The 57,162-nt window shown below is 74.6% G+C and carries 51 protein-coding genes, 3 pseudogenes and 1 riboswitch (1 of these 55 only partly in view); of the genes and pseudogenes, 22 read left to right on the forward strand and 32 right to left on the reverse strand.

What is annotated here, in order from left to right; translation table 11 throughout:
- Positions 1-248: 248 nt before the first annotated feature.
- The 3 genes from ACFT41_RS18415 to ACFT41_RS18425 are packed head-to-tail and all read right to left on the reverse strand — an operon-like array spanning position 249 to position 3,840.
- The gene (locus ACFT41_RS18415; RefSeq protein ID WP_377589556.1) at positions 249-2,510 is read right to left on the reverse strand and encodes a heavy metal translocating P-type ATPase; all 2,262 of its coding nucleotides are present in this window, start codon (positions 2,508-2,510) and stop codon (positions 249-251) included.
- 12 nt (positions 2,511-2,522) lie between these two features.
- Positions 2,523-3,599, reverse strand: coding sequence for a hypothetical protein (locus tag ACFT41_RS18420; protein WP_377613929.1), 1,077 nt, complete (start codon positions 3,597-3,599; stop codon positions 2,523-2,525).
- Positions 3,600-3,630: 31 nt separating this feature from the next.
- On the reverse strand, positions 3,631-3,840 hold the full coding sequence (locus ACFT41_RS18425; protein ID WP_377589554.1) for a heavy-metal-associated domain-containing protein: 210 nt from the start codon (positions 3,838-3,840) through the stop codon (positions 3,631-3,633).
- Positions 3,841-3,990: 150 nt separating this feature from the next.
- On the opposite strand from ACFT41_RS18425, the gene ACFT41_RS18430 reads away from it, so the two are divergent.
- A complete protein-coding gene (locus ACFT41_RS18430) occupies positions 3,991-4,293 on the forward strand; it encodes a metal-sensitive transcriptional regulator (protein ID WP_377589553.1) in 303 nt (100 codons plus the stop codon).
- A gap of 135 nt (positions 4,294-4,428) precedes the next feature.
- On the opposite strand, the gene ACFT41_RS18435 is transcribed toward ACFT41_RS18430, so the two are convergent.
- The 3 genes from ACFT41_RS18435 to ACFT41_RS18445 form a co-directional block, all read right to left on the reverse strand.
- Positions 4,429-5,121: a DUF305 domain-containing protein gene (locus tag ACFT41_RS18435; protein ID WP_377589552.1), complete on the reverse strand. Its 693-nt coding sequence runs from the start codon at positions 5,119-5,121 to the stop codon at positions 4,429-4,431.
- A gap of 85 nt (positions 5,122-5,206) precedes the next feature.
- Positions 5,207-5,731: a hypothetical protein gene (locus ACFT41_RS18440; RefSeq protein ID WP_377589551.1), complete on the reverse strand. Its 525-nt coding sequence runs from the start codon at positions 5,729-5,731 to the stop codon at positions 5,207-5,209.
- A 251-nt stretch (positions 5,732-5,982) separates the two neighbouring features.
- The gene (locus ACFT41_RS18445) at positions 5,983-8,049 is read right to left on the reverse strand and encodes a heavy metal translocating P-type ATPase (protein WP_377589550.1); all 2,067 of its coding nucleotides are present in this window, start codon (positions 8,047-8,049) and stop codon (positions 5,983-5,985) included.
- 347 nt (positions 8,050-8,396) lie between these two features.
- On the opposite strand from ACFT41_RS18445, the gene ACFT41_RS18450 reads away from it, so the two are divergent.
- Both ACFT41_RS18450 and ACFT41_RS18455 read left to right on the forward strand, forming a co-directional pair.
- Complete coding sequence (locus tag ACFT41_RS18450; protein ID WP_377589549.1) at positions 8,397-9,851, forward strand: YibE/F family protein; 1,455 nt, start codon at positions 8,397-8,399, stop codon at positions 9,849-9,851.
- Between the two features lie 166 nt (positions 9,852-10,017).
- Positions 10,018-10,148, forward strand: a riboswitch (cyclic di-AMP (ydaO/yuaA leader).
- A 4-nt stretch (positions 10,149-10,152) separates the two neighbouring features.
- Entirely contained in the window at positions 10,153-11,178 is a 1,026-nt protein-coding gene (locus ACFT41_RS18455) for a coiled-coil domain-containing protein (RefSeq protein ID WP_377589548.1), read from the forward strand.
- Positions 11,179-11,280: 102 nt separating this feature from the next.
- On the opposite strand, the gene ACFT41_RS18460 is transcribed toward ACFT41_RS18455, so the two are convergent.
- Entirely contained in the window at positions 11,281-11,973 is a 693-nt protein-coding gene (locus tag ACFT41_RS18460) for a carbonic anhydrase (protein ID WP_377589557.1), read from the reverse strand.
- A gap of 193 nt (positions 11,974-12,166) precedes the next feature.
- Between ACFT41_RS18460 and ACFT41_RS18465 the strand changes: the two are divergent.
- Together ACFT41_RS18465 and mycP are read left to right on the forward strand one after the other, a co-directional pair.
- Positions 12,167-12,496: pseudogene (locus ACFT41_RS18465) on the forward strand (helix-turn-helix transcriptional regulator); the annotation flags it as partial.
- Between the two features lie 98 nt (positions 12,497-12,594).
- Positions 12,595-13,821, forward strand: a complete 1,227-nt coding sequence (gene mycP / locus ACFT41_RS18470; protein WP_377589547.1) for a type VII secretion-associated serine protease mycosin — start codon at positions 12,595-12,597, stop codon at positions 13,819-13,821.
- A gap of 82 nt (positions 13,822-13,903) precedes the next feature.
- On the opposite strand, the gene ACFT41_RS18475 is transcribed toward mycP, so the two are convergent.
- From ACFT41_RS18475 to eccCa, 10 genes are all read right to left on the reverse strand, one after another.
- Entirely contained in the window at positions 13,904-15,217 is a 1,314-nt protein-coding gene (locus ACFT41_RS18475; RefSeq protein ID WP_377613930.1) for a WXG100 family type VII secretion target, read from the reverse strand.
- A 17-nt stretch (positions 15,218-15,234) separates the two neighbouring features.
- The gene (locus ACFT41_RS18480) at positions 15,235-15,774 is read right to left on the reverse strand and encodes a hypothetical protein (RefSeq protein WP_377586849.1); all 540 of its coding nucleotides are present in this window, start codon (positions 15,772-15,774) and stop codon (positions 15,235-15,237) included.
- Between the two features lie 37 nt (positions 15,775-15,811).
- On the reverse strand, positions 15,812-17,161 hold the full coding sequence (locus ACFT41_RS18485) for a S8 family serine peptidase (RefSeq protein ID WP_377586850.1): 1,350 nt from the start codon (positions 17,159-17,161) through the stop codon (positions 15,812-15,814).
- An 82-nt stretch (positions 17,162-17,243) separates the two neighbouring features.
- A complete protein-coding gene (locus ACFT41_RS18490) occupies positions 17,244-17,525 on the reverse strand; it encodes a WXG100 family type VII secretion target (protein ID WP_377586851.1) in 282 nt (93 codons plus the stop codon).
- Between the two features lie 28 nt (positions 17,526-17,553).
- Complete coding sequence (locus tag ACFT41_RS18495; RefSeq protein WP_377586852.1) at positions 17,554-17,862, reverse strand: WXG100 family type VII secretion target; 309 nt, start codon at positions 17,860-17,862, stop codon at positions 17,554-17,556.
- A gap of 205 nt (positions 17,863-18,067) precedes the next feature.
- A complete protein-coding gene (locus tag ACFT41_RS18500) occupies positions 18,068-18,325 on the reverse strand; it encodes a hypothetical protein (RefSeq protein WP_377586853.1) in 258 nt (85 codons plus the stop codon).
- Positions 18,326-18,336: 11 nt separating this feature from the next.
- Entirely contained in the window at positions 18,337-19,062 is a 726-nt protein-coding gene (locus tag ACFT41_RS18505) for a hypothetical protein (protein WP_377586854.1), read from the reverse strand.
- Between the two features lie 31 nt (positions 19,063-19,093).
- Complete coding sequence (locus ACFT41_RS18510) at positions 19,094-19,387, reverse strand: hypothetical protein (protein ID WP_377586855.1); 294 nt, start codon at positions 19,385-19,387, stop codon at positions 19,094-19,096.
- 18 nt (positions 19,388-19,405) lie between these two features.
- Complete coding sequence (locus tag ACFT41_RS18515; RefSeq protein ID WP_377586856.1) at positions 19,406-19,825, reverse strand: YbaB/EbfC family nucleoid-associated protein; 420 nt, start codon at positions 19,823-19,825, stop codon at positions 19,406-19,408.
- 88 nt (positions 19,826-19,913) lie between these two features.
- Positions 19,914-23,876: a type VII secretion protein EccCa gene (gene eccCa / locus ACFT41_RS18520; protein ID WP_377586857.1), complete on the reverse strand. Its 3,963-nt coding sequence runs from the start codon at positions 23,874-23,876 to the stop codon at positions 19,914-19,916.
- Positions 23,877-24,102: 226 nt separating this feature from the next.
- Between eccCa and eccD the strand changes: the two genes are divergently transcribed.
- The gene (gene eccD / locus ACFT41_RS18525) at positions 24,103-25,500 is read left to right on the forward strand and encodes a type VII secretion integral membrane protein EccD (RefSeq protein WP_377586858.1); all 1,398 of its coding nucleotides are present in this window, start codon (positions 24,103-24,105) and stop codon (positions 25,498-25,500) included.
- A gap of 109 nt (positions 25,501-25,609) precedes the next feature.
- Here eccD and ACFT41_RS18530 read toward each other — a convergent pair whose 3' ends face one another.
- A complete protein-coding gene (locus ACFT41_RS18530) occupies positions 25,610-26,812 on the reverse strand; it encodes a type VII secretion protein EccE (protein ID WP_377586859.1) in 1,203 nt (400 codons plus the stop codon).
- A gap of 222 nt (positions 26,813-27,034) precedes the next feature.
- Between ACFT41_RS18530 and eccB the strand changes: the two genes are divergently transcribed.
- The 10 genes and pseudogenes from eccB to ACFT41_RS18580 all read left to right on the forward strand — a co-directional run bounded on the left by eccB (position 27,035) and on the right by ACFT41_RS18580 (position 35,288).
- Entirely contained in the window at positions 27,035-28,447 is a 1,413-nt protein-coding gene (eccB, locus tag ACFT41_RS18535) for a type VII secretion protein EccB (protein WP_377586860.1), read from the forward strand.
- 97 nt (positions 28,448-28,544) lie between these two features.
- Positions 28,545-28,913: a hypothetical protein gene (locus ACFT41_RS18540; RefSeq protein ID WP_377586861.1), complete on the forward strand. Its 369-nt coding sequence runs from the start codon at positions 28,545-28,547 to the stop codon at positions 28,911-28,913.
- The gene (locus tag ACFT41_RS18545; RefSeq protein WP_377586862.1) at positions 28,906-30,117 is read left to right on the forward strand and encodes a WXG100 family type VII secretion target; all 1,212 of its coding nucleotides are present in this window, start codon (positions 28,906-28,908) and stop codon (positions 30,115-30,117) included. The genes ACFT41_RS18540 and ACFT41_RS18545 overlap by 8 nt, the downstream gene beginning before the upstream one ends.
- 101 nt (positions 30,118-30,218) lie before the next feature.
- Positions 30,219-30,743, forward strand: coding sequence for a PadR family transcriptional regulator (locus tag ACFT41_RS18550; RefSeq protein ID WP_377586863.1), 525 nt, complete (start codon positions 30,219-30,221; stop codon positions 30,741-30,743).
- Between the two features lie 98 nt (positions 30,744-30,841).
- A pseudogene (locus ACFT41_RS18555) lies at positions 30,842-30,982 on the forward strand (ATP-binding cassette domain-containing protein); the annotation flags it as partial.
- Between the two features lie 481 nt (positions 30,983-31,463).
- A complete protein-coding gene (locus tag ACFT41_RS18560) occupies positions 31,464-31,979 on the forward strand; it encodes a hypothetical protein (RefSeq protein ID WP_377586864.1) in 516 nt (171 codons plus the stop codon).
- Between the two features lie 243 nt (positions 31,980-32,222).
- Positions 32,223-33,041, forward strand: coding sequence for a hypothetical protein (locus tag ACFT41_RS18565; protein ID WP_377586865.1), 819 nt, complete (start codon positions 32,223-32,225; stop codon positions 33,039-33,041).
- A 118-nt stretch (positions 33,042-33,159) separates the two neighbouring features.
- On the forward strand, positions 33,160-33,492 hold the full coding sequence (locus tag ACFT41_RS18570) for a YkvA family protein (protein ID WP_377586866.1): 333 nt from the start codon (positions 33,160-33,162) through the stop codon (positions 33,490-33,492).
- 146 nt (positions 33,493-33,638) lie between these two features.
- A complete protein-coding gene (locus ACFT41_RS18575; protein ID WP_377613931.1) occupies positions 33,639-33,962 on the forward strand; it encodes a hypothetical protein in 324 nt (107 codons plus the stop codon).
- A 120-nt stretch (positions 33,963-34,082) separates the two neighbouring features.
- Positions 34,083-35,288, forward strand: coding sequence for an ice-binding family protein (locus ACFT41_RS18580; protein WP_377613932.1), 1,206 nt, complete (start codon positions 34,083-34,085; stop codon positions 35,286-35,288).
- Positions 35,289-35,452: 164 nt separating this feature from the next.
- On the opposite strand, the gene ACFT41_RS18585 is transcribed toward ACFT41_RS18580, so the two are convergent.
- Together ACFT41_RS18585 and ACFT41_RS18590 are read right to left on the reverse strand one after the other, a co-directional pair.
- A complete protein-coding gene (locus ACFT41_RS18585) occupies positions 35,453-35,701 on the reverse strand; it encodes a ferredoxin (protein WP_377586869.1) in 249 nt (82 codons plus the stop codon).
- 13 nt (positions 35,702-35,714) lie between these two features.
- Positions 35,715-36,914, reverse strand: a complete 1,200-nt coding sequence (locus ACFT41_RS18590) for a cytochrome P450 (RefSeq protein WP_377586870.1) — start codon at positions 36,912-36,914, stop codon at positions 35,715-35,717.
- A 308-nt stretch (positions 36,915-37,222) separates the two neighbouring features.
- On the opposite strand from ACFT41_RS18590, the gene ACFT41_RS18595 reads away from it, so the two are divergent.
- Positions 37,223-38,341: an AI-2E family transporter gene (locus ACFT41_RS18595; RefSeq protein WP_377586871.1), complete on the forward strand. Its 1,119-nt coding sequence runs from the start codon at positions 37,223-37,225 to the stop codon at positions 38,339-38,341.
- A gap of 13 nt (positions 38,342-38,354) precedes the next feature.
- Here the strand turns inward: ACFT41_RS18595 and ACFT41_RS18600 are convergent, their stop codons facing one another.
- Complete coding sequence (locus ACFT41_RS18600; protein ID WP_377586872.1) at positions 38,355-39,038, reverse strand: dienelactone hydrolase family protein; 684 nt, start codon at positions 39,036-39,038, stop codon at positions 38,355-38,357.
- A 192-nt stretch (positions 39,039-39,230) separates the two neighbouring features.
- Here ACFT41_RS18600 and ACFT41_RS18605 point away from each other — a divergent pair, with 192 nt between their 5' ends.
- The 3 genes from ACFT41_RS18605 (at position 39,231) to ACFT41_RS18615 (ending at position 40,308) form a co-directional block, all read left to right on the forward strand.
- Positions 39,231-39,623, forward strand: coding sequence for a MerR family transcriptional regulator (locus ACFT41_RS18605; RefSeq protein WP_377586873.1), 393 nt, complete (start codon positions 39,231-39,233; stop codon positions 39,621-39,623).
- A complete protein-coding gene (locus ACFT41_RS18610; protein ID WP_377586874.1) occupies positions 39,593-39,949 on the forward strand; it encodes a thioredoxin family protein in 357 nt (118 codons plus the stop codon). The genes ACFT41_RS18605 and ACFT41_RS18610 overlap by 31 nt, the downstream gene beginning before the upstream one ends.
- Positions 39,950-40,107: 158 nt before the next feature.
- The gene (locus tag ACFT41_RS18615) at positions 40,108-40,308 is read left to right on the forward strand and encodes a hypothetical protein (RefSeq protein WP_377586875.1); all 201 of its coding nucleotides are present in this window, start codon (positions 40,108-40,110) and stop codon (positions 40,306-40,308) included.
- Positions 40,309-40,451: 143 nt separating this feature from the next.
- Here ACFT41_RS18615 and ACFT41_RS18620 read toward each other — a convergent pair whose 3' ends face one another.
- From ACFT41_RS18620 to ACFT41_RS18630, 3 genes are all read right to left on the reverse strand, one after another.
- On the reverse strand, positions 40,452-42,824 hold the full coding sequence (locus ACFT41_RS18620; protein WP_377586876.1) for a glycoside hydrolase family 65 protein: 2,373 nt from the start codon (positions 42,822-42,824) through the stop codon (positions 40,452-40,454).
- Positions 42,821-43,573 carry a beta-phosphoglucomutase family hydrolase gene (locus ACFT41_RS18625; protein WP_377586877.1) on the reverse strand — a complete coding sequence of 251 codons (753 nt, stop codon included), beginning with the start codon at positions 43,571-43,573 and terminating at the stop codon, positions 42,821-42,823. Before ACFT41_RS18625 ends, ACFT41_RS18620 begins: the two co-directional genes overlap by 4 nt.
- A gap of 126 nt (positions 43,574-43,699) precedes the next feature.
- Positions 43,700-44,167 carry a DUF4442 domain-containing protein gene (locus tag ACFT41_RS18630; protein ID WP_377586878.1) on the reverse strand — a complete coding sequence of 156 codons (468 nt, stop codon included), beginning with the start codon at positions 44,165-44,167 and terminating at the stop codon, positions 43,700-43,702.
- 159 nt (positions 44,168-44,326) lie between these two features.
- On the opposite strand from ACFT41_RS18630, the gene ACFT41_RS18635 reads away from it, so the two are divergent.
- Positions 44,327-44,902: a hypothetical protein gene (locus ACFT41_RS18635; protein WP_377586879.1), complete on the forward strand. Its 576-nt coding sequence runs from the start codon at positions 44,327-44,329 to the stop codon at positions 44,900-44,902.
- Between the two features lie 89 nt (positions 44,903-44,991).
- Positions 44,992-47,931, forward strand: coding sequence for a M48 family metalloprotease (locus ACFT41_RS18640; protein WP_377586880.1), 2,940 nt, complete (start codon positions 44,992-44,994; stop codon positions 47,929-47,931).
- Between the two features lie 31 nt (positions 47,932-47,962).
- On the opposite strand, the pseudogene ACFT41_RS18645 reads toward ACFT41_RS18640, so the two are convergent.
- The 8 genes and pseudogenes from ACFT41_RS18645 to ACFT41_RS18680 all read right to left on the reverse strand — a co-directional run.
- Positions 47,963-48,135, reverse strand: a pseudogene (locus tag ACFT41_RS18645) (DUF397 domain-containing protein).
- 77 nt (positions 48,136-48,212) lie between these two features.
- Positions 48,213-49,274, reverse strand: coding sequence for a hypothetical protein (locus ACFT41_RS18650; RefSeq protein ID WP_377586881.1), 1,062 nt, complete (start codon positions 49,272-49,274; stop codon positions 48,213-48,215).
- Positions 49,275-49,386: 112 nt separating this feature from the next.
- Positions 49,387-50,700 (reverse strand): ABC transporter ATP-binding protein, encoded by a 1,314-nt coding sequence (locus ACFT41_RS18655; RefSeq protein WP_377586882.1) that lies wholly within the window; start codon positions 50,698-50,700, stop codon positions 49,387-49,389.
- Positions 50,701-50,820: 120 nt separating this feature from the next.
- Positions 50,821-53,052 (reverse strand): CDP-glycerol glycerophosphotransferase family protein, encoded by a 2,232-nt coding sequence (locus tag ACFT41_RS18660; RefSeq protein WP_377586883.1) that lies wholly within the window; start codon positions 53,050-53,052, stop codon positions 50,821-50,823.
- 16 nt (positions 53,053-53,068) lie between these two features.
- Positions 53,069-55,165 (reverse strand): DUF5941 domain-containing protein, encoded by a 2,097-nt coding sequence (locus tag ACFT41_RS18665; RefSeq protein WP_377586884.1) that lies wholly within the window; start codon positions 55,163-55,165, stop codon positions 53,069-53,071.
- Positions 55,162-55,926 carry an ABC transporter ATP-binding protein gene (locus tag ACFT41_RS18670; RefSeq protein WP_377586885.1) on the reverse strand — a complete coding sequence of 255 codons (765 nt, stop codon included), beginning with the start codon at positions 55,924-55,926 and terminating at the stop codon, positions 55,162-55,164. Before ACFT41_RS18670 ends, ACFT41_RS18665 begins: the two co-directional genes overlap by 4 nt.
- Entirely contained in the window at positions 55,926-56,780 is an 855-nt protein-coding gene (locus ACFT41_RS18675; protein ID WP_377586886.1) for an ABC transporter permease, read from the reverse strand. Before ACFT41_RS18675 ends, ACFT41_RS18670 begins: the two co-directional genes overlap by 1 nt.
- A gap of 69 nt (positions 56,781-56,849) precedes the next feature.
- Positions 56,850-57,162: the 3' end of an L-serine ammonia-lyase gene (locus ACFT41_RS18680; protein WP_377586887.1), read on the reverse strand. Its footprint extends 1,058 nt past the window's final position; the window shows 313 of its 1,371 coding nt (coding positions 1,059-1,371); the start codon falls outside the window, past its right edge; its stop codon occupies positions 56,850-56,852.

Here is a 57,162-nt window from a genome sequence, read left to right on the forward strand (position 1 = left end):
GAGGGGCCGGTGGCCGGGGGCCGCCCGGCGGGGGCGAGGCGGACGCCGCGGACGGCCGTGCGGGCGAGCCGCGGCGGGCGGGTGGTGTCGGTCTGCTCTTGAAAGCGTCCTTGATCTTCTCGCCAGCCTTCTTGAGGCTGGCCCCTGGCCTGGTCGTTGCGGCACCCGGCCTCGAGCCGCTCGTCGCCGGTGGCCCGCCCGGCGCCTTCCTTCAGGCCACCCAGTACCCGACGCCGCCCGCCGAACCCTCAGGGCGTGCCGGCCGGCTGGAAGCGGCGCAGGCGGAGGCTGTTGGCGACGACGAAGACCGAGGAGAACGCCATCGCCGCACCCGCGATCATCGGGTTGAGCAGGCCGGCGGCGGCCAGCGGCAGCGCGGCCACGTTGTAGGCGAAGGCCCAGAACAGGTTGCCCTTGATGATCGCCAGGGTGCGGCGGGACAGCCGGATGGCGTCCACGGCGGCCGTCAGGTCGCCCCGGACCAGGGTCAGGTCGCTGGCCTCGATCGCCACGTCGGTGCCGGTGCCCATGGCCAGGCCCAGGTCGGCCTGGGCGAGGGCGGCGGCGTCGTTGATCCCGTCGCCGATCATCGCCACGGTGCGGCCGTCGGCCTGGAGCTGCTTCACCACGTCGACCTTGTCGGCGGGCAGCACCTCGGCGGTCACCTCGTCGATGCCGACCTCGGCGGCCACCGCCCGCGCCACCGTGGCGTTGTCGCCGGTGAGCAGGATCGGCGTGAGGCCGAGGGCGCGCAGCCCGGCGACGGCCGCCGCGCTGGTCGGTTTCACCACGTCGGCCACCGTGAGGACCCCCCGGGCCCGGCCGTCCCAGCCGGCCAGCACGGCCGTCCGGCCGGCGGCCTCCGCGCCGGTCACCGCCCGTTCGATCTTCTCCGGTACGTCGAGTCCGCGCTCCCGCAGCAGCCGGAGCCGCCCGACGGTCAGCTCGCGGCCGTCGACCGTGCCGGTGACGCCGAGCCCCTCCACGTTGGCGAAGCCGGTGACCGGGGCGAGCGGCCCCGCGTCGGCGGCACCGGCGGCCACGGCGCGGGCGATGGGGTGCTCGCTCGCGGCCTCCAGCGCCCCGGCGAGCCGGAGCAGGTCAGCGGCGTCCTCGCCGTCGGCGGGGAGCGCGTCGACCAGGGTCATCCGGCCGGTGGTGACGGTGCCGGTCTTGTCCAGCACCACCGTGTCGACCTGCCGGGTGGATTCCAGCATCTCCGGGCCCTTGATCAGGATGCCGAGCTGCGCGCCGCGCCCGGTGCCGACCAGCAGGGCGGTCGGGGTGGCCAGGCCGAGGGCGCACGGGCAGGCGATGATCAGCACCGCCACGGCGGCGGTGAACGCGGCCGTCGGGCCGGCGCCCGCGCCGAGCCACCAGCCGAGGGTACCGGCGGCGAGCGCGATCACGATCGGCACGAACACCCCGGAGATCCGGTCGGCCAGCCGCTGCACGGCCGCCTTGCCGGTCTGGGCCTGCTCGACGAGCCGCGCCATCTGGGCGAGCTGGGTGTCGCCACCGACCCGGGTCGCGGTGACCACCAGCCGGCCCCCGGCGTTGACGGTCGCGCCGACGACGGTGTCGCCGGGGCCGACCTCGACCGGCACGGACTCACCGGTGAGCATGCTGACGTCGACGGCGGAGGTGCCCTCGTCGACCACCCCGTCGGTGGCGATCTTCTCGCCGGGGCGGACCACGAACCGGTCCCCCAGCGCGAGCCGGTCCACCGGGACCCGGGTCTCCACCCCGTCGCGCAGCACGGCGACGTCCCGCGCGCCCAACTCCAGCAGGGCGCGCAGCGCGGCACCGGCGGTCCGCTTGGAGCGGGCCTCGAAGTAGCGGCCGGCGAGGAGGAACACGGTCACCCCGGCCGCCGCCTCCAGGTAGATGTTGCCGGCCCCGTCGGTGCGGGTGATGTCGAACCGGAACGGGTGGGTCATCCCCGGCACGCCGGCGTCGCCGAGGAACAGCGCCCACAGCGACCAGCCGAACGCGGCCATGGTGCCCAGCGAGACGAGGGTGTCCATGGTCGCCGCGCCGTGGCGCAGGTTGATCAGCGCGGCCCGGTGGAACGGCAGTCCGCCGTAGACCACGACCGGGGCGGCCAGGGTCAGCGACAGCCACTGCCAGTAGTCGAACTGCCAGGCCGGGACCATGGCGAGCACGACCACCGGCACGGCCAGGGCCACGGAGACCCAGAGCCGGGTACGCAGCCCGCGCAGCTCGTCCACCGGCTCGGCGGCGGCCGGCTCGGACGAGGCCGACGGCGGGGGTGGCAGGGCGGCCGTATAGCCGGTCTTGGTGACCGTGGCGATCAGGTCGTCGGGGGTGACGTTGCCGGCGTACGAGACGGTGGCCTTCTCGGTGGCGTAGTTGACCGTGGCGGTCACGCCGTCCATCCGGTTGAGCTTCTTCTCGATCCTCGCGGCGCAGGACGCGCAGGTCATGCCGCCGATCGCCAGCTCGATCCGGTTCGGTGCGACCGGTAGCGGTCGCGTGGGCGAGCTCATCGCTGCCTCCCGTCAGTCGTGCCCGTGACCGGGGACGCCGTGGCCGGCGTCGGCGGTGGGGCTGCTGGTGGCGGCCGGTGTGCCGGTCGCCGTCGGTGCGCTGGTCGGGGCGGGTGCGGCGGGCGTGTCGGGCGTGGCCCCGGCGGGCGTGCCAACGGCGACGGTGAACTCGGCGGTGTGCACCGCGTCGCCGTGCCGGAAGTCCAGGTAGAGCCGGTAGCTGCCGGCCGAGGGGAACTCGGCGGAGAAGGTCACCGCCGGCCCGGCCGGGGTCGTCCCGTCGCCGGGCGCGCCCTCCGGGTGCACGTGCAGGTACGCCAGGTCCCCCTGGCGCAGGGCCACCAGGTGCCCGAACGCGCCGAGGTAGGGCTGGAGGTCGGTGACCGGCGTGCCGTCCCGGCTGACGGTCAGGGTGAGCCGGCTGGCCCGGCCGGGCTGCGCCGCGCCGGCCAGGGTGACGGTGTAGCCGTCGACGGTGGTGGCGGCGGCGGCGGGCAGCGGCAGCGGCCGGGCGTCGAGCGCGCCGGGCACGGTGACGTCGACGCCGAGGGTGAGCGCCGGCCCGCCGGCCGGGGTGAAGTCGGCGAACGCCCGCCAGACGCCGGGGCCGGCGAGCGGGGACGCCACCCGCCAGGTGCCGTCCGGCCCCGCCTCCGGGTGGACGTGCCGGAAGCCGGAGAGGTCCCGCCGGGCGACGATCAGGTGCATCCGCTTGTCGTGCGCGACGTCGTACCGGGTGACCGGCTGCCCGTCGGGGCCGGTGATCCGGAAGGCGAACTCGCCGGCCGGTGCGGCCAGCGGGGCGAGGGTGTAGCCCTCGTCGGAGACGAGCAGCCCGCCGGGCAGCTGGGTGGCGGGGGCGTCCCCGGTGTCGGCGTGCGTGGCGCCGTGGGCGGGGTCGTCGGCGTCGTGGCGGGTCTCGTCGGCGTCGTGGCGGGTCTCGTCGGCGTCGTGGCGGGTCTCGTCGGCGTCGTGGCGGGTCTCGGCGGCGGGGGTGACGGGGCCGACCACCTGGCCGACCCCGTACGCCCCGCCGAACACCGCCGCCAGGCCGAGCACGAAACCGCTCAGCTTCGTCGCCGTGTTCATCGCGTGCCTCGGTTTCTTCGCAGGGTTGGCGTCACGCGCCGACGAGGGTGTACCCGGCCTCGTCGACGGCGGCGCGCACGGTTTCGGTGTCCAGCGGGCTGTCGCTGGTGACGGTGACCCGGCCGCCCTCCAGGTCCACCTTGACGTTGGTGACGCCCCCGATCGCGCCGACCTCGGTGACGACCGAGCCGGCGCAGTGCCCGCAGCTCATCCCCCGCACCTCGTACGTCGTGCTGACCATCGCTCTCTCCTTCCACTGCACCTCACGTTACCCCCGGGGGGTAAGCGTGAGGCGGACCGCCACTTACGAAACGCCAGAGATACCGGGTGGGGGTATCCCTGGCCCGGAGAACCGTAACATACCCCTGAGGGGTATGTTAATCTCGGCCGCATGACCGGACCCACGCCCACCCCGACCCGGGGGTACACCGCCAGCAAGGACCAGCTGCTCGCGCGACTCCGCCGCGTCGAGGGCCAGGTCCGCGGCATCGAGAAGATGGTCGACGAGGACCGCTACTGCATCGACGTGCTCACCCAGATCTCCGCGATCCAGGCGGCCCTGGACAAGGTCGCTCTCGGCCTGCTCGACGGGCACGCTCGGCACTGCCTGCGCGAGGGCATCGCCGAGGGCCGGACCGACGAGATGGCCACCGAGCTGATGGCGTCCGTCGGCCGCCTCATGAAGCGCGGCTGACACCCGCCCAGCGACTGGTGCCGCTCGCCCGATGATCAACTTGATGCCGGCGAGGTGGGGGCATCCCGGGCTGCGGACACCCCCACCTCGCCGACATGGCGCGACCTGGCCGTCAGAGCCGGGCGGCCCTGGCCGTCAGAGCCGGGCGAGGATCTTCCTCATCAGGTCGATCTCGCCCTGCTGGCTGGTGGCGATCTGCTGAGCCATCGCCTTGGCCTCCGGGTTCGCCCCCGTGGCCAGCTCCTCCCTCGCCATGGTGATCGCGCCCTCGTGGTGGGCGACCATCATGGTCAGGAACTGCCGGTCGAAGCCGACGCCCTTCGCGCCGGCCAGCTTCGTCATGTCCGCCTCGGACATCATCCCCGGCATCTCGTGGTCCATCTCCGGCACTCCGTGCCCATGCCCCGAGGCGGGCGACGGAACCGGCCGACCCCACCCCGTCAACCAGCCGGTCATGGTGGCGATCTCCGGGGCCTGGGCGGCCTTGATCGCAGCAGCGAGGCGCTTGACCTCCGGATCGGCGGAGCGGGTCTCGGCCAGCTCGGCCATCTCCACGGCCTGCCGGTGGTGCGGGATCATCATCTGGGCGAACATCACGTCGGCGTCGCCGAACGCGGCCGGCCCGCGCGTCGGAGTCCCGGTGGCAGTCGCAGTGGCAGTCGCGGTGGCGGTGGCAGTGGCGGTGCCGGCGGCAGTGGCGGTGCCGCCGGCCGGCGTGTCGTGACTGGGCGAGCCGTGGTCGCCGGAACCGCAGGCGGCCAGGGCGAGGACGGCGGTCAGGGCCGCGCTGGCCAGGGCGGCGCGGCGCGCGATCGTACGAGTGGTCACGGTGAATCCTTCGGTCTCGGTCACGTACGTGGGCAGGACGGGAACACGGGTCACCGGCGGAGCCGGGCACCCGCGCCGGGGCGTCCTACGTACGCGACACCGAGACCTCGGCCAGTCGAAGGCCGAGCGGGCGGGAGGGCGGGCCGCGCGGTCCGGCGGGCGCCCCACCGGGCCGCCGGCCGGACGGGCCGAACGCCCGTGCGCCGGTCAGCAGGAGCACGGCGACGAGCAGGGCGACCCCGAGCGCGCCGAGCACCGCCGAACAGACGCTCCACCCGGACGGCCCGTCTGCGCGACCACCGACCGGGAGCAGCCGGGCGGGCACACACTCACCAGCCGGACAGCCGGCGTGGGCACCCAGGGCGGCGACGACCATGCCGCCAGCCGGGGCGGCCATGCCGCCGGCGAGCCGTCCGGAAGCGGCCACGCCGCTGGCGAGGGTGACGGAGATCGGATGCCCGTCGCGCGGTGCCGCCCCGTCATGTCCGTCGTGGGTGCCGCCGGAGTGCGCGCCATGGCCGAGGGTGTGCATGGCGGCCAGGCCGACCAGGGTGCAGAGCAGCAGCGCGAGGCGGACCCACCGCCCGCCCGTCACCGCCATCGTCCGCACGCCACCACGCTAGAGCCTCGGCTGAAGTCGGCCGACCTCGACTCGCGGGTGCGCGGGTGGCCTCGGGCCAGGTCGGCGAGGAGCTGCGGGGCCCCGGGGTCGACGATCGATGCCGCCAAGAGACCGGGCCGGGAACTTTGGCTGCCTCCACCACACGACACCCCGACACGGTTCCACCGCGACCGGCCACGAACCGTGCCGCTCACCTGCCGCCGGGACACGTGCCGCACGGGCCCGCGCTTCGACGCACATCAGCCGGGGGTGAGGCGGACCCGGCGGATCAGTTGGGCGTTCAGCGCCACCACGATCGTGGACGCCGACATCAGGATCGCCCCGACCGCCGGGCTCAGCGCCACCCCCGCCCAGGCCAGCGCCCCGGCGGCCAACGGCAGGGCCACCACGTTGTAACCGGCCGCCCAGGCCAGGTTCTGCACCATCTTCCGGTAGGACGCTCGGGAGAGCCGGGCCACCGCCGCCACCCCACGCGGGTCGGACGAGGCGAGCACCACCCCGGCGGACTCGATGGCCACGTCCGTGCCGGCCCCGATCGCGATGCCCACGTCTGCGCGGGCGAGCGCCGGGGCGTCGTTGACCCCGTCGCCGACCATCGCCACGGTCAGCCCCCGGCGTTGCAGCTCGGTGACCTTGCCGTCCTTGTCGGCCGGCAGCACCTCGGCGAAGACCTCGTCCACTCCGGGCCGGAAGCCGAGGTCGGCGGCGACCGCGTCGGCCACCGCCCGGGCGTCCCCAGTGATCATGGCGATGGTCCGGACGCCCTGAGCCCGCAGCTCGGCGATCGCCTCGCGCGCCTCGGGGCGTACTTCGTCGGCGAGGGCGAGCGCGCCGAGCACCGTGCCGGGGAGGCGGACCAGGTGGAGCACGGCGGCCCCCCGCCCCGCCCACTCGGCGGCAATCCGGTCCAGCTCGGCGGGGAGGCCCACGCCCAGCTCGCGCAGCAGCGCCGGCCCGCCCGCCGCGTACTCCGTGCCGTCGATGGTGGCCCGCACCCCACGGCCCGGCAGTGCGCGGAAGCCGGTGGCCGGCGCGGGTCCGCCGCGTTGCTCGGCGGCGGCGACGATCGCTCGGGCCAGCGGGTGCTCGCTGTCCGCCTCGACCCCGGCGGCCAGCCGCAGCAGCTCGTCCTCACCGGTGCCGGCGACGGCCGCGACACCGGTCACGACGTGCTCGCCCCGGGTCAGGGTGCCGGTCTTGTCGAACAGCACCGCGTCGACGGTGCGCATCCGCTCCAGCGCGAGCCGGTTCTTCACCAGGATGCCAGAGCGCGCCGCAACCGCCGTGGACAGCGCGATGACCAGCGGGATCGCCAGCCCCAGCGCGTGCGGGCAGGCGATCACCAGCACCGTGACGGTCCGCACCACGGCCTCGTCGGCGTCGCCGAGGGCGGACCAGACCAGCACCGTGACCACGGCGGTGGCGGTGGCGACGTAGAACAGCCAGGCCGCGAAGCGGTCGGCGAGCGCCTGGGCCCGGCCGCTGGAGCGCTGCGCCTCGGCGACCATGCGCTGGATGCCGGCGAGGGTGGTCTCCTCGCCGATCGCCGCCACCTCGACCCGGATCGCCGAGTCCGTGGCCACCGTGCCCGCCACCACCCGGTCGCCGGCCGACCGGACGACCGGGCGGGACTCTCCCGTGATCATGGATTCGTCCAGCTCGGCGGCCCCGTCGACGACCCGGCCGTCGGCCGGCACCCGACCGCCCGGCCGGACCAGCAGCACGTCGCCGACGCGCAGCTCGGCCACCGGGACCCGATCGGTGCCGCCGTCGGGGCGGACCCGCTCGGCGTCGTCGGGCAGCAGCGCGGCCAACGCGGCGAGGGCGCCCCGGGCCTGACCGATCGCCCTCATCTCCTGCCAGTGCCCGAGCAGCATGATGGTGACCAGCGCCGCCAGCTCCCACCAGAAGTCCAGGTCGAACGCGCCGGCGCTGGTGGCCAGCGATGCGACGTACGCGACGCTGATCGCCATCGCGATGAGCAGCATCATCCCCGGTGCCCGGTCGCGTAGCTCCCGGACCGCGCCGACCAGGAACGGCCACCCGCCCCACCAGAAGACCGCCGAGCCGAGCACCGGGCCGACCAACGCCCGGCCGGGGAACTCCAGCGAGTAGCCGAACCAGTCCATCACCAGGTGGCTGGTGACGACGATCGGCAGGGTCAGCGCGAGGCAGAGCCAGAACCGGCGGCGGAACATCTCCGGGTCGTGCCCAGCGTGCTTGTCGTGCCCGCCGGGTCCGGCGCGCTTGTCCGGTGCGCCGGGTCCGGCGGGTGCGCCGTGCCTCGCGTGCGCTTCGTGGGCCATGTCTCCAAGATGCCCCGCCGCCGGTCAGATTGGCAGCATGTCGGTCAGACGGCGGTATCCGAGCGGCCGGAACACCGCCATGTCGCCGACATGGTGTCGACCGGCCTGCGTCCGCAGGTGAGGGTGGCTACGATTCCGGGCGATGGGACGCAGGATCCCGCTCCGGGCGACCGGAGGAGCGGAAGGGGCTTCGGATGGGCCGGCGGAGCGGGGGTCCTCGGGCGGGGGTCCTCGGGCGGCCGGCCCGGTGAGGTCGTTCGGGCAGCCAGCCCGGATCGACCGCCGCGACGCTGAACCGTCCGGGCCGCCGAGCCGTATCCCGCGCTGACACCGTTTGGAGACCGTCGATGGGCGCCGACCACAACCGACCCGCTCCGCCCACCCCGCCAGGGGTGCGGCGGCTCCTCGTCGCGACCGTGGTGCCCCTCTTCGTGATCACCGTGATCGCGGCGATCGTCCTGTGGCCCCGCGACGGCGGCCCGGAGGTCGACGGCGGCTCGCCGGTGCCCCGCTACCACGGCACAGTGACCCGGGTGGTCACCGAGGAGTGCCCGCCACAGCCCGGGACGCCGGAGGCCGGGCCGGACGTCGCGGACGGCCCGTGCGGCACGGTGACCGTCCGGGTGGAGCAGGGGCCGGACGCCGGGCAGCAGGTCGAGACGCCGATCCCCACCGGCCCCGGCGCGCCCACCGTCGCCGTCGACGACCGGATCGTGCTGGTGAAGCTGACCGACCCGGCGGACCCGACGGCGAGCGCCTACAACATCGCCGAGCACCAGCGCGGCACTCCGCTGGTCTGGCTGGCGGTGGTGTTCGCGCTGGCGATCGTCGCGTTCGGCCGCTGGCGGGGGGTGGCCGCCCTGGCCGGCCTGGCCGCCACCTTCGCCATCCTGCTGACCTTCGTACTGCCCGGGATCGGCGCGGGCGGGTCACCGCTGCCGATCGCCGTCGTCGGCTCCGCGCTGATCATGTTCGTGGTGCTGTACCTCACCCACGGGGTCAGCGCGCAGACGTCGGTGGCCGTCCTCGGCACCCTGGGCAGCCTGGTGCTCACCGGCCTCCTGGGCACCCTCGCCACGGCGGCCACCCACCTCACCGGGTACGGCAGCGAGGACGCCACCACCCTGTCGATGTTCCGGGGCGACGTGGATCTGCACGGCCTGCTGCTGGCCGGCATCATCATCGGTTCGCTCGGGGTGCTCGACGACGTCACCGTCACCCAGGCGGCCACGGTCACCGAGCTGGCGCACGCCAACCCGGGGCTGTCCCGGTTGCAGCTCTACCGGGCGGCCACCCGCGTCGGCCGGGCGCACATCGCCTCCACGGTCAACACGATCGTGCTGGCGTACGCGGGCGCGTCGCTGCCGCTGCTGCTCCTGCTCACCGCCGACTCCCGCCCGGTGACCGAGATCCTGACCAGCGAGTTCCTCGCCCAGGAGATCGTCCGCAGCGCGGTCGCCACGCTGGGCCTGATCGCCGCCGTGCCGCTCACCACCGGGCTGGCCGCCGTGGTCACCGCAGCGGGCCGCACCGCCGCGGGACGGACCACGGCAGGGCGCAGCGCCGCGGAAAGCGCCGCCGCGGGACGGACCAGGGCGACCCGGTCCGGTCCGGCGGGCGTCGGGGACGTGCCGGCGACGCGTACGCCGGGCAGCGGCCGGCGGCGGCCCGCGGAGCGGGATCTCGCGCTGGAGGCGCTCGGCGGCGGCCGGGCGGCCGAGGGGTTCCCCGACGACCACGCCCCCACCCACCCCCCGGCCGGACGGCCGCACCGAGAAGGAGGCACGGAGACCGCATGGTGACACTCCGCAGCGTGACCAATGGCGGCATCCGCCCTGAGAAGCGCATCACCGATCACCGACAGCGATTACGAAATAGCGCTTTCAGTCGGCAGCCGGACGTAGCTCCCCACGAGGACTCTCGGGTAACCTCGCTGCCGGTCACCGCCGAAGGCGCGAAGCGGCGCCTGCGGTGCCGCCGCCCAATCGCCGCGAGGCGAGCCGGGGAACCAGGTGCCCGGGGTGAATCCGCGCGAGCGGTAGGGGCCACTTCCGCCCCGAACCCGTCAGCTAACCCGGTCGGCGGTCGATGGAAGGGAACACTGTGACGGCACCCCTGCACCGCTGGTTGACCCCCGTGGTGGCCGTGCTCGCTGCCCTGGCGGTCGTCGCCGGGCCGGCCGCCCCGGCGCTCGCCCTGCCCTCCGCCGCCCCCCAACCGTCGGGGCACGAGGAGGACGACGAGCCCCAGCTCATCACCGATGTGATCGAGGCGACCAACCGGGACTACGCCCAGGCCAAGTCGAAGCTCGAAAAGTCGAAGAAGCGCCAGGCCCAGCTCGCCGAGGAGGTGCGGAAGGCCCAGGACGAGCTGGACGCGCTCGCGCCGCAGGTCGGCGAGATGGCCGCGCAGTCGTACCGGACCGGCCGGGTCGGCGCGATGGCGATGCTGTTGGAGAGCAACACCCCGGACTCGTTCGTCAAGCGCGCCTCCGCCCTCGACGAGCTGAACATGGTCAACGCCAACAAGCTGGCCGAGGTCAGCGCGGCCAAGAACCGCGCCGAGCAGGCCAAGCTCGCGCTCGACGCCGAGGTGCGCGAGCAGCAGAAGCAGGCGTCGGTCATGGCGAAGAAGAAGTTCGACGCCGAGAAGGCGCTCGCGCTGGTCGGCGGCGCGGGCTTCACCGGCGGTCTGGTTTCCGCCACCTCCCCGGTCGCGAAGATCGGGCCGGGCCGGACGTCGGACGGCGACTGGCGACCGGAGTCGTGCAGCGAGAACGACCCCACCACCTCCGGCTGCGTCACGCCCCGCACACTGCACGCGTACAAGGAGACCAAACGGGCCGGCTTCAACCGGTTCGTGGGCTGCTACCGGCCGGGCGGGCCGTGGGAGCACCCCAAGGGCCGGGCCTGCGACTGGTCGCTCCAGAACAGCGGATTCGCCCCCTGGCACAACAACGACACCCGGATGTACGGCAACAACCTGGCCGCGTTCCTCATCCGCAACGCCGACCGGCTCGGCATCTACTACGTCATCTGGAACCGGCAGATCTGGTTCCCGGCGACCGGCTGGAAGTCCTACAGCGGGCCCTCCAACCACACCGACCACGTGCACATGTCGCTGCTCTGACGCCGCGTGCCGCGCACGCCGAGAGGGGCCGTCCCACTGTGGGCGGCCCCTCTCGGCGCGTAAGGCGGCGCGTCTCAGGCGGCGGGTGTCAGGCGGCGGGTGTCAGGCGGCGGCGGGGGCCGGGAGGGCGGCCACCGTCCGCACCCCGCCGGCGCTGAGCCGGTACGACATTCCGACGACCGCGCACCGACCGGCGTCGACCTCGGCGGCCAGCACCGGCGACCGGTCGAGCATCGCCTCGACGGTGCACGCGATGTGGATGTCGACGATCTCGTCGATGCTCTCGACGCCCCGCTCGGCGGCCCGGTGCAGGCTGGGCACCACGGCGTCCACCACGGCCCGCAGGTTGCCGGCGGGCTGGGTGCCGGTGCCGGCCGCCGCCCGGGCCGCCTGCACCGCTCCGCAGGAGTCGTGGCCGAGCACCACCACCAGGGGGGTGCCCAGCACGGTCACGGCGTACTCGACGCTGCCCAGCACCTCGGGGCCGACGGTGTGCCCGGCGGTGCGGACCACGAAGAGGTCCCCCAGGCCACGATCGAAGATGATCTCGGCGGCGAGCCGGGAGTCGGAGCAGCCGACGATCACCGCGAACGGGTGCTGGCCGTCGGCGACGGCCGTCCGGTGGTCGGCGTCCTGGTTGGGGTGGCGCGGCGCTCCGGTGACGAAGCGGTGGTTGCCGGCTTGCAACTCGACGAGGGCCCGGCCCGGGGTGCAGGGGACGCCCGGGGTGCCCAGCTCGCCGGGTCGCCCGATGGTCGAGAGGGGTTCGAGCTGCCCGGAGTTCGACTGATCCATCGACATGCTGGAATGCTTCATGCCCCATCACCTCGTCATTCACGCGCACGACCAGTTCCCCCACGGTCACACGCAGCGAAAGGCACGTCAAGCGTTACGTGATACACATTTCCTGTGTTGGGAAGGGGTTGCGCGGGGCCGAGCGTTGGCCCGCGTCGGCCCAGGGGCGTGCCCGTCGTCGCCGAGCCCTAACATGTCCGACATGGCGACGACAGCAGGCGGGAACGGGAGCACCCGGAACTGGACGTTCCTCACCAACCACGGCCACGTGCTGCTCGCCATCGCCCGCAACCCGACCGCCCGGCTGCGCGACGTCGCGGACGAGGTGGGTGTGACCGAACGGGCGGCCCAGGCGATCGTGGCCGACCTGGAGGCCGGCGGCTACCTGCGGCGGACCCGGGTGGGCCGGCGCAACGAATACACGGTCGACCCCAGCGGCCACTTCCGCCACCCGGCCGAGGCGGACCGCCAGGTCGGCGACCTGCTCGCCCTCTTCACCACCGACCATGCCGAACCGCACACCTCGGACCACACCGCCCGGGGCACCTCGGACCATGCCGAACCGCACACCTCGGACCGCACCGCCCCGGGCACCTCGGACCAGGCCGAACGGGACGCCGGGTGACCGAGCGGGCCGAACGGCGGCGGGCCGGACTGCGCCTGGCCGGACCTCGGCGGGCTGCGCTGCCCGCGCTGACGGCGGCTCTGCTCGCCACGGCCGTCGGGCCGCCCGCCCCGGCGTCGGCCGCCCCTAGCTGCGGGCCGGCCGGGAACCCCGCGCCCACCGAGGCACCGTGGGCGCTGACCCGGCTCGACCCGGCCTCGGCGTGGCGGACCACCCGGGGCGAGGGCGTCACCGTGGCGGTTGTCGACTCCGGCGTGTCGGCCACCCACCCGCTGCTGCGGGGCCAGGTGCGCCCCGGCCAGGACTTCAACGCGCTGCCCCGCAACGAGGGCCAGTGCGACGAGGCCGGGCACGGCACGATGGTCGCCGGCATCATCGCCGGCCGGGAGGGCACCGGCTCGCCGTTCACCGGCATCGCGCCGGCCGCCCGGATCCTGCCCGTACGCGTGCTGCCGGACACCCGGCGCACCACCGACGAGGGGCTGCCGGCGCAGATCGGCCTGGCCATCCGCTGGGCCGTCGACCAGGGCGCCGACGTGATCAACCTGTCCCTGGTCACGCTGCCCCGCCCGGAGCTGGCCGCCGCCGTCGAATACGCCCTCGGCAAGGGTGTCGTGGTGGTGGCCGCCGCCGGCAACCGGCAGGAGCAGCAGCAGAACCTGCCGGCGTACCCTGCGGCGTACCCCGGGGTCATCGCCGTCGCCGGCGTCGACGCGCAGGGCGGCCACGTCGGCAGCTCGGTCAGCGGCGACTACGTGGACATCGCCGCCCCGGGGCTGGACATCCTCGGCCCCGCGCCCCGGGGGCAGGGATACCTCGCCGAGCCGCAGGGCGGCACGAGCTTCGCCGCCGCGTACGTCTCGGGGGTCGCCGCGCTGGTCCGCGCCGCCCACCCGGACCTCACGCCGGAAGGGGTGGAATACCGGCTCACCCGCACTGCGGACAACCCCCCGGACGGGCACAACGCGGAGGTCGGGTACGGGGTGGTGAACCCGTACCGGGCCGTCACCAGCGTGCTCGGCACGCGCACCGACCCGCCGCCCGGGGCGCTGGCCGCGCCGGCCCCGCCACAGGACCCGCTGGGCTGGCAGCGGGCCGTGGCGGTCTGGGTGGCCGCGGTCGGCGCGGTCCTGGCCGGCGTGCTGCTGGCCGTGAGGCCGATCCTGACTCGGGGGCGGAGCCGGGGCTGGCGACCGGGCCGCCGCCCCACCCCCGCCGGGTGACCACCGCCGGGCCGCTCCCGCCGGGTGACCACCGCCGTCCCACCCCGCCCTCGCGGGTGACCACGAGCGGCCACTCGCGCCGTCAGCGCAGGATGCCGGGGGTGGCGTCGCCGCCCGCACCCCAGACGTCCTCGTCCTCCTCCAGCCAGGTGTTGCGCACCTGCTCCTCCTCGGCGTAGCCGGCGCCGCCGCCCATACCGGCCATGCCGCCCCGGCCGGCCGTCGCGCCACCGGGCCGACCGGCACCCGCCGCGGCCCTGCCGCCCGAGCCCCGGGCGCCGGCGGCCCCGCCGCCCATGCCGGGGGCCATCATGCCGCCCATGCCCGGCTTGCCCGCGCCGAGCCGACCGCCCGCGCCCCGACCGGCAGCCCGGCCCGCGCCGGCCGCGCCGCCGCCGAGCATCGGCGGCAGCCCGGGGCTGACCGTCTTGCCGAGCGCGCCGCCGCCGGGGATGCCGCCGCCCGCGCCACCGCCGGACGGGCCCGCGCCGCCGCCCAGCCCACCGCCCGCGCCGAGACCGGTGGTGGTCGGCGCACCGGCACCGGCCAGCCCTGTCCCGTAGCCGTCGTCCAGCCCGCCCGGGTCCACGGACCCGGTGTCAGGGAGGTCGGTGACCGGGTTGAGGTCCGGGTGGGTCGTCGACTCGAAATCGGGCCTGCCGTCGTCGAGCCCCGGCAGCCCGTCGATGCCGGGCGGAGACGTGGGATCGAGGCCGCCGCTCGTCGGCATGCCACCCACCGGCGGGACCCCGCCGGCGCCACCGGCGCCCGGGCCGCCGCCGAGGTTCGGCACCTCCGTCGGGCCCGGGTTTTGGCTGCTGGGGGTCACCGAGCCCGGCACCTCCATCGTGCGGTCCTTGAAGTTGCCGTTGACCTCGTCGTAGACCTTGCGGGCGTCGCCCTCCTGATCGGAGAACCAGCCCGTCACCCAGTCGCCCACCTTGCCGAGCTGCTCGACCGGCCAGCTGCCCATGAGCTCCGCCGTGACCCGGGTCTCGAAGAGCCCCACGCCGAGGGTGATCTCGCCGTTGCGGGCCGCCAGGACGTCACCGACGCAGGCCGCCGGGACGGGCATCTTGTTCTGGGCGTCCTCCAACTGGCTGGCGGCGGTCTCCAGGGTGGTCACGATGCTGACCTTGCCCCGCCCCGGGTTGTCGATGTCGTCGACGATCGACTTGGCGTTCTTGGCGAGCCCCTCGATGTGCGTCTTGAACGCCTCGTACGCCGGGCCCTTCCAGGCCGCGCCGATGTCCTTGACGTTCTTCTCCAGGCTCTCCCGGACCTGATCGAGGTTCTTGATCAGCTCCTTCCAGCCCAGCGCGGCGCTCTGCACGTCGGCCGGGCGGCCCTCGACGAGCACCTCCCGGGCCATGTCCTCCCAGCTCTTGTCCCCCACGTCCCGCTCCCGTCGATCTAGCTGCCGCCGCGGGCGGCGTCGGTGAAGGCCTGCTGCATCTCCTGCGCGGTCATCTCGTTGGCCCCCTCGGCGGTCTCGTAGTTGCGCTTCACCGTGCGCAGCGCCTCGGCCGCCGAGTAGAGGTTCTCCGAGAGGGTGCGCAGCCCGCTCTCGGTGCCGCTGTGGACCTGCTGGTGCCGCTGGGCGAGCTGCACCGCGTACGGGAAGCCGCCGAGCGGCCCCTTACCGGCGACGGCCTGGCCGCCGCCGAGCTTCTCCGAGATGTCGGCCATGTCGTAGGAGAGCCGGTGGAGGTAGCTGGCATGCGTCTCCAGCCAGGTGATGGCCGAGTCGAGGTTGCCGGCGTCCCACTCCGTCTGGACGCCCTTCTCGCCCTTGCCGGCGACCAGCCCGCTCGGCGTCTCGGCCTGCTCCACGCCGATCCGGTCGAAGCTGAACCCCCGGATGTCGACCATCCCCGGATAGGCCGGGTTGACCGGCAGCGGCACGGGCAGGTCGATCTCCACCCGGTCCGGATCGTTCTTCTCGTCGCTCATGATGCCCTCCCCTGGCCCCGTTTCTCAGGTGTCGGTGTCAGCGCGGCTGCGGGCCCGGCGGGCCGGACGGTGGCGCCCCCGGCGGCTGCCCCGGCGGATACGGGCCGGGCGGATACGGGCCAGGCGGCCCCGGCGGGTACGCGCCCGGTGGCGGGCCAGGCGGGTGCGGCCCCGGCGGAGCGGGCGGGACGCGGCGGCGGGCCGCCCGGCGGTTGACCACGACCAGCACCACGACCACCGCGCCGGCCAGGAGCACCGCGAGTAGGCAGAACGCGAGCCGGATCGGGGCGTCGTCGGCCAGGCCGAAGGAGACCGCAGGCCGGCCGTCGTCGGAGTCGTCACCGTCGGAGTCCGCGTCGGGGTCGCCCGGCTTCGCGGACGCGCCGGCCAGCAGCGGGTTGCCGTCCACCTCGGGCACCGTGGCGGTCAGCGCGGCGAGCACGTCGACGTTGCCGAAGCCGTACTCCGGGTCGCGGCCGGGGGCACCCCGGTCCCGCGCGGTGCGGATCAGCCGGTTGACCACGTTCGCGGCGTCGAGCTTGGGATAGCGGGACCGCACCAGGGCAGCAACCCCGGAGACGATCGCCGCCGCGTCGCTGGTCCCGTCGTTCACGCCGTAGCCGTTCGGCGACACCGGCGGCGGCGCCGCGCTGATGATCCGTTCACCGGGTGCCGCGAGCCCCAGCTCCGGGCCGGTGACCGACCCGCTCCACCGCGAGCCGTTCTTGCCGGCGGCCCCGACCGCGAGCACGCCGGGAATGTTCGCCGGCATCGGCACGGTCTGGTCGGTGCGGCGGTTGCCGCCGGCGGCCACCAGCACCGCCCCCTTGCCGAGCGCGTACTGGACGGCCTCGGCTACCTGCGGGTCGGTGCCGGGAGCGCCGATGGACAGGTTGATCACGTCGGCTCCGGCGTCGGCCGCCCAGCGGATGCCGCCCGCGATGTCCCACTCGCGCGGCTGCCCCAGCGCGACCGGCAGGATCCTCGCCTCCGGGGCGATGCCGAGCAGGCGCATGGGCCCGCCGCCCCGGCCGGCGATGATGCCGGCCATCGCGGTGCCGTGGCCCTTCTCGCGGTCGGGGTCGGCCTGGCCGTCGGCCCGGACCGCGCTGGACAGGGAGGTGCCCCTCAGGACCTGCCCGCGCAGGTCGGGGTGGGCGGCGTACACCCCGCCGTCGATCACCGCGACCGTGACGCCCCTGCCCCGGGTCAGCTTGTGCGCCTCGGGGATGCGCAGCGTGTCGAGGTGCCACTGGAGGCCACGCACCGTGTCGGCGGCGCGCGCCGGGGCGGGCGCGGTCAGCAGGCCACCACCGGCCACGGTGACCAGTGCCAGCATCACGGCAGCGGACCGCAGCAGCGGCCGGTGGTGTCTCCCCGTGCGCATCGTTCTCCCCCGGCCCTCGTCGACCGTCACGCAGAACGGCTCCGGTCCGGTCGAGCCGGACCGGAGCCGCGTCGGCGTCAGTTCAGCTGTTCCACACCTTGGAGTTGCTCATCTCCGTGGAGACGTAGTTCTCGCGGGCGATGCCGACCGCGCCACCGATGTCGTTCAGGATCTTGTTGATGTCCCGGACGGCGGCGTCCCACTGCGCCTGGTGCTGCTCGTAGGCGGTGCGGTCCTCGCCCTCCCAGTGCAACTTCGTCAGCATGGACCGCAGCGTGTCGAGCTTCTCGTCGATGGTCCGCGAGATCGCGGTCATCTGCTGGTGGCTGCTCTCGAGGACCGCGTAGTCGACCTTGATGCTCATGATTTCCTCCCCTGCGCCTGGCTGCCGGTCACGGGTTCAGCGCAGCGTGGAACTTGTCCAGCATCTGCTGCTGCTCCTCGTCGTTGACCTGGTGGGTCGTGCCGCCCTTGTCGAGCAGGTCGGCGATGTTGTCCATCGCGGTCAGCAGCTTGGCGGTGTCCTCGTTCCAGCGCAGCATGAGCTGCTGGAAGCCCGAGGATGCCTGCCCCTTCCAGGCCATCGCCAGGTCGTCGACCACGTTCCACAGCTTCTTCAGCTCACCGTCGACATCGCCGCGCGTGGACCGCACGTCATTCGCCGCGGTATGCAGAGTCGATGCGTCGACCTCGAACGCCATGCTTCACACCCTTCCGTCATCGTTGTGGCGGCGGAACTCTGCCGCGCCCCTCCCCCGTGGCAAGGCGACCAACCCCACCGACGGACATTCAGGATGCACCGTAACCGACCCCGTCCACGCCGCGCAGCCCTGCCATCACGTCGCGGCAGACGCGCCGCCGCCCCGATCGTGAGTGGAGCGTCTCATCGGACCGGGTCGGCGAGCGTCAGGAGGGCTTACGGTACGACCGCACGTGCATCACCACGCCGAACACCAGGATCGCGGCCACCAGCACCACGAACGGCCAGAGCACCGGCTTCTCGAAGGCCCGGTCCAGCGCCACCGGGAGCATCGCGGCGCCGCCCGCGAGGACTCCCACCTCGCTGACCCGCATGAGCCAGGCCACCCGCCAGAGCCGGGCGACCCAGCCCAGCACAAGGAAGACCGGGATGGTGACTATGGAATACACGAAGAGCGCCACCATGTCGCCGCCTCTCACTGGTAGAACTTGGAGTCCTTGACCCAATCGATCTTGATGTCCTTGATGTCCGGGTCGGTGCCGGTGGCCGCCCAGCCGGGGCGGGAGTCCGACACGAAGGCGAACCGGTTGTTGTTCTGAAACCCCGCCATCACGCTGGTGAACAGCGCGCTGATGTCCCCGAAGACCAGGGCGAGGATTGCCACGCTCACGGTCAGCCCGGTGATCCCGATCGCCTCGGCGATGGGCGCGGTCGCCGGGAACGCCTGGAGGGCGACCGACGCGATCACCGCGATCAGGACCGGGATGAGCGCCTCGACCAACGCGTTGACCGCGTCGTTGAAGGCGTCCCGGGCGGCGGTGAGGCTCTCCTTGTTGGCGTTGAACGCCTCGGCCAGTGAGTTGATCTCCGCCCCCAGCTTGCGGAGGAAGAGCTCGAACGCGTCCCGGTCGTCGAAGTCCCACTCCTCGTCGGACGGCGGCACCTGCCCGAGGGCCGCGCCGAACTGGTCCGCGCCGAGCAGCCGGGCGGCGTCGCCCCACTCCTTGATGGACTTGTTGACCTCGTCGTTGTCGAACGTCTCCAGGTAGGCGATGCCCAGGGCGAGGAAGCTCGCGCCGACCAGCCACATCCAGTTGGCCCGGGCCGCCGGGAGCAGGCCCCGCACCGGCGCCGTCGTCGCGGCGACCGAGTGCGTGCCGGTCACCGTGCCGGCCGCGTTGGCGATCAGAATCTCCGTCATCGACTGCTTCCCCCGTCGCGCGTCGGGCCGGTCACTCGACAACCCAGGGCTGGTCCGACTTCTCCCAGTTCTTCGCGGTCTGTTCGAGCTGCTCGGCCGCCCGGTGCAGGTGCTCGATGCCGGTCTTCACGTTCTCCAGGTGGCCGTCGACCGAGGCGTTGTGCGCCTCCACGGTCGCGCCGCCGAAGAGGGTCAGCGAACCGTCCGACAGCTTCACGCTCTCCAGCAGCGACTGCACGTTGCGCAGGTATTGGATCGGGCCGTCCGGGGCGTCGAGATTCCGGCTCGCCTTGCGGATCGCGTCGACGTCGACCTTGTTCGCCATCGTGTCTCCCCTGTCGGCTCAGCGGCGCAGGCCGCGGAACGGATCGCCCAGGTCCACCCCGAACCGGCGGAACCAGTCCTGGGGGGTCAGGGTGCCGGCCTGGGCCTGCCGGACCAGCTCGGAGCCGCCGAGCATCTCGGTGAGCAGTTCCTGCTGGTGCTCACCGAAGGCCGCGTACGCCGCGTCGATGGCGGCCTGGAGCGACTCCGCGAGGGAGAAGCTGTCCAGCCGCATCGCCCGGGCGTTGATCTCGATGTCGCCGACCTTCATCTCACCGTCGACCGTGACCCGGACCAGGCCGTCCGGGCTCTCCCCGGCCACCCGCAGCTCGGCGCGCTGCCGCTGGAACTCGGCCAGCCGGCGCTGCTGCTCCTGCGCCTGACGCAACATGCTCTCGACAGCGCCACCAGCGCCGCCGTACCCCCCCGAGGTGCTCACCGCAGTCCCTTCTGCACAAGCGACGATCGGCCCGACGCTACCGGACCGGGTCGTCCGACGTCCGCCCCGAGCCCTGACGAAACGCGGCCTAGGCCGGTTCGGACCAGGCCGTCTGGATCAGCTGCCGGCCGTCGCGCCGCCGCACCAGCGTGCCCCGCCCGGGCGGCTGCGGGCTCGGACGCAGCGTGCCGAAGACGGGCCCCTCCTCCCGAGCACCGGACATCAGCAGGCCCGGCGAGTCCAGCTCGCGCAGGCGTTGCAGCACCGGCTCGTACAGCGCCCGCGCCACCCCGCCGACGCGGCGGGTGACGATCAGGTGCAGGCCGATGTCGCGGGCCTGCGGCAGCAGCTCGTGCAGCGCGCTGAGCGGGTTGTTGCCGCCGGAGGCGACCAGGTCGTAGTCGTCCACCAGGATGTAGAGGTCCGGCCCCTTCCACCAGCTGCGGTCGCGCAGCTGGGCGGTGGTGACGTCCGGGCCGGGCAGCCGGTTGGACAGCGCGCTGCGGATCGACGCGAGGCCCTGCGCGAAGACCTGGTTGGACGGGGCGTAGTCGAGCAGGTGCTCGCCCTCGACGGCACCGAGCAGGCCGCGCCGGTAGTCGGCGATGACCAGGCGGGCCTGGGCCGGGGTGTAGCGCTCGACGATCCCCTTCGCGATCACCCGCAGCAGGTTGGTCTTGCCGCACTCGGCGTCGCCGAAGACCGTCAGGTGCGGCTCGTTGGCCAGGTCCAGGTGGACCGGGGCGAGCGCCGACTCGTTGACCCCGATCGGCAGGCCGGGCGCGGACCGGTCGGCCACCCGGGCCAGCTCGGCCAGCGGCAGCCGGCGCGGCAGCAGCCGTACCCTCGGGGCGAGGGCTCCCGGCCACGACCGCGCCACGTGCCCGGCCAGGGCGACCGACGCCTCGGTCAGGTCGTCGACGTCGCGGCGGCCGTCGATCCGGGACACCGCCGCCAGGAAGTGCAGCTTGTCGCGGGTCAGGCCGCGACCCGGGGTCTTCTCCGGTACGTTCTGCGCGGCCCGCCGGTCGATCTCCGACTCGGCCGCGTCGCCGAGCCGCAGCTCCAGCTTCGTGCCGAGCAGGTCGCGCAGGTTGATCCGGACCTCCGCCCAGCGCACCGCCGTGATCACCACGTGGATGCCGAAGCCCAGCCCCCGGTTGGCCAGGTTGGTGATGGTCTGCTCCAGCTCCTCGTACTCCTGGCGCAGCGTGTTCCAGCCGTCCACCACGAGGAACACGTCGCCGAACGGGTCGTCGGTGAACTCGCCGGCCGCCCGGCGCCGCCGGTACGCGGCCACCGAGTCGATGCCGTGCTGGGTGAACCGCTGCTCCCGCTCGTCGATGATCCCGACCACCTCGGCGACCGTGCGGCGGACCGCCTCGGTGTCCCGCCGGCCGGCCACCCCCGCCATGTGCGGCAGCCCCTCCAGGCTGCGCAGCGCCCCGCCGCCGAAGTCGAGGCAGTAGAACTGCGCCTCGCGCGGGGTGTGGGTGAGCGCCAACGAGGCGAGCAGCGACCGCAGCATGGTGCTCTTGCCGGACAGCGACGCGCCGACGATCACCACGTTGCCGCCCGCGCCGGCCAGCTCCACCATCATCGGGTCGCGCCGCTGCTCGTACGGGCGGTCCACCACCCCGACCGGGACGGTGAGCCGGCCCCGGCCCGCCCAGGCGGCGGTGGTCAGCCCGTACGTCGGGTCGACGGCGAGCTGGCCGAGCAGGTCCAGCAGGCTCGGCGGCTCCGACAGCGGCGGCAGCCACACCTGGTGGGCGGGCCTGCCCTGGCCGGCGAGCCGACCGATCAGCACGTCGAGCATCGCCACGGCCTTGCCCTCGGCCGGCTGCTCCGGCTCGGCCTCCGGCTCCAGGTCCGGTTCCGGGGCAGGTGCCGGCACGAACCCGGTGCCGTACGGCACGATCCGGCGCTGCACCAGCGCCTGCGCCGAGCGCGCCTGCTCCCCCGGCGCCCGGTACGGGCCGGACACGTACGCGGCGCGGAACCGCAGCATGGTGGCGGTGTCGGTCTTGAGGTAGCCGTGGCCGGGGGCGCTGGGCAGCTCGTACGCGTCGGGCACGCCGAGCACGATCCGGCTCTCCACGGCCGAGAAGGTGCGCAGGCCCACCCGGTACGACAGGTGCGTGTCCAGGCCGCGCAGCTTCCCCTCCTCCAGCCGCTGGCTGGCCAGCAGCAGGTGCACGCCCAGCGACCGGCCCAGCCGGCCGATCATCACGAACAGGTCGATGAAGTCGGGCTTCGCGGCGAGCAGCTCGCTGAACTCGTCGCAGATGATGAGCAGGCTCGGCATCGGGTCCAGCGGCTCGCCGGCGGCCCGCGCCTTCTCGTACTCGAATCGGGAGACGTAGTTGCCGGCGGCCCGCAGCGCCTCCTGGCGGCGGTTCATCTCGCCGGCCAGGGCATCGCGCATCCGGTCGACCAGCGGCAGCTCGTCGGAGAGGTTGGTGATCACCGCGCTGGTGTGCGGCAGCGCGTCCAGGGAGGCGAACGTCGCGCCGCCCTTGAAGTCGACCAGGACGAAGTTCAGCTCCTCCGAGGAGTGGGTGACCGCGAGGGCGGCGACCACCGTACGCAGCAGCTCGCTCTTGCCGGAGCCGGTCGCGCCGATGACCAGGCCGTGCGGGCCCATGCCCTCGTGCGCGGACTCCTTGAAGTCCAGCTCGACCACGTTGCCGTCGGGGCCGACGCCGAGCGGGATGCGCAGCCGGTCGCGGTGGCTGCGCGGTCGCCACGTCTGTCGTACGTCGACGGTGGCGGCGTCGCCGACGCCGAGCAGGTCCGGCAGCTCGGTGCTGCGGGCCAGCGGCTCCTCCGCGCCGGCCTGCTGCTGGGAGAGCCGGTAGGGGGCGAGCTGCCGGGCCAGCCCCTCGGCCGCGGCGGCGGTGAGCCGGTCGGGGCGGCCCAGCCGGGTGGTGGTCGCGCCCCGGACCAGGTCCACGGCGGTGCCGTCGCCGACGTCGAGGCAGAGCAGCCAGCGGCCGGCGTCACGGGGGACGACCCCGGAGAGGTCCAGCATCGTGGTGCCGAGCAGGCTCGGCCCGGTCAGCGCGCAGGTGGCGGCGACCTCGCCGCCGTCGACCACCACCACCAGGTGCGACGCGGTGGTCAGCGGCTTGGCGTCCGGGCTGAACCGGTGCCGGCCGGCCAGCTCGTCGGCGAGGGACTCCTCGGCCTCGGCGAGGGTGGCGAAGACCAGCCGGCGGGCCCCCGCCGCGTCGGTGCGCCCGGGGTGCTGGGCGTGCGGCAGCCACTTCACCCAGTCCCAGGCGGGCTGCCGGTCCTCGGCGGCGACCACGACGACGACCAGGTCGTCCGGGGCGTGGAAGGTGGCGAGCTGACCCAGGGTCGCCCGGGCCAGGTCGAGCACCGGCTCCCGCTCGCCGCGCAGCACCACCCGGGAGAACGCCCGCACCGACAGCGCGGTGGGCAGGTCCGGCACCGTCGAGTGGGCGCGGACGAACCGGCGCAGCGCGATCGCGCTCATCGGCTCCAGGTCCTCCACCGGCTTCGTCTCCGGCGGCACGATCTCCACCGCCAACCGCTGCGGGCCGACGGCGATCCGCGCCTCGCCGAAGTCGTCCTCGGTGACCCGGCGTTCCCAGAGCCGCCGGGACGCGGCGATCGACCAGAGCGCGTCGGGCTCCGGGTGCCGCCAGGTCATGGCGGCCCGCTGCTGCTCGGCCGCGCGCCGGGTGCGCTTGCGCATCTGGGCCAGGTAACGCATGTAGTCGCGGCGCTCGGCGTTCAGCTCGGCCTTGTCGTTGCCGCCGGTGCTCAGCGAACCGAGGGCCATGCCGAGCATGGAAACCCCGAAGAGACCACCCGCGACGTACGTCATCATGCCGCCGCCCCGGCCGGCGTAGAGGAACGCCATCGCGCCGACGCCGCAGAGCATCGGCAGGATCATCAGCAGCTGACCCATGCCCCGGGGGGTCGGCTCGGGCAGCTCCGGCGGCGATTCCAGCAGCACCTCGCCGCGCGGCAGGGCGGGCCCCGGTTGACGCGGAAGCCGACGGAACACGACGGTGCTCACGGCGTTCTCCTCCCCCAGAAGCGGCCCGGATCCCCCGTAAGCGGCCCGGGTGCCGGCCGGCGCGGCGTGACGTGACGTGCGGCCGGGGTGACGCGACGACCGGGCGCGGGCCATCGGGTGGGCATCGTACGTGGGGGTCATCGTAGGTAATCTCCCGTGGGCGTCGTGGACCCACTTCGGCGGCGGCCCGGGCGGGTGGAGCGTAGGCGAGCGCGAGGAGGCCACAGTGGCGACGAGGACCGCGACCGGGGGCCTGAGCCGGATCACCATCGTGGCGCCCCGGACCAGGATGGACCTCGCCCTCCCCGCCGACGTGCCCCTGGCGGACCTGCTGCCGACCCTGCTGCGGTACGCCGGTGAGGACCTCGCCGACGAGGGGGTGCGGCACGGCGGCTGGAGCCTGGCCCGGCTCGGCGGGCAGCCGCTCGACGGTGGCCGTACGGCCGCGCAGCTCGGCGTCCGCGACGGGGAGGTGCTCTACTTCAACCCCCGCGCGGCGGCGGCCCCGGAGATCGTCTTCGACGACGTGGTGGACGCGGTGGCGACCGCGACGAATCAGCGCCCCGGCAGCTGGCAGGTGAGCACGAGCCGGTCGTTCGCGGTGCTGTTCGCGGCGGCGGCGCTGTCGGCCGGCGCGCTGGCGGCGCTGTTCGCGGGCCCGCCGCAGCTGCCCGGCGCGGTCGCCGCCCTGCTGGTCGCGGTCGCCCTGGTGGTCGGCGCGGCCGTGCTGTCCCGGGCGGCCGGCGACAGCCGCACCGGCGCGGTGCTCGCCCTGGTCGGCCTCGGGTACGCCGCCGTCGGCGGCCTGCTGGTGCTGGCCGGCGACCGGGGCCTGGGCGAGCTGGCCAGCCCGCACGTGCTGCTCGCCGCGACCGCCGTGGTGGTGTTCGGCGCGGCAGCCGCGCTGGCGGTCGGCGACCGGCTGCCGCTGTTCTTCGGCGCGGTCGCCGTGGGCGGGGCGGTCGGCTTCGGCGCGGTGGTGAGCCTGGCGTTCTCGGTGGGCGCGCCGGCCGCCGCCGCGGTGGTCGCCACGGTCGCGTTCGCCGCGCTGCCGGCCCTGCCGATGGCGGCGTACCGGCTGGCCCGGCTGCCCGTGCCGTCCATCCCGACCGGCCCGGACGACCTGAAGACCGACACCGAGACCGTCGACGGCCGCAGCGTGCTGCGGCGCAGCGAGCGGGCCGACGCGTTCCTCACCGCTCTGCTGTGGACGGTCGCGCTGCTGGTGCTGGGCGGGGAGTTCGTGCTCGCCGTCGACGGCCGGCTGCCGGCGGTGCTGCTCTGTCTGGTGCTGGCCCTGCTGTCGCTGCTGCGCGCCCGGCCGTTCCTCGGCCGCGCCCAGCGCGTGCCGGTGCTGCTGGCCGGCAGCCTCGGGCTGGGTCTCGCGGCGGCGGCCACGTTCGCCGCCGGCGGGGCGGCGGTCCGGCTCGGCGTGGTCCTCGGCGGGCTGGTGGTGGCGGCCGTGGTCAGCCTGATCTACGGGCTGACCGTCGCGGGCAAGCGGATCTCGCCGGTCTGGGGACGCCTGCTGGACATCGTCGAGGTCCTGCTGATCATCTCGCTGGTTCCGTTCGCGGTCTGGGTCTGCGGCCTGTACGGCTGGATCGTCAACCTCCGCCCCTGACCCGGCTCTTCTCCCTCCCCCTCCACTCCCCTCGCCTGGCGTGGGTTGATCAAGAGGTTTGCGTCAGCGGCAGCGAAGAACCTGACGCAAACCTCTTGATCACCGGGGCTCAGTCGGGGCGGTGGTCGACGATGCGGCGGGCCACCGGGGCGGTGGCGTAGACGGCGGGGCCGTGCTCGCCGTCCAGGGGGCGGGCCGGGGCACCCGCGCGGCGGGCCACGTCCCGGACCACTTTGACCAGCGCCTCGACGTGGTCGGCCGGGGCTGCGACGCGCAGCAGCGGCGGGCCGGGCCGGTCGCCGGGGCGGAGCACGGCCGCGAACGTGTGCGACGGCGCGGAGGTGGCGGTGACGGCGTCCACCAGAGGAGCCCAGGTGGCTCCGGCGCGGGCGCGCAGGGCCAGGCAGCGCTGGGTCCAGCCGCCGCCGCGCAGCCCGGTCCAGGTCTCCGCCTGCGGCTCGGGCGTCAGGTCCAGGCCGGCCCCCGAGACCAGCGCGGCGCGCAGCTCGTCCCGGCCCAGGACCCGGTGGGCGAGACCGGCGGCGTGCAGCGCCTTGCCGAGCCGGCCGACCGCCGCGGCCACGGTGCGGTGCACGCCGAGCGTTCCGCCGCCCCGGGTCACCGCCTCGGTGCGGGCGTCCCGCACGGACAGCCGCACGGCGACCCAGACGGTGCGGTGGGCGGCCGGGGCCGCGCCCGGCGTCGGATACCAGACGAGGGTGTGCGCGACGACCTGGGCCAGCGACACCGGCGCGGTGAACCCGGTGAGCACCGCCAGTGCCCGGTCCACCACCGCCGCGTCGATCGAGCCGGCCGGCGCGCCGGTGGGCGGGTCCAGTGCCACGGCGGCGAACCAGCCCCGGACGTCCTGGCCGACGCCGAGGCGGGTGCCGCGCTCGGTCAGCTCGATCATGGTCAGCTCGGGGGCGAGGACGGCCAGCCGGGCCTCGCCCGTGCCGCCGCCCGCCGCGGCCCGGCCCTCCTCCCGGCGCAGTCGCAGCCGGCGGCGCAACAGCAGGTCCTCGTACCACCAGCGGCCGCCCCGGCGGGCGAAGGCGGCGGCGACGGCCGCGACCGCGGCGACCCCGACGACGACCCGCCACGCGGGACCGCCCAGCGCTGAGTGGACGGCCAGCGCGGCCAACTCCGCCACGACGAGCTGGCCGACGACGACCGGGCCGAGCCGGCCCCGGCTGCGCCGGTCGGCGGGGACCACCGGCCGGTCGGGCGGCACGGGCCGGCCGGGCGGTTCGGCGGCCGTACGACCGGGCGGCGCGGCCGTACGACCGGACGGCGCCTGGACCTGCGTCATCGGTGGGCGTCCCTTCTCGACAGCGGCTCTCCTGGCGGCCGGCGCGGGCGGTGGCCGTGTCCCGGGTGGGCGGGTGGCCCTCCCCCGGGCGGTGACCACGGTGACCGGCCGACGGCCCCTTATCGTAGGGAAGCCCGTGGCGAGGCTCGGACCTGATCGCCACGGCCCCACCCCGTCGTCGGGCTCGATCGTCGCGGCCCGACCCGCCGCCGGAGGTAGCTCATGCGGACCCGCCGCGACCAGGTGCAGGCGTACCGCTTCGTCACCCGCCGGATCGTCTCCGCGCTGCTCTCCGGCGACCCGGAGACGACGAACCTGCCGATGCGGCGGCTCGGGCTGGCGGTGGTCGGCAGCGTGGTGGCCGCGGCGGTGGTGCTCGGCGGCGTCGGCGCGTACGGCCAGCTCACCGGAAACGCCGCGCCACTGGAGGCGAACACGCTGGTGATCGAGCGGGAGACCGGGGCGACGTACGTCTACGTGGACGGCCTGCTGCACCCGACCCTGAACTACGCCTCGGCCCGGCTCGTCCTCGACGAGGCGGACCCGACGGTGCGCACGATGTCGCGAGAGTCCATCGCGGACCGGGCGCGCGGGCGTACCGTCGGGATCGTCGGCGCGCCGGACGCGCTGCCCGACCGGAAGGCGCTGGTCGGTCTGCCCTGGTCGGTCTGCGACGTGCCGGACCCGGCCGCCCCCGACCGGTCCACCACGCACGTGGTGATCGACCGGCCGCTCCCCGGCGGCACGCCGCTGGGCGACCGGGCGGTGCTGGCCACCGTGGACGGCCGGCGCTACCTGCTCACCGGCGACGCCCGGCTGCGGATCGCCGGCGGGGACCCGGCGACCGCGGCGCTGCGGATGGCCGGCGCGACGACGCTCACGGTCGGCGAGCAGCTGCTCAACGCCGTGCCGGCGGGGCCGGTGCTCCGCGAGCCGCAACTGCCCGGCGACGGCGAGACCAGCCGGCACGCCGTGGGCGACGGGCCGGCCCGGGTCGGCGAGGTGTTCCGGGCCGCCGGTCAGCACTACGTGCTGACCCGGGAGGGGCTGGCGTCGATCGGCGAGGTCAGCGCCCTGCTGCTGTTGCGCGACGGCGGCCGGATCACCGACATCACCCCGGACCAGGCCGGCAGGCTGCTGACCCGGCAGCGGGTGGAGCCGGAGGGCACGCCGCGCACGCTGCCGGCGCTGCACCCGGTGCAGGCGGGCCGGACGGTGCTCTGCGCCACCTACCGCAGGTCGACGGCCGACGCGCCGCCCACCACCACCCTGGAGGTCTTCGACCGGGTGCCGGCCGAACTGACCGGCCCGGACGCGACCCCGGTCCGGCAGGGGGCCTCCGACGCGGTCCGCACCGCCGAGCAGGTGCTGCTGCCGGGCGGCAGGGGCGTGCTGGTCCGGGCCGCCCCGGGCGCCGGGGAGGGCGGCGCGGGCGCGCCGGGCTCGACGGTCTACCTGGTCACCGCCCAGGGGATACGCCACCCGCTGGGCACCCGGTCGGGCGACGCGCTGACCGCGCTCGGCTACGGCGGGGTGCCGCCGCTGGCGGTGCCCGCGTCGCTGCTGGCCCTGATCCCGACGGGTCCCGCCCTGGAACGCCAGGACGCGCTCGCCTACTTCGCCCCGGGCACGTAGGCACTCCCGTCGGGGCGTCGTCACGGGTCGCCCGGCCTGGCCGCCGTCCACTAACCTGATCCTCGCCAACGGTTATCGAAGACGTACGGGGAATGCCATGACCGGGCGCACGACAGTCGACGTACTCTCCCTGGAGGACTTCCAGCGGCGGTTGGCCGCGCGGCTGACCGAGGCCGAGGCCGTGCTCAGGAAGCTCCGCACCGAGTTGCAGTGCCGGCCGCCGGATCTGGGCACCTTCGCCGACGCGACCAGCAACGCCCGCCGCTACTCGGCGCTCCAGGCGAGCTACGCGCAGCGGGTCGAGCGGCTCCGCGACGCGGTGAAGGCGGCGCAGAGCGCGACCGGCACGATCCTGACCAACTACCGGACCACCGAGGCGCGCAACGCGGCCAACGCCGCCGACATCGCCGCCGCGCTCACCAGGGTCGACGACGCGCTGAACGGGAGGGACGACTCTCGTGTCTGAATACACCGCGCGCTACCAGCAGGTCAGCCACCAGCAGCTGTTCGACGCCGTGCGGGCCGGCGACCCGGAGCAGATCGACGGGCTCGCCAGCAGCTGGAGCTCGATGAAGGGCACCCTCGACGACCTCGCCCGCGACCTGCGCGGCGACCTGGAGAAGCTGGCCAACGGCTGGACGGGCGACGCCGGCCAGGAGTTCCAGCGCCGGCTGTCGCTGATCGTCGACTACTCGACCACCCTCTCGGAGGGGATGGCCGACGTACGCCAGGGGCTGACGCTGATGGCCGCCGACCTGCGCACCGCGCGGAAGGAGGCGGAGAGCCCGGCCGAGACCGACGACCACGACAAGGCGGTCTCCGGGGCGATCAAGGGCGGTCTCACGGGAGGCCTTCCGGGCGCGATCGTCGGCGGCTTCATGGGGCACGAGCAGGACAAGGCCGAGCAGGAGAAGGCGCACCGGCGGATGGTCAAGGTGGTCGCCGAGCTGGCCGCCGGCTACGACCTGTCGGCGTACGGCCGGCTGGTCGACCCGCCGCCGCCGGACCGCGACCTGCCGCACGACCCGAACACCAGCACGTCGACGCCGTCGGCCGGCCCCGGGGCCCACGCCCCGAGGAGCGCGCCGGGCGGCGGCTTCGGGACCCCGACCACCGGCCAGGCGTGGCTGGACGCCCCGGGCAACCTGACGGACGGGCCGAACACCGGGACGACGGGCGGGAACGACGACGGGTCGACGTCGCCCGGCGGCACGGGCGGGGCCGGCGGCACCGGCCTCGACACCGGCACGTCCCTCGCCGGCGCCGCACCGCTCGGCAACGGGCTGCCGGCGGGTCCGGTCGGCACGACCGGCGTCGTGACGGCCGCCGCGTCGGCCGGGTCCGGGGCGGGGCTGCTCTTCGGCGCGCCCGCCGGGGCACCGGTCGGCGTGCTCGGCGGCGGCACCGGTTCGCTGGCCGGGTCGGCCCGCGCGGGTGCGACGGTGGCGGCGCGGCCGGCGGGTGGCCTGGCAGGGGCCGAGCACCGGGCCGCCACGGGCGTGGGCCGGGTGGGCGGAAACGGCACCGGCGGCGGTCGGGCGGGCGTGCTCGGCGGGCGCGGGCGGGCCGACGACGACGAGTCCGACGAGCGGCTGACCTGGCTGACGGAGGACGAGATGGTCTGGCGGGACGGCGACCCGGGCGTCCCGCCGGTGCTCGGCGCCGGCTGACCTCCTCCACTGCGTACGCTGCGGGGCCCTCTCCCTCGGGGAGGGCCCCTTTTCCGACCTGGCTATCCACGGTGTGTATACGCGATGTGTATAGTCGCGCCATGTCGATCGGTCAGACCTTCCTCGGGCTCCTGGAGTCCAGCCCCCGCCACGGCTACGACCTGAAACGCGCCTACGACGAGCGCTTCGGCCAGGCCCGCCCGCTGCACTTCGGCCAGGTCTACGCCACCCTGTCGCGGCTGCTGCGCAACGGCCTCGTCGAGGTCGACTCGGTCGAGGCCGGTGAGGGCCCCGACCGCAAGCGGTACGCGATCACCGAGGCCGGGGTGACCGACGTGCGGCGCTGGCTGTCCCAGCCGGAGAAGCCCGAGCCGTACCTGCACAGCGTCCTCTACACGAAGGTGGTGCTGGCGCTGCTCACCGGCCGCTCCGCCGCCGACCTGCTCGACACGCAGCGCGCCGAGCACCTGCGGCTGATGCGCGAGCTGACCCGGCGTCGGGACTCCGGCGACCTGGCCGAGCAGCTCATCTGCGACCACGCCCTGTTCCACCTGGAGGCCGACCTGCGCTGGCTGGAGCTGACGGCGGCCCGCCTGGACGAGCTGGCCACGGCGGTGCGGCGATGACGGGAGCAGACGCCGGCAGCCGTCCGGCGACGACGGGGGCGCACGGCCGCACGACGACGGGACCGCACGACGACAGCGGTGCGACCGCGACGTGGCCGCTGCTCGTGGCCGAGGAGCTGCACCGCGCCTTCGGCCCCACCCCGGCGCTCGCCGGGGCGTCGCTGACCGTCCGGGCCGGCGAGATGCTGGCGGTGCTGGGCCCGTCCGGGTCCGGCAAGTCGACCCTGCTGCACACGCTGGGGCTGTCGGTGCTGTGGCAGGCGGCCGTGCCGGTGCTCGTCGGGCTAGGCCTCGCCGTCGCGTTCGGCCTGGGCCTCGGGGCGGTGCTGCTGCGCATGGTCGGCGCGCCGGTCTCGGTGAGCTGGCCGGTGGTCGGTCTCGGTGCCGCCCTCGGCGGCGGCGTGGTGCTGCTGGTCACCGGCGCAAGCCTGCCCGCCCTGTGGCGGCTGACCCGGCCGGAGGGCCTCCGGGCCGAGTGACACCGACCGGACCGGTCCTCCCACCGAGCCCGGCGCTCTCACCCGGCCCGGGATTCCCGCCGGGTGCGGCCCGAACACCAGCTCCGTTCCTCCCGCCGGGTGCGACCCGGCCGTCAGGTCCGGCCCTCCCGCCGGTCGGCCCGGCCAGCGTCCGTCCACAGCGACGGGTCGTGGCCCGGGTCACCATCCGGCCCGCCCGCGCGAGGCTGCGGCCGGGCCGGAACGGCGATAGGTTGGTGTGGTGCAGTCCGCCGCGTTCGCCCGCCCCTTCCGGCCGGCGACGCTGCGCGGGGCACGCCTGCCGTGGCAGTCGAGGCTGCACCGGTCACGCCACCCTCGACAGTCGACACTGCGCCGCATCGGGGAGTTGGGCCGCCTCGCGCTGACCGCCCTGGTCCTCGCCGTCGGCGTCGGCGGGGTCGCCGCGCTGCCCGCCCCCGCCTTCACCGCGGCACCCGTTGCCGCCTCCGTGCCGGCCCCCGCCTCCGCTGCGGCCCCCGTTGCCGCCTCCACCGCAGCCGCCGTCGGCGCCAGGCTGACCCGCCCCGTCGTGGTGGCCAGCCGGGCCGTCTCGCTGGTCACCGGCACCGGTGCGACGGCCGACCCGGTCGCCCCGCAGGCCCGGGCCGTCCCCGGGGGCGCACGGCGACCGGCTCCCGCCCCGGCCGCCACCCCGGCCGTTGCCGTCCCGGTCGACCGGCCCGCCGTCGACCCGGCCGGCGGTGCCGTCGTCCGGCGCGGGCCGCCCCGGCACTGACCCGGGCCGCCACCAGCCGCCGATCCGGTCCGCCCCGCGTCGTACCACGCCGCGCCGGCACCGCGCCGGCTCGCCGCGAGCCCGCCGATGGCCGCGCCCCGCGCCGCCGAGGACCACACCCGCCGTCACCCGCAGCGCTGACGGCCCCGGCGGGGCCCCGTCCGGCACCGGTCGACGCGCGGCACCCGCCCGCACCGCGGGCCCCGACCGTCAGTCCACGTCGTCCCATCCGAGGTGTCTCCCATGCAGACCGCGCTCTCCTCCGTCCTGCTCGACGTGCCCCGGGCCGCCGCGATCTGGCTGGCCCTGCTCGTCCTCGCCGTCGTCACCGTGGCCGCCCTGGTCGCCCGCCCCGACCTGTTCCGCTCCGTGATCGGCGGGCGGCTCCGCGAGGCCGCCATGCCCAGCCTCCTGGAGGAGGCCGCCGAGGAACGGGCCCAGCGCCGCTACGCCGACGAGGTGGCGACCGCGGCGGACCGGGCGGCGGCCACCGCCCGCCGGATGCGGGCCGAGTGGCTGTCCGCCCAGGAGGAGGTCGAGGCGGCGTGGCAGGCGTACGAGGCCGCGGAGGCCGATGTCCGCCGGTTGGCGGCCACCACGGCCCTGCCCCGTCCGCACACCGAGCGCACCCCCGCCGAGTACGCCGACCGCGAGCGCTTCCTGCACCGGGCCGCGCTGGACGCGTACTGGCGTCGGGAGCTGTCGGAGGAGCAGCTCAGCGACGTGTTCGCGCACCGCAACGGGTGGGACCCCCGGCTGCACCCGGTCGACCAGGAGTTGGTGCTGCACCGGGCCGTACGCGACCACCTGCGCGCCCGGCAGGAGGCCGCCCGGGAGCGGGAGCAAGCCGCGTGGCGGGCCGCCGAGCAGGCCGCCCTCGCCGCACGCAGCCTGCGGGACGAGGCTTTCGCCGCGACCGCGCCCGCCCCGCAGGAGCAGACATCGCTGCTGCCCGGGGTGACCGACGAGCCGTCGCCGGTCGTCGAGCAGACCCGGGAGATGCCGGTGGTCGCCCGCCAGCGGCCGGCCGTGGCGAGGGGCCGGGCCGCCGTCCCGGCGTGAGCCGGCTCGGGCGCCGCGCCCGCCGCGCCCGCGGCTCGGGGGGTGAGAAGGGAGCCCTTCTATACCGCAGGCGTTAAGAGGGGGCCCTTCCTTGCATGCGGTCGGCTAGCGTGGGCGCATGACGGACCACACCTGGCTGCTGGTGGTCGCCGGCCTCGTCCTGGCGGCGACGCTCGTCGGCGCGGTCGTGCTCGCCGTGCGGGTGGTTCGCACCCGCAAGCTGCTCGGCACGCTGGGAGTCGGCGGCAAGGTCGCCTTCTGGGGCGCGCTGGCCTACACGATCTTCCCGATCGACGTGCTCCCCGACCCGATCTACCTGGACGACATCGGGGTGCTCGCCGCCGCCCTGCTCTACCTGGGCCGGCTCGTCCGGCAGCACCGCGCCGCCGAGCGGCAACTTCCCGGTCGGGCCGAACCCCACGACAGCAGGACGCGCCGCCCGGTCGCCTGAGCCGTGCCATGATCGGGGCCGGGCCCGCGCGCCGGGGGCACAGGAGCGGGCCGTGCTGGCGCACGCCGGGGCCGCCCGGGTCGCGCACAACTGGGCCCTGGCCGCCTGGCCCGGGTGATCACGTCGGCGGGCAGCTGCGCGCCGACGTGAAGGCCGCTGTGGACACGGGCGAGCCGGTGTTCGCCAACATCCCCGGCGACGCGGTGGACACCGACGGCCGGGAGCACAGTTGCCCGGGCCACTACCTGACCGTGGTGGAGTACCAGGACGACGGCAACACCGTGGAGATCGCCGACCCGGCCGTGCAGGAGTACTGGATGGACGTCGCCGAGCTGGCCAACTGGATCGCGGGCCGGGCTACAGCTCTTGGCCGGCGCGGTCGACGACCACCGAGGGCCGGTCCCCGAGCGGGGGCCGGCCTCGGCATACGCGGGAACCGCGAGCGACCCAACCTGTGGCTTATTTGGTAATTTTGGAGCTAAGTCCCTTTTGGTGTGCGAAAGTCCGGTTACGCATACTCTGCAATCGGTGTCGTCGGCGTGCCGCCGTGGTGGCGGCACCCCGAGGCGCACCCACGAGAGGGCCACATCGTGACACGCACCAAAGTCCGTCATCTTCGCCGCGCGGCACTGCCGGCGCTCGCAGCCGTCACCGCCGCCGGCACCGCCGCAGCTGTGCTGATCCTCAGTGGTACCGGCGCGAGCGCCGCGGAAGCACCGGTCAACCTGGGCACGGCCGCGAACTTTTCCGTCCTCGCCGGCTCCACGGTGACCAACACCGGCCCGAGTTTCCTGGCGCAGAGCCTCGGCGTCCATCCCGGCAACGCCGCGCCGGGCTTCCCGCCGGGCGTCGTGGCCGGCGAAGTCCACCTCGGCGACGCCGTCGCCCTCCAGGCCAAGAACGACCTCACCACCGCATACAACGACGCCGCCGGCCGGACCCCGTTCACCATCCTGCCCGCGGAACTCGGCGGAACCACGCTCACGCCCGGGGTCTACCGGATCGGCGCCGCGCAACTGACCGGCACCCTGACGCTCAACACCCAGGGCGACCCGGCCGCCGTGTTCATCTTCCAGATCGAGTCCACCCTCATCACCGCCGCCAACAGCAGCGTGGTGTTCATCAACGGCGCGTCACCCTGCAACGTGTACTGGCAGGTCGGCAGCTCCGCCACGCTCGGGACCGGCACGGAGTTCGTGGGCAACATCCTGGCCCAGGCCTCGATCACCATGAACACCGCCGCCATCCTCCAGGGCCGCGCCCTGGCCCAGACCGGTGCCGTCACCCTCGACACCAACACCATCACCCAGCCCATCTGCCTCGAACCCACCGGCACCCCGACCGGCACCCCGACCGGCACACCCACCGGCCAACCCACGGGCACACCCACCGGTCAGCCCACGGGCACGCCGACCGGCCAACCCACGGGCACACCCACCGGTCAGCCCACGGGCACGCCCACCGGCACGCCGACCGGCCAACCCACGGGCACACCCACGGCAACGCCGACCGGCCAACCCACGGGCACACCCACGGCAACGCCGACCGGCCAACCCACGGGGAGTCCCACCGGCACGCCGACCGGCCAGCCGACGGGGAGTCCCACGGGCACCCCGACCGGGCAGCCGACGCGTACGCCGACCGGATATCCCACGCCCAGCCGCACCGCGCTCCCGGTGACCGGGGGTGACGACGGTGCCGCGAGGCTGCCCCTCCTGACGGGCATCGGCGGTATCGCGCTCACCACCGGCGTGGCCCTGTTGGTCCTCTACCGACGGAGGACATCCGAGTCCTGACGGACTGACCCCGGCGGTCGGCCATCGGCCGCCGGGGGCTCCACTACCGGGTACGCGCGGTGGTGAGCAGGGGTCCCATCAGCGCCGACGGCGTTGACGGGACCCCTCCGTCCTCCATGGAGGAACTGCGCTAGAAGCAGCTCTGACGACGGTGCCGTCGTCGGTCAGGGCTCGGGGGCGATCTGCCGGCGGCTGTCCGCCTCGGAGACGAGGATCGCCTCCATCGGGCAGGAGTCTGCCGCGTCGAGCACCGCCTGCGCCGGTGCCACCCGCTCGGCCAACGGGCGGGACAGCCCGTCCACCAGGCCGAAGTGCTCGGGTGCCGTCCCGGCGCAGATGCCCGAGCCGATGCACCGGGTCGGGTCCACGTGCAGCCGCCACCCCTGGCCGGCCTGTCCGTCCTGCGCGCTCACCTGATCCTCCCCCTCACCAGGCCACCGGCATCGCGGTGAGGCCGCGTACCAGCAGGCCGCTCTTCCAGGTCAACTCCGGCTCGGGCACCGCCAGGCGCAGCGCCGGGGTGCGGTCGAGCAGGGTGTCCAGCACCACCTGGAGCTCCATCCGGGCGAGCTGGGCGCCGACACAGTGGTGCACCCCGTGCCCGAAGCCCAGGTGCGGGTTGACCTCCCGGCCCAGGTCGAACCGGTCGGCGTCGGCGAAGACCGTCTCGTCCCGGTTGGCCGACGGGATCGACACGATCACCGGCTCGCCCGCGCGCACCAGCACGCCGCCCATCTCGACGTCCTCCTTCGCGTAGCGGGCGAAGGCGGCGGACGCGCCGAGCGGAACGAACCGCATGAGCTCCTCGACCGCGCGGGGGACCAGCGCCCGGTCGGCCCGCAGCCGGGCCCACTCGTCGGGATGGTGCAGCAGGACGTACACGAAGTTGGGGATCTGGGTGACGGTGGTCTCGTGGCCGGCGGCGAGCAGCCCCGCCGCGAGCCGGACCACCTCCTCCTCGCTGAGCCGGTCGTCGGCGTCGCGGGCCCGGACCATCGCGCCGATCAGGTCGTCGGTGGGTTCGTCGCGCCGCCGCGCGATCAGCTCGCCCATGTACGCGAACAGGTTGTCGATGTACTGCTGGATCTGGTCCCCGCTCAGCGAGGTGGTCGAGACGATCGCCTCCGACCAGGTGTGGAACCGGTCCTGGTCGGCGACCGGCACACCGAGCAGGTCGCAGATGACCCGGATCGGCAGCGGGGTGGCCACGTGCTCCACCAGGTCGGCCGGCGGGCCGGCGGCGAGCAGGTTGTCGACCAGTTCGTCGGCGACCTGCCGGGTGCGGGGCCGCAGCTCCTCGACCCGGCGCGCGGTGAACGCGCGGGCCACGAGCCGGCGCAGGCGGGTGTGGTCGGGCGGGTCCATGGAGAGGATGCCGCCCTGGATCTGCCGCGCGGTGTTGCGCGGTTCGTCCCGCCCTGCGGCGGCGGCCCGGCTGAACCGGGCGTCGCCGAGCACGGTACGCACGTCGGCGTGCCGGGTGGCCAGCCAGGCCGGCTCGCCGTACGGCAGGCGCACCCGGATCAGCGGCTCGTCGCGGCGCAGCCCTGCGTAGCGCGGATCGAGGTTGAGCCGGTCGGGATCGCTGAACGGGTAGCGCTGGATCGCCTCGGATGTGTCGGTCATCGGATGGCTCCCTCTCGTCCGCGGCCCCGCCGTCGGGCCGTCCGGTCCGCCAGGGCGACCCACCTGGAGTCATGCCCCGAATACGGATCGTAGCGAGAGAGTTCGATGATCGGCCAGTGAGCTGGCTGGATTTCCGGCCGGGCTTCGGCGCGATCCCGCACAAACCGCCGCCGGGTCCGCCGCCCCGCCGACCTTGGACAGTTCACGTTCCGTCGGGACGACAACCGTCCAAGATTGGTACGAAGGCGGCGGGGTGTCGGAGAAGCGGCGTACGGGTACGGGGATCTCGCCGAGAGTGGAGGGCTGACGTGGTCGACGACGGTGCCGGGGGTACGACGGGCGACGGGAGCGGCGCGGGGCTGCGGCAGGCGTGGGCCCGGCTGCCGTGGCTGGTCCGCTCCGCCGTGCTGTGGAGCGCCTGCCTGGTGGTGGTCGTCGCCGGGCTGTACGTGGTCGGGAAGATCGCCGTGCTGCTGGCCCCGCTGGCGATCGCGCTGGCCGCGACGCTCTTCCTCACCGCCCTGCTCGACCCGGTGCTGCTCCTGCTGCGCCGGCTCCGGCTACCGGCGGCGCTGGCCGCCCTGCTCACCGTGCTGTTCCTGCTCGGCGTCCTGGTCGGCGTCGGCGTGCTGGTGTGGAACCTGACCGCCAGCCAGTTCGGCGAGCTGAGCCAGGAGCTCGACCAGGGTCTCCAGCGGACGCGGGACTTCGTCACCTCCACCCTCCCGGTGACCGATGCCCAGCTCGACAAGTTGGTCCGGCAGACCCGGGACGGGCTGGGCGGCGGCACCCCCGACCCGGTCGGCGGGGCGCGGACGGCAGCCGAGGTCGCCGGTTCGGTCCTGCTCTCCCTGGTGCTGCTCTTCTTCCTGCTCAAGGATGGCCGGTCGATGTGGCACTGGGTGCTGTGCCGCACGGCCGGCCCCAACCGGGACGTCGCCGCCGAGGCCGGCCGGGTGGGCTGGCGGACGCTCGGCGCGTACAGCCGGGGGACGATGATCATCGCGGCGATCGACGCTCTCGGGATCGGCCTGGCCCTGGTGGTGCTCCGGGTGCCGCTCGCCCTGCCGTTGGCCCTGATCACCTTCCTCGGCGGGTTCGTCCCCATCATCGGGGCCACCGTGGCCGGGGCGGTGGCGGTGCTGGTGGCGCTCGCCGCGAAGGGACCGACCGTCGCGCTGCTCACGCTGGCCGCCGTGATCGCCGTACAGCAGATCGAGGGCAACCTGCTGGAGCCGCTGGTGATGAAGCGGCAGGTCCAGCTGCACCCGGTGGTGATCCTGGTGGCGGTGACCGCCGGCACGCTGATCGCGGGCATCGCCGGGGCGTTCGTCTCGGTGCCGATCACGGCGGTCGCGTACCGGGTGATCGACACCGTACAGCAACACCGGCAGGCCGCCGCCGGACGACCGCCCGCACCGGCCTGAGCCCGACGGCCCCTCAGGTGGGCGGGCGCAGGTGGGTGGCGAACCAGTCGGCCGCCGCGCCGGCGACCTGCTCCAGCGCGCCCGGCTCCTCGAACAGATGGGTCGCGCCCGGCACCACCCGCAGCTCGCCCACCTCGCCCAACTCCGCCAGCGCCTGCTCGTTGAGCGTGATCACCTGCCCGTCGAGGCCGCCGACCAGCAGCAACGTCGGGGCGGCCACCTGGGGCAGGGCGACGCCGGCCAGGTCCGGCCGGCCACCCCGGGAGACCACGGCACGAACCCGCTCGGGGCGGGCCGCCGCGGCGACCAGCGCGGCGGCGGCACCGGTGCTCGCGCCGAACAGGCCCACCGGCAACCGGCCCAGCGTCGGCTCGGCACCCATCCAGTCCACGATCGCGGCCAGCCGGTCGGCGAGCAGCCCGATGTCGAACCGGAGCTCCGCCGTACGGGCGTCGACCCGGTCCTCCTCCGGGGTGAGCAGGTCCACCAGCACCGTGCCGAGGGCCCGCTCGTGCAGCGTCCCGGCCACCGCCGTGTTGCGGGGGCTGTGCCGGGAACTACCGCTGCCGTGCGCGAAGAGCACGACACCCGTCGCCCCGGCCGGGACCAGCACGTCGGCCGGCAACCCGGCGTCCCCCGCCGGGATGGTGACCTCGCCGCCCCGGGTTGTCGTGCCCACCTGTCCACGCGTCGCCATCCTGTGCTCCTCCCCGTCGCCCGCCGGGCCCGGGGTGCCCGGAGCCGGTTGTCGACGCTCGCTTACCCGTCCCGGGGGTGGAGATTCGACCGCCCGGCCGGAACGCATCCGCCCTGGGGCCAGGATTCGCCGTTGCCTTGACACCGACGGCAAGGTCTAGCGTGGCGATCGGTGACGGGTAAAGGAGGTCGGATGCTGATCGGTGAGCTGGCAGAGCGCGCCGGCACGAGCACCCGGACCCTGCGGTACTACGAGTCGCAGGGACTGGTCCGGCCCCGGCGCACCGCCAACGGCTACCGCGTCTACGACGAGGCGGAGCTGCGGGTCGTACACGAGATCAGGGCCCTGCTGGCGGTGGGCTTCGGCCTGGACGACATCCGGCCGTTCGTGGCCTGCCTGCGCGCGGGTCACGCGTCCGGCGACGTCTGCCCGGACTCGGTGGCCGTGCTGCGCCGCAAGCTCGCCGAGGTGGACGCCTACCTCGACCGTCTCGGCGCGGTACGCCGACAGCTGCACGACCAACTCGCCCAGGCCATCGCCTACCGGGAGGAAACATGCCTCAGGACACGGGGACAGCCCCGCTGACCGCCGTCACCGACGCCACGTTCGCCGCGACGGTGCTCGCCGCCGACCGGCCGGTGGTGGTCGACTTCTGGGCCGAGTGGTGCCCGCCCTGCGCGGCGGTCTCGCGGAGCCTGGCGGAGCTGGCCGGGGAGTTCGGCGACCGGCTGCGCATCGTCACGCTCGACACCGACGAGAACCCGGCGACCACCCGCGCGTACGGGGTGATGTCGCTGCCGACCCTGCTGGTGTTCCGCGCCGGAGAGGTGGTCGGCTCGACCGTCGGGGCCAGGCCGAAGAGTCACCTGCGGCTGGGTTTCGCCCGCCACCTGGAGCCCTGGCGGCCCTGACCCGCCCGCTGCCGCCGCCCGCTGCCGCCCGCCGCCACCGCCCGCCGCCGCTCGCTGCCGCTCGCTGCCGGCGCAGTTTGTCGCCGGGCCGGGCGGGAAGGCCCGGGGTGACCGCAGCACCGGCGCAGCCGCGCCCCGGACGGATCGCGAGGATCGTCATGGCCCGACAGCAGAACAGGTCCACGCAGCAGGACAGGTCCCGGCCGCAGGCCGCCGAGCGGGACGAACGGCGGGAACGGGACGCCGAGCGCAGCCGGGACTGGGCGGACGAGGCGGCGCAGGCCCGCACCGCCGACGACCCGCGTACCGTCGCCCCGCACGACGCGGCCGGTCGTCCCTCCGACGGGCGGCAGTTCTGACCCCTCCCCGGTCGGTCGGGGAGCGCTCCCCGACCGGCCGGGAGACGCCGCCACCGGGAGACGCCGCCACCGGGAGAAGCAGGAATCGGGAGAAGCGGGAATCGGGGAACGTCACGGCCGGTGAGCCCGCCGGGCGGACGGGTTCAGCCGAGCTGCTCCGGGAGGCGGAGCAGGGGTGCCCGGCCGGGCGGCTGCTCCGGTTGGGTGGCGGGCGGCGTGAACGGCGGCACCGGCACGGTGACCGGCTCGGCGTAGGTCACCCGCACCTTCTCGCCGTGGTGCCGCAGCTCCACCATGTCGCCGGAGCGGCCGTGCCGCAGCGCGTACGTCGTCTGGTGCGCCCGGACGTCGACCCGCAGCCGCAGCCCCCGCCACTGCAACGAGAACTCCAGCCGGTCGAGCCGGCTCGGCAGCCGGGGCGCGAACGCGAGCAGGCCGTGGTGGTCGCGCAGCCCGCCGAACCCGGCGACCAGGGCGATCCACGCCCCCGCCAGCGACGCCATGTGCACCCCGTCGCGGGTGTTCTCGTTGAGGTCGTGCAGGTCCATCAGCGCGGCCTCGCGCAGGTACCGGTGGGCCAGCTCCAGGTAGCCGACCTCGGCGGCGATCACCGCCTGCGTGCAGGCCGACAGCGACGAGTCCCGTACGGTGCGCCGCTCGCAGTAGAGGAAGTTGCGCCGCTTCTCCGCCTCGCTGAACGCGTCCCCCCGCCAGTGCATGGCGAGCACCAGGTCGGCCTGCTTGATGATCTGCTTGCGATACAGGTCGAAGTAGGGGTAGTGCAGCAGCAGCGGGTACTTCTCGGTCGGCGTGTGCTCGAAGTCCCACTCCTGGAGCCGGGTGAACCCCTCCACCTGCTCGTGCACGTCGGCGCCCTCGTCGTACGGGACGCACATCGCGTTCGCCGCGTCCCGCCAGGCCGCCGCCTCCTCCTCGGTGACGCCCAGGTCGATCGCCTCGTCCCGGAAGCGCATCGCGCACTCGGCGGCGGTGAGCAGGTTCCGCTGCGCCATCAGGTTGGTGTAGACGTTGTCGTTCTTCACGGCCGTGTACTCGTCGGGGCCGGTCACGCCGTCGATGTGGAACCGGCCGCGCCGGTCGTGGTGGCCGAGTGAGCGCCACAGCCGGGCCGTCTCGACGAGCAACTCCAGGCCGATCTCCCGCTCCAGCCCCTCGTCGCCGGTGGCCAGCACGTACCGCCGCAGCGCGTCGGCGACGTCGGCGGCGATGTGGAACGCCGCCGTCCCCGCCGGCCAGTACGCCGACGACTCCGGGCCCTCGATCGTGCGCCACGGGAAGGCCGCCCCGGCCAGGTTCAGCGTCCGGGCCCGCTCCTGCGCCTGGGCGAGGGTGGAGTGCCGCCAGTACAGGGCGTCGCGCACCGCGCCCGGCTGGGTGTAGGTGAGCACCGGCAGCACGAACATCTCGGTGTCCCAGAACGCGTGCCCGTCGTAACCGGGGCCGGTGAGGCCCTTCGCGGAGATCGGCCGGCGTTCGGCCCGCGCCCCGGCCTGGAGCACGTGGAACAGCCCGAACCGCACCGCCTGCTGCACCTCCGGGTCGCCCTCGACCCGGACGTCGGCGGCGTCCCAGAACTCGTCGAGGTATTCCCGCTGCGCCCGGCGCAGCCCGTCCCAGCCGTCGAGGCGGGCCGCCGCGAGGGCCGCGCCGACCTGGTCGCGCAGCGCCGGCAGCGAGCGGCGACTCGACCAGCCGTACGCCAGGTACTTGACCACCCGCAGCTTCTCGCCGGGCTTCAGCACGCAACCGACGGTGGTACGGACCCAGTCCTCGTACCCCTCGGTGTCGACGGTGGTGTGCTCCGGGGCGTACACGTCGTGGTCCATGGCGGCGGCCACCCGCAGCCCGCTGACCTTCGTGCGGTGGATGAGCAGCCCGCCGTCGTTGGTGGTCAGTTCCTCCTCGGCCTGCAACGGCGACTCCAGCACCGCCGCCACCCGGGGGTCGCGGCTCTGCGCCGGCAGGGACTCGTTGGCCACCAGCTCCGACTGGAGGATCAGCCGCAGCGGCCCGTCGACCGCCTCCACCTCGTAGTTGATGGCGGCGACGGAGCGTTGGGTGAACGACACCAGTCGGGTGCTGCGCACCTTGACCTCGCGCCCGGCCGGGGAGCGCCAGTGCAGCTCCCGGTGCAGGGTGCCGGCGCGCAGGTCGAGGATCCGTTCGTGGGCGAGGAGTTCGCCGTACCGGACGTCGAGGGGCTCGTCGTCGACGAGCAGCCGGATCAGCTTGCCGTTGGTGACGTTGACGATGGTCTGCCCGGACTCGGGGAAGCCGAACCCGGCTTCCGCGTACGGCAGGGGCCGCAGCTCGTAGAAGCTGTTCAGGTACGTGCCGGGCAGGCCGTGCGGCTCGCCCTCGTCGAGGTTGCCGCGCAGGCCGACGTGCCCGTTGGAGAGCGCGAAGACCGACTCGGACTGGGCCAGGACGTCCACGTCGAGGCGGGTCTCCCGGACGTGCCAGGGCTCGACCGGATAGGCGCGTTCCCGGATCATGCGCGGGGTCCCCTGTCCATCAGGTCGGCGAGGTCGGTCACCACGACGTCCGCGCCGTGGGCGCGCAGCTCGTCGGCCTGGCCCACCCGGTCGACGCCGACGACGTACCCGAATCCGCCGGCCCGGCCGGCGGCCACCCCGGCGAGCGCGTCCTCGAAGACGGCCGCTTGCGCGGGGTCGACGCCGAGCAGCTTCGCACCGGCCAGGAACGTGTCGGGGTGCGGCTTGCCGCGCAGTCCCTGCTCACGGGCGACCACGCCGTCGACCCGGGCCTGAAGCAGCGGCTCCAGCCCGGCGGCGACGACGACGGCGCGGCAGTTGGCGCTGGCCGAGACGACGGCGCGGCGCAGGCCGGCGGCAGCCGCCGCCCGCAGGTACGTCACGGAGCCCGGATAGACCTCGACCCCGTCGGTGTGGATGCGCTCCAGCAGGACGACGTTCTTGCGGTTGCCGACGCCGTTGACGGTGTCCGCGTCGGGCGGGTCGTCGGACGAGCCCTCCGGCAGGACGATCCCCCGGGAGGCGAGGAACGACCGCACCCCGTCGGCGCGGGGCTTCCCGTCGACGTACCGGTTGTAGTCGGGCCCCGGGTCGAACGGCCGGTACGGCTCCCCGGTGGCCGCCGCGCGACGCCGGAGGAACGCGTCGAACGTCTGGGTCCACGCGGCGTTGTGCACCCGGACGGTCTGCGTCAGCACACCGTCCAGGTCGAAGAGACACGCGGTCACGTGAGCAGGCAGGCCCAGCACGGTACGAATCTATCCACCCCCGGACCCCCCCAAACCCGTTTGCTGAGAAGGAAGGGCCCCCTGTTAACGCCTACGGTATAGAAGGTCACCCCTCTCACCCTCTCACCGCGCGGGGGGCGCGGCGGATCAGCGGTGGGGGCGCAGCGTCCAGACGACCGTCATCGCCGAGGTCGGGGTGCCGTCCTCGGTGCCGATCTCGACCTCGACCGGGAACTCGGGCCGCCGGCCGGCCTCCAGCTCCGCGACCACCTCGGGCGCCGGCCGGCCGAGCCGCGCCGTGGCCAGCACCGGCCCCATCGCCACCTTCCGGTACGCGATCTCGGCCCGCACCGCCAGCGGCACCGCCCGGTCGAGGAGCTGCCCGAACGCGGCGAGCACCACCGCGCCGGAGGCGGTCTCGCCGAGGGCGAACATCGCTCCGGCGTGCGGGCCGCCGACGTGGTTGTGGGTGGCCGGCGAGTCGGGCAGCCGGACCACGGCGCGCACGCCGCCCTCGGCCTCGGGGGCCACCTCGACGAATTCGACGCCGAGCGTACGGGCGAACGGCACCGCCTCCAGCATGCCGGCGGCGACCTGGCGCGAGTCGATGGTCATGCCCGCACGTTACTCCCGGGTAACTTCCGGTTCAAGCACGCGTACGCCGCAGGATGCCCGCCCGAGGGCCCGCCCACGAGCCCGCCCGACCGCACTGAAGTGTTCGGTTCCTTACCCGACACTGTCGGAAGCTGGCGCGGCGGCGGCACGATGGAGAGCGTGATCGATGCACAGCAGCGCGCCGCAGCCCTCGTCGTCGATGCCGCGCGCAGCGCGGTGACCCGGTACGCCCCGGAGGAGCTGGAAGTGTTCGACGGCGTGGCCGCCGGCTGGCGGCAGGAGGCGGCGAAGGGAGCCCGGCAACCCGGCACGCCGGGCAGCGCGGTCAGCTTCGGCATCGACACCGCGCTCGTCAGCGAACTGTTCCTCCAGGCCGCGTCCGCCGCCGTCAGCGAGGTCCTCGTGCTCGGCGTGACGGGGGTCGGCGCGGGCCTCCGGGCCGGGTGGCTGCGACGCCGTACCCGGGGTGCGACGGCCGCCGAATCGACGGAAGCGCCCGCCGGGCCGACGGAACCGGCCAGCGGACCGACGGAGGAACCCGCAGCCGACACCGGGCCGACGGAACCGGCGACCGGCACCGGGCGGGTGGACGGGCTCGGGTTGACCGGGCCCCAGGTGGCCGAGCTGCGGCAGGCGTGCCGCCGGCACGCACTCGCGCTGGGCCTGCCGCCGGACGCAGCCGATCTGCTGGCCGACGCCCTGGTGGGTGCGATGGCCGCACCGGGCGACCGGTGACCCGGCCGGCCAGCCCACCACCGGCGGACCGCGACGCACCACCGCCACCCCAGGCCCACGACGCACCACCGCCGCCCGAGGGCCACGACATGCCACCGCCCGAGGGCCACGACGGCGACGGGACGCCATACCGGCTGGGCTGGCTGCACCTGCTCGTCGTCGCGGCGCTGGTCGCCGTCGGGATCAGGGCGGGAGACCTCCTCTTCCTCGCCAACCGGTCGTGGAGCCTCCCGTGGGCCGACGCCCTCACCGAGTGTGACCTGGCGTTCGGGGCGACCGCCGCCAATCCCGCCCCGCCCGGGTTCACGGACTGCATGGCCGGTCCGGCCCGGGAACGCGCGCTGGTCATGCTCGGGGCCGTGGGCGTGGTGCTGGCCGGCGCAGCCCTGTTGCTGCTGCTGGTGCCGGCGGTCGACCAGTGGCGGCTGCGCCGGCACCGGGGCCGGTTCGTCGTCCCGGGAACGGTCGACCGGTTCGACGCGCTCTGCGACGCCAACGGGCTGACCGGCCGGGACCGGCCGCGCCTGCTCATCGCCGGCCCGCCGGTCCGGCAGGCGTTCACCACCGGGGTCGTCGGCCGGCGGCCGCTCGTCGTGCTCCCGGCGGGGGTCGCCGTGGCGTACCGCGACCCGGCCCGGTTCGACCCGGTCGTCCAGCACGAGCTTGCCCACGTACGGGCCCGCGACGTGACCTGGGTGGCCGCCGTACGGGGACTCGTCTGGTTGCCCGTGCCCGCGGTCGCCACCGGCGTACTCGTGGAGGTCGCCTCGAACCAGCTGATCTTCCCCCTCGACGACGTGCTGCCGGGGATCGCCCGCGCAAGGACGGGCGCGATCCTCGGTGGCTCGCTGCTCACGGTCCTGCTCCTGGCGGGCCTGGTCACGCTCCTGGCGGCCAGCCTGCTCCGGATGCGCGAGCGGGAGGCGGACCGGCACGCGGCCCGGGCCGGCCAGTCGGACGCGCTGGCCGCGCTGCTGAGCGACGCCGCCGCCCGAATGGCCCCGGCCGGCAACCGGGTGGCCGCCGCGCTGCGCCGCCCGTTCGCCCGCCACCCCCGGCCGCTCGACCGGGTCCGGGCACTGCGGCAACCGGGCGGCGTGCGCGACAGCGACCTGGTGCAGGGGCTGGCCGTCGGCGCGGTGACGGCCGTGGCGATGGCCGCCGCCGCGAACCTCACCCGGGAGCTGCACTACGCGGCGCAGGGCTGGCTGCCGGCGGCCGTCGCCGCCTGGGTCGGTGCCGCGCTGCTCGTCGGCGGGCTCCTGCCGGCGCTGCTCCGCCGCGCGGAGTCGGCCCGGCGGGCCGGGGTGCCGGCCGCGTGGCGGCGATCGATCGTCGGCACGGCGACCGGTCTCTTCGTGGCCGCGTTCGGCACGGCGATGCTCCCCCTGCCCGGTGCGGATGCGCTGTTCCTGACCCCGGGGACGACGGACAGCCTGCTGCTCGCCGCCGCGACCGCGGCGCTGGGCTCGGGCGCGGTCGGTCTCTGCGCGGCCCTCGCGACCGCGCTGGTCGGGACGGGGCCGTCGGCAGGCCCGGCACGGCTCGCGTGGCGACTCGCCGGGCACCTGGTGGCGCTCGCCGCCACGGCCGCCCTGCTCTGGCCGTTGCCCGTGCTCGCTGCGGTGCTGCCCGCCCCGGAAGCGTTCCGGGCCTGGCTGGTCTACTCGCTGCCGCAGACCGCCTGGCCGGCTGCGCTCGCCCTGCTGGCGTTGTTCGGGCTGCGGTCGCTCGCCACCGGCGCCACCGGACCGGGCGCACTGCGCCGGGCCCTCAGGTCGGTCGAGGCGAGGGTGGTCGCGGTCGCCGTGCTCGTCGGCGGCACCGGCGCGATCCTGCGTACCCAACTCGGTCCGCCCGCCACGCTCGACGAGGCGCTCCGCGCGGCGCAGGCCCGGTGGCTGCTCTGCGCCCTGACCGGCTGGGTCGTCCTGATCGTGACCGCGACGAGGCCGGGCCCGCGGGCCCCCGCCCGGTCGTTGCTCGCCGCCGGGTCCGCGACGGGCCTGGCCGGTTTCCTCCAGTACGCGCACTCGGCCGTGACCGGGCGCTCGGCCGACGCCCTGGCGCTGCGGCTCGCCGTCGGGACGCCCCTGGTCTGGCTGCTGTTCCTGGCCGCGTTGACGTCGGCCGTCCTGCTGCTGCGCCCGCCGCCTGCCGCACGGGCGGCCCACCCGGCGCGGCCCGCTCGGGGGGCGCTGGCGGCGACGGGACTGGCCACCGTGCTGCTGGCCGGTGTGGTCCTCGGGCCGGGAATCCCCGGAGCCTACTCGCCGCTGGCTCCGACCGCCGCTGCGTCCGCTCCTCCGGGCAGGACCGGAAACACCACGGGGTCACCGGTGTCCGGCGCGGAGTCACCGGTACCTGCCGGGGGCGGGCCGACCCCACCCGGGGGACAGCCGGCAGCCACCGGTGCACCGGCCGCCGACGCCGGTCGCCTGCTCACCGCCGCAGAGGCCCGCAGGATCGCGCGAACGGTACGGTCGGCGCTGCCCAAGTCCTGGGTCTCCGAGGAGACCGGACCGGGCGGCGAGTCCCGGATCGAGCCGGCTGCCTGCCGCCCGCTGGCCCGGGACGCCTACCTCGACGTGCTCAAGCCCGGCGAGCGGGCAGCCGCCGAGGCGGCCTACGCCACGCCGCCGAGCCGGGCCGGCATCGCGTCGACCTCGGCGAAGGTGACCGTCGCCTCGTACGCCGAACCGGTGCCCGCCTCCGTGTTCGCCGCCGCAGAGGCCGCCCGCGCCGCGTGCCGGCGGTTCACCGGCACCACCAACGGCGGTGGCTTGCCCGTGCGGTTCGCCGTGCGCGCCCGGCCGGCGCCGGCGGTCGGCGAGCAGTCCTGGCGCGTCGACTATGGGCTCTCGGTCGGCAGCGGCGCCAACGAGATCACCGGCAGCAGCGCATTCGTCCTGGTCAGGGTGGGCCACAACCTCGTCACGCTCACCGTGACCTCGGTGCTGCGCCCCCTGGACGAACGGCTCGTCGCCGACGCGCTGACCGCCGTCGTGCGCGCCCTCGACCGGCCCTGACCGGAGGCGGTGTCTCAGCGACGCGCGTGGCTCAGCGGTGCCTCGCGTGCGCGACGAACGCCGCCCAGTTCACCGGGCGAACACCAGCACCGGGCCCCGCCGGTCCTTGCTGTCGCGCACCGCGACCGCCCCCGGCAGGTTGTCGGCCGCCTCCACGCGGTCGCCCTGGTTGCCGCTGCTGCGGGAGCTCCTGCGCCAGGCCACGCCGGTCGGAGGTGTCCATCCCGCAGCGTCGGAGGGAGCGCCGACCCCAGCACCGGGCGGTCTCCGGCTCGTTCAGATCAGAAGAGGTTGCCGATGGTGCGGATGATCTCGGCGTAGAAGTTTCCCTCGATGCTGCGGAACAGCGCGAACCCCTCCCCGGGGCTGCCGAAGAACGGGCGCAGCGTCCAGGCGAGCTGGGTGCCGACGAAGCCGAACAGCAGGATCCACACGTACAGCAGGGTCATGCTGGCCGGGCGCTGCGCGTCGGGTACGGGGCGGCGGGCCGCCGGGTCCGGCCACTGGCGGTACTGCGGGGCCGGGTAGCCGGGAGGAAGCAGGACCGGCCCGGCCGGAACCAGGTGCTGCCCGGCCACCACCTGCTGCGGCGGGGCGCTGGCCGCGACGGGTAGAGGCTGACCGTCGGGCGCGGTGGCGGGCGCAGGAGTCACGGTGGCCGGAGCAGCGGGGGTGGCCGGGGCGACCGGGGTGGCGGCGCTTGCGCCGTTCGCGCTCACCGCCACCGGCTCGGCGGCCGGCGGGCCGACGGCTGCCGGCACCGCCTGGACCGCCGGCACCGCCTGAGCCGGGACAGCGGCGGGGACGGCAGCCGGGGCAGCCATGGGAGCCGCGGCCGGGGTGAGCAGGCCGTGGGCGTTGAGCACCTGCATCCCGCCGGTCAGGAAGCGCAGCCCGACCACCGCGCTCAGCGTCAGGATCGCGACGTTGAGCAGCTTGAAGAAGCCGTAGTCCGGGGCGGTGATCAGGAAGAACAGGCTGATCGGCGCGAACGCCACGGCCAGCATCGAGGTGACGGTGATCGCCACCATCACCAGCGCCAGCGACTGCCGCACCGACAGCCGGGCCCCGAACACGAGGTTGAACAGGTAGAGCGTGGGCAGGCAGATGGCGAGGGTGACCAGGAACAGCAGTGGCAGCTTGACCGCCGACGTCAACGCCATCAGCACGCTGTGGAACGCGCCCAGCACCGCCCCGTAGCAGGCCAGGGCGATGCCGGAGCTGGCCAGCATGCGCAGCGTGAGGCCGTTGAGGTCGCGGTCGGCCACGATCTGCTGCCAGATGCCCTGCCGGTCGCGCAGGATGCGCTCGATGACGAGCGGGCTCGGACGGTCACCCGACACGGGCTGACCCCTTTCTCACACTGTGCTCAGTGGACGAGGTCCGCTGACCGTAGGGCACCACCCGCCCCGCCCGCCACCCCGCTCAGCGTCAACCTGCTCAGCGCCAGCCCGCTCAGCGCCAGCCCACGTCGATCCGGTCGCCGCGCTCGTCGAAGAAGTGCAGGGCGTCCATGCGTACGGAGACGGCCAGCGGGTGCCCGGAGCTGACCGCCGGGTACGGCGCGAGCCGTACCGCCAGTTCGGCGGGGCGGCGGTGGTGCCGGCCCGGGTCGTTGAGCACACTGGTGCGGTTGCCGCCGCCCCGGTCCTGCTCGGCGGGGTTCGCCTCGGTGTCACCGGACCGCCCGGTGAGCCGCTGCATGACCTGCCCGAACCGGCGCAGCCCGCGCTGTCCGCCGCCGTTCTCCTCGGCCCGGTTGCCCATCTCGTCGACCACGATCGCGGTGGCACCGATGTCGAGGAAGGCCAACGACTCGTGGCCGTGGTGCTCCAGGTAGCGGATCCGGCCCTGGAGGACGTGCCCGGGGGTGTCCGGCGCGACCGGGGTGAGCGCCTCGGCCCGCATCCCGACCACGATCCGCTCGCCGTGGTAGTGCGCGACGGCCCGGCTGCGGATGTCGTCCCACGGCAGGTAGAGCGACTGGTCGCCGAGGTTCAGCGCGACGTACCGGTCGAGGTGGACGTAGACCGACGCCTCCAGCAGGTTCATCCTCGGGCTGCCGAGGAACGCGGCGACGTAGAGGGTGGCCGGCCGCCCGTACACCTGGGTGGGGGTGCCGACGTCCTGGAGGACGCCCTTGCGCATGATGGCCACCCGGTCGGCCATGGTCAACGCCTCGGCCTGGTCGTGGGTGACGTAGATGGTGGTGACGCCCAGCTCGCGGGTGAGGCCGGAGATCTCCGCCCGCAGCTCCGCCCGCAGCCCGCTGTCGAGGTTCGACAGGGGCTCGTCCATCAGGAACAGGCCCGGCCGACGGACGATGGCCCGGCCCATCGCGACCCGCTGGCGCTGCCCGCCGGAGAGCTGGCTGGGCTTGCGGCCCAGCACGTCGCCGATGCCCAGCGCGCTGGCCACGTCGGCGACCCGTTCCCCCCGCGGCGACGGGTCGACCCCGGCCAGCCGCAGGGGGAAGGCGATGTTGTCGCCCACCGTCATGTGCGGGTAGAGGGCGAAGTCCTGGAAGACCATGGCGATCTTCCGGTCCCGGGGCGGCAGGTCGTTGGCCAGCTCGCCGCCGAGCAGCACCGCGCCGGCGGTCGGGTCCTCCAGCCCCGCGACCATCCGCAGCACCGTCGACTTCCCACAACCCGACGGGCCGAGCAGGACCATGAACTCCCCGTCGTTCACGTCCAGGTTTATCTTGTCGACGGCTACTGTGCCGTCCTGAAATACCTTGGTCACATCCTTGAGCGCGACGGTTGTCACCGTCTCCTCCCCAGCCCCTCGGTTGAACCCCGAATGAATGTGACCAGGATCATGGACGCCGCACATCGGGTAAACGTGCCATGTTCGGCTCGTGACAGACCTATTACATGATCCCCCGGTTCAGCCGGCTTCCCCCAGGAACACCCGCCGGACGACCCGCTCGGCGGCGTGCCCGTCGTCGAGGGCGCAGAACCGGTCCCGGAACCGGCGGCGGGCCGCCGTCGCGGTGTCGGCGTCGACCGCGCCGGAGCGGAACAGGTCCAGCAGGCCGGGGAGACTGGTCGTCACCGCGCCGGGCGGCTCGGCGAGCAGGTCGAGGTAGACGCCCCGGGCCAACCGGTACGCCTCCCAGTCCGGCGCGTAGATCACGATCGGCCGGTCCAGCACGGCGTAGTCGAACATCGCCGACGAGTAGTCGGTGACCAGCACGTCGGCGGCGAGGTAGAGATCCTCCACCCGGTCGTGCTCGCTGACGTCGAGCACCCGCGCCGCGCCATCGAGCACCCGCGCCGCGCCGTCGAGCACCCGCTCACGGCGGAGCACCGGGCCGGCAGCCGGCAGCCGCCGGTCCCGGTCGGCGAAGTAGTGGCTGCGCATCAGCAGCACGCCGGTCGGGCCGAGCGCGTCGCGCAGCAGCTCCGGGTCGAACGGCGGCCGGTAGCCGGGCAGGTGCTCGCGGTGCGTCGGCGCGTACAGCACGACCCGGTCGCCCGGGGCGAGGCCGAGCCGGGCGCGCACCTCGCGTACCTCGGTGTCGGTGGCCGTGGCCAGGCGGTCGTTGCGCGGGTAGCCCACCTCCAGGGTGGTGTACGCGGCCGGGTACGCCCGCTCCCACATCTGGGTGGAGAAGCTGTTCGCCGAGACGCTGTGGTCCCAGCGGTCCACCCGGCGCAGCAGCTTCGCGAAGTCCATCCCGACCGCGCCGACCGGGTACCGCTGCTGGTCCAGCCCCATCACCTTCACGGGGGTGCCGTGGTGGGTCTGCACGTGCACCGACCCGGGGCGCTTGCGCACGAAGTCGGGGAAGTTGACGTTGTTGACCAGCCACGTCGCCCTCGCCAGCACGCGGTGGTACTCGCGGGTGCCGGCGACGACGTACTCCACCCCGGGCGGCAGGGACGCGACCCGGTCCCGCCGGACGATCCACACCCCGCGCAGGTGCGGGGCCAGCCGGCGGGCCGCCTCGTAGATCGCGGCCGGGTTGCAGGCGTACCCCCGGTACCAGTAGGCGGCGTAGACGGCGAGGTGCGGGTCGAGCGGGCGGCGCAGCTCCGCCAGGTAGTACTCGCGCAGCACGGCGTCGCGGCCCAGCCGGGCGGCCCGACGGGCAACGGGCCTGCCCCGGCGGACCTGGCGCCCGGCGGCCTCCCGGGCCTGGTTGGCGGCGCGCAGCGCGCTGAACGTCCGCCACCGGCCGGCGGCGACCAGCCGGTGCTTGAGCCCCTCCACGCCGGGCGGGGCAGGGTAGCCGCCGGGCGGCAGCCAGCGGGCGTGGTCGGCGGTGATCCGGTCGAAGAAGGCCGACCGCAGTTCGGGGGCGATCCGCTCGCCGTTGCCGAGCACCGTCAGGTAGTGCCAGATCATCCGCTCGAAGACCGCCGGCCGCAGGCCGTCCACGGGCGGGACGTGATCGTCCATCCACCGGAACACCCGGTGCCACTGGACGAAGACCTCGAAGTGCCGGTCCCCCCGGGTACGGGTGATCGCCCCGGACCGGCGCTGCCGGTAGTGGAGGCAGACCCGGTCGAGCACCCCGATCCGCTCGGCGGCCAGCAGCACCGGGTAGCTGAACGCGACGTCCTCGTACCAGCCGGGTTCGAAGCGCAGCCCGAGGTCGACCAGGAACTCCCGCCGGACCAGCCGGTTCCAGGCGGTGTGCAGCAGCCGCAGCGCCTCCGGCCGCTCGCGCAGCCGGAACGTCTCCTCCCCGGGCGGGGTGGGGAAGACCTCGGCCAGCGCGCTGCGGGTGGCCCGGCCGTCCCAGCGCACCCGGACGTGGTCGACGAGCAGCACGTCCGGGCGGGTCCGGCGCAGCCGGGCGGCCACCTCGGCGAGGCAGTCGGGGGCGAGCCAGTCGTCGCCGTCGACGAACCAGACGTACTCGCCGCCGGCCCGGTCCAGCCCGATGTTGCGGGCCGGACCGAGGCCGACGTTGTCGTCGAGCCGGACCGCGTGGACCCGGTGGTCCCGGGCCGCGTAGTCGGCGAGGATGTCGCCGCTGCCGTCCGGCGAGTGGTCGTCGACGCCGATGACCTCGACGTCGTCGAACGGCTGGCCGAGGATCGAGTCGAGGCACTCACGCAGGTACGCCTGCACCCGGTAGGCCGGTACGACGAAGCTGATCAGCGTCATCGGCCGGCCCCTCACGTCAGCCCGGCTGGCGAACCTCGCCGCCCGCCGGGACCCCCACGCCCCGCCGGGCGCGGGCGGGCAGGACGACCCAGGCCAGGACCACGCTCCCGACGAAAACCACGAGCAGGTACGCACCGAGTGTAGCCATGGCAATCCCCGCGAAACCGGCGAAAGCCGCGACGGCCAGCACCGCCGAGCGCCCCTCCCAGCCCAGCGTGGCACCGTGCAACGGCGGGGCTGCCTGCCGCTTCTCCAGCCGGGCGGTCAGGTCGTAGTGGTGCAGGGTGAGCACGAAGACGTACCCGAAGACCACCCACGCGGGGGCCCCGCCGACCACACCGGCGGCGATGGCGAACAGGTATTCGCCGGCCCGCAGCGCCGCCGGCACCAGCCAGTCCAGCGGGCCGTTGTGCGCCGCCCCCGCCCCGAGCGCGGCGACCAGCAGCACCAGCAGCGCCACCGGCACCGCCCAGGCCAACCCGCCCGGGTCGCCGCCATCGCCACTGCCGTCGCTGCCGTCGCCGCGCACCCGCAGCCCGGCCGCGACCAGCAGCGCCGCCGGCCCGAGCGCCCCGAGCACGGCGAGGGTCAGCGGGCCCATCGGCCGCAGCACCGGGAACCGGGCCGCGATCGCCCCGTCGTCGCGGTGCAGGGTCGCGTCGACCGTGTCCAGCACCGGCACCCACATCCAGCGGGCCCGCAGCGTGCGCAACGCACCCGTGTACGCGAACGCCAGCGTCCCCCAGGTCAGCACCGTGACCAGGCTGACCAGCGGGCCGAACAGCGCCACGGTCAGCGCGATCAGCGCCCAGCGCTCCCCGATCGGGAACACCACCGTGCGCTTCAGCCAGTACGACAGCGAACCCGTGTCGGCCTGCACCCGGGTCGACGCGGCGTTCAGCCGGTCGCCGATCCCGCCGCCTCCCCCACTTCCCCCACCAACTGCCCTCGGCCGGCGGGCCGCCTCGTCGTGCAGCACCCCGTACCAGGTGTCGGTCATGTGCCGGACGGTCTGCAACGTCATCGCGGCGACGGCCAGCGCCCAGCCGTAGCGGAACCCGGCGGCCGTCGCGCCGTAGCCGAGGCCGGCGTAGACCAGGTATTCCTTGGCCCGGTCGGCCATCGTGTCCAGCCAGCCGCCCCACGCGCTGAAGTGCCGGGTGTAGCGGGCGAGCTGCCCGTCGACGCAGTCCAGCACGAAGCCGAGGTAGAGCAGCACCGCGCCGGCCACCAGGGCGGGCCGGCCGCCGACTCCGAACAGCACCGCCGCGACCGCCGCGAAGAGCACCGAGATCGCGGTGACCCCGGTCGGCGTCAGGCCGAGCTTCGCCGACGCCTTCGTCACGTACGGCGACCAGGTGCTGACGAAGAACGTGGTGAAGAAGTCGTCCTTCTCCTTCACCGACAGCCGCAGCTCCGCCCGGTCCCCGTCGACGGCGGCGACGGCCGCCTCGGCGGCGGCCAGCCCGGCCGGGTCGACGACCCGGTGGGCGACGAGCAGGCGTACCCGATGGGCGAACGTCAGCGTGCCCAGCGCGGTGAGGCCGGTGAACAGCCGGTCCACGGCGGACCCGGCCGGGCCGGGCCCGGCGGCCGGCGGCGTGCCGGCGGCGGGGTCCGTGCCGGCGATCGGCATGCCGGCGACGGCGGCGCGGGCGGCGGCGGCCAGCGCGGGCAGGTCGTCCCGGCCCACCCGCAGCGCGCCGCCGAACACCCCGGTCTGCCCGCCGTCGAGCTGCCCGTCGGGGCCGGCGTCGACGACCTGGCCGCGCTCCTCGCGCACCACGGCCTGCCCGGGGGCCGGCGGGTCGGTCAGCACCAGGGCCACCGTCGGCCCGACCGGGCTGGTGGCCAGGTGCCGCAGTACGGCGGTGTGCGCCACCAGGTCCGTCCCGCTGACGATCACCGGCCCGGTGGCGGCGTCGACCAGGGTCGCCAGCTCGGTCAGGTTCGCGGCCCGGCGCACGTGGGTCGCCCCGGCCCGGTGCCACTGCTCGGCGAGCCGGTCGGCGAGCGCGGCCCCGGCGCGGCCCGTCCCGCCCTGCGTGTCCCCGGCGGCTGCCGGCGGGCCCGCAGCCGGCGCACCGGCGGCGAGCACGATCGCGACGGTCACCGCGCGACCGCGGCGTGGTACGCGTCGAGCGCCTCGGCGATCGTCCCGTCGACGGTCAGCCGCCCGGCGTCGAGGTACAACCCCCGACGGCAGAACCGGGTCAGATCCTTCTCGTTGTGTGACACCAGCACCAGTGTGCGTCCCTCCCCCAGCAATCGCTCGATCGTCGCATAGCACTTCTCGCGGAACTCCGCGTCCCCGACCGCCGTGACCTCGTCCATGAGCAGGATCGGGTGCGGCAGGTGGGAGATGATCGCGAAACCGAGCCGGACCTTCATCCCCGACGAGTAGTGCCGCACCGCCGTGTCGATGGCCCGTTCCACCTGCTCGCCGGCGAAGGAGACGATCTCATGAAAGTGTTTCCGCAGGTAGCGCGCCGACAGGCCGTGCAGCCCGCCGACGAGGTAGAGGTTCTCCCGGCCGGTCAGGTCGTTGGAGAAGCCGGCGGAGAGCTCCAGCAGGGGGGCCACGTCGCCGCGTACCCGGATGTTCCCCTCGTCGGGGATGAGCACCCCGGCGATCAGCCGCAGCAGGGTGCTCTTGCCGGTGCCGTTGCGACCGACCACCCCGAGCGTCTCGCCGGGCGCGACGCTGAACGACACGTCCCGCAGCGGCCAGAACCGCCCGTCGTCGGCGTTGCGCCCCGGGTCGGCAGACCCGCCGGGGCGGATGAAGAACTCGCGCAGGCGCAGCTGCCGCCGCCGGTTGCGGACGAACCGGATGCCGAGCCCGTCCGCCTCGATGATCGGATCGGCCGCCATCACAGCTCCTTGAGCACGGCGGGTTCGAGCCGCCGGAACGCCCACCAGCCGCCCACCAGCACCAGCACGCTCACCGCGACCGTGGTGGCGAGCAGCCGGGCGTCCGGGAACTGGTCCGGATACCAGACGGCGTGGTGCAGCTGGAAGATGCCGACCAGCGGGTTCAGCTCGTACGCGGCCTTCACCCAGCCCGGCAGCGTCGAGGACCTGACCAGGCTCAGCGGGTAGATGATCGGGGTGGCGTAGAACAGCACCCGGATCACCAGCCGCATGAACCGCTCGATGTCGCGCATCAGCACGTTCAGCGCCGACAGCAGCAGCGCCAGCCCGACCAGCAGCACCGCCTGCACGGCCACGGCGAGCGGCAGGGCGAGCACCGACCAGCCCGGGTGCACCTCGCCGCGCACCGCGTACGCGACGGCGATGGCGGCCAGGATCGGCAGACCGGCGGCGTACTCGGCGAACCGGCCGGTGATCCGGCCGATCGGGAACACCTGGCGCGGCACGTTCATCGTGGTGATCAGCCGGGCCTGGCCGGTGAGCGCGTTGGTCGCCTCGCTCAACGCCGAGCTGGTCCACATCCAGGCGAAGATGCCGGTGATCAGGAACAGCGGGTACGACCCGGCGGCCTGCCCCAGGTGCCGGCTCGTGTCGCCGGAGTAGAGCACCCCGAAGACGAACCAGTAGATCGCGCCCATGCCCAGTGGCTCGATCAGCGACCAGAAGTAGCCCAGCACCGACTGCTGGTATTTCACCGCGAGGTCGCGGCGCACGAGGATGCGCAGCGAGTTGCGGTGCGCCCACAGGCGGGCCGCGGGCCCGTGCGGGCCGGCCGCCCGGACGCCAGACGTCACCTGCGCCTCCTCGCCGGCTCGGCACCCTGTTGTCGGCTCAGGCCCCGTGCGCTCGGCACCCGATCCCGCTCAGCACTCGATCACGTTGACGGCCAGGCCGCCCCGCGCCGTCTCCTTGTACTTGACCTTCATGTCGGCGCCCGTCTCGCGCATCGTCTTGATCACCTTGTCCAGCGAGACATGGTGCACCCCGTCGCCGCGCAGCGCCAGCCGGGCCGCAGTGATCGCCTTGATGCTAGCCACCGCGTTCCGCTCGATGCAGGGGATCTGCACCAGGCCCCCGACCGGGTCACAGGTGAGCCCGAGGTTGTGCTCCATGCCGATCTCGGCCGCGTTCTCCACCTGCTCCGGGGTGCCGCCGAGCGCCTCGGCCAGGCCGGCG

It is taken from the genome of Micromonospora sp. NPDC057141 (assembly GCF_042670805.1).
Lineage (GTDB): Bacteria > Actinomycetota > Actinomycetes > Mycobacteriales > Micromonosporaceae > Micromonospora.

Coding starts and splice junctions, on each gene's coding strand:
- ACFT41_RS18415 (WP_377589556.1), bottom strand. CDS start 2,510: ATGAGCTCGCCCACGCGACCGCTACCGGTCGCACCGAACCGGATCGAG.
- ACFT41_RS18420 (WP_377613929.1), bottom strand. CDS start 3,599: ATGAACACGGCGACGAAGCTGAGCGGTTTCGTGCTCGGCCTGGCGGCG.
- ACFT41_RS18425 (WP_377589554.1), bottom strand. CDS start 3,840: ATGGTCAGCACGACGTACGAGGTGCGGGGGATGAGCTGCGGGCACTGC.
- ACFT41_RS18430 (WP_377589553.1), top strand. CDS start 3,991: ATGACCGGACCCACGCCCACCCCGACCCGGGGGTACACCGCCAGCAAG.
- ACFT41_RS18445 (WP_377589550.1), bottom strand. CDS start 8,049: ATGGCCCACGAAGCGCACGCGAGGCACGGCGCACCCGCCGGACCCGGC.
- ACFT41_RS18450 (WP_377589549.1), top strand. CDS start 8,397: ATGGGCGCCGACCACAACCGACCCGCTCCGCCCACCCCGCCAGGGGTG.
- ACFT41_RS18460 (WP_377589557.1), bottom strand. CDS start 11,973: ATGGATCAGTCGAACTCCGGGCAGCTCGAACCCCTCTCGACCATCGGG.
- ACFT41_RS18480 (WP_377586849.1), bottom strand. CDS start 15,774: ATGAGCGACGAGAAGAACGATCCGGACCGGGTGGAGATCGACCTGCCC.
- ACFT41_RS18485 (WP_377586850.1), bottom strand. CDS start 17,161: ATGCGCACGGGGAGACACCACCGGCCGCTGCTGCGGTCCGCTGCCGTG.
- ACFT41_RS18490 (WP_377586851.1), bottom strand. CDS start 17,525: ATGAGCATCAAGGTCGACTACGCGGTCCTCGAGAGCAGCCACCAGCAG.
- ACFT41_RS18495 (WP_377586852.1), bottom strand. CDS start 17,862: ATGGCGTTCGAGGTCGACGCATCGACTCTGCATACCGCGGCGAATGAC.
- ACFT41_RS18500 (WP_377586853.1), bottom strand. CDS start 18,325: ATGGTGGCGCTCTTCGTGTATTCCATAGTCACCATCCCGGTCTTCCTT.
- ACFT41_RS18505 (WP_377586854.1), bottom strand. CDS start 19,062: ATGACGGAGATTCTGATCGCCAACGCGGCCGGCACGGTGACCGGCACG.
- ACFT41_RS18510 (WP_377586855.1), bottom strand. CDS start 19,387: ATGGCGAACAAGGTCGACGTCGACGCGATCCGCAAGGCGAGCCGGAAT.
- ACFT41_RS18530 (WP_377586859.1), bottom strand. CDS start 26,812: ATGACGCAGGTCCAGGCGCCGTCCGGTCGTACGGCCGCGCCGCCCGGT.
- eccB (WP_377586860.1), top strand. CDS start 27,035: ATGCGGACCCGCCGCGACCAGGTGCAGGCGTACCGCTTCGTCACCCGC.
- ACFT41_RS18540 (WP_377586861.1), top strand. CDS start 28,545: ATGACCGGGCGCACGACAGTCGACGTACTCTCCCTGGAGGACTTCCAG.
- ACFT41_RS18550 (WP_377586863.1), top strand. CDS start 30,219: ATGTCGATCGGTCAGACCTTCCTCGGGCTCCTGGAGTCCAGCCCCCGC.
- ACFT41_RS18565 (WP_377586865.1), top strand. CDS start 32,223: ATGCAGACCGCGCTCTCCTCCGTCCTGCTCGACGTGCCCCGGGCCGCC.
- ACFT41_RS18570 (WP_377586866.1), top strand. CDS start 33,160: ATGACGGACCACACCTGGCTGCTGGTGGTCGCCGGCCTCGTCCTGGCG.
- ACFT41_RS18590 (WP_377586870.1), bottom strand. CDS start 36,914: ATGACCGACACATCCGAGGCGATCCAGCGCTACCCGTTCAGCGATCCC.
- ACFT41_RS18600 (WP_377586872.1), bottom strand. CDS start 39,038: ATGGCGACGCGTGGACAGGTGGGCACGACAACCCGGGGCGGCGAGGTC.
- ACFT41_RS18605 (WP_377586873.1), top strand. CDS start 39,231: ATGCTGATCGGTGAGCTGGCAGAGCGCGCCGGCACGAGCACCCGGACC.
- ACFT41_RS18610 (WP_377586874.1), top strand. CDS start 39,593: ATGCCTCAGGACACGGGGACAGCCCCGCTGACCGCCGTCACCGACGCC.
- ACFT41_RS18615 (WP_377586875.1), top strand. CDS start 40,108: ATGGCCCGACAGCAGAACAGGTCCACGCAGCAGGACAGGTCCCGGCCG.
- ACFT41_RS18620 (WP_377586876.1), bottom strand. CDS start 42,824: ATGATCCGGGAACGCGCCTATCCGGTCGAGCCCTGGCACGTCCGGGAG.
- ACFT41_RS18630 (WP_377586878.1), bottom strand. CDS start 44,167: ATGACCATCGACTCGCGCCAGGTCGCCGCCGGCATGCTGGAGGCGGTG.
- ACFT41_RS18640 (WP_377586880.1), top strand. CDS start 44,992: ATGCCACCGCCCGAGGGCCACGACGGCGACGGGACGCCATACCGGCTG.
- ACFT41_RS18660 (WP_377586883.1), bottom strand. CDS start 53,052: ATGACGCTGATCAGCTTCGTCGTACCGGCCTACCGGGTGCAGGCGTAC.
- ACFT41_RS18670 (WP_377586885.1), bottom strand. CDS start 55,926: ATGGCGGCCGATCCGATCATCGAGGCGGACGGGCTCGGCATCCGGTTC.